The organism is Halomonas llamarensis (assembly GCF_023555005.1).
Taxonomy (GTDB): domain Bacteria; phylum Pseudomonadota; class Gammaproteobacteria; order Pseudomonadales; family Halomonadaceae; genus Vreelandella; species Vreelandella llamarensis.
On record NZ_JAMJPJ010000029.1, the window covers coordinates 1 to 42,075 of the forward strand.

Sequence of the window (42,075 nt, forward strand, 5' to 3'; positions counted from 1 at the left end):
GCCCGTTTAAAATCGTATCGCGCCATAGCGACGCGCTACGATAAACTGAAGCGAAACTACGAAAGCATGGTGGCTTTGGCGTGCGGTTTTTTATGGCTCCCAATGTGAAACGTCAACAGGCCCTAAGGAGTTCCATTTTTATTTCATCGATCACTTTATCGTTAGTAATTATTCCTAAATGATCAGAATCGATCCATATAGACCTATCCATAGAACCCTCTAGCTTTTCCCTAAGAATTCTTTCACCTCCAGCATTGGCTTCAGGAGAGCGTTTTGCCCACCATGCTACTATGCGAGAGGTAACGTAACTCACATCCTCGTGCTCTCTAGCGAGTTGGTGCAACTTCTTTTCGACAGCCACCATTCGTTGCCAATCAGAACCCTCATTATCAATGTTTACATCCAACTCCACATTGTAGTGCTCTTTTCCAGCACCTGGTACATAACTGTCCACAAGGCCAATGAATTCTACTGTTTTGCCTTTACTCTCTAAGACCTTACTGACCTCAAGCGCCAACGTTCCACCTAATGACCAACCAAGAAAGTGATAAGGCCCACCGGGCTGAATCTTAATTATTTCATCAGCATAATCATGAGCCATTTGACGTAGCGATATATCCTGCCATTGAGGTTCCAACAGTTGTCTACTCTGCACCCCATACACAGCCCACCGAGACGCCAGCCTCTCCGCGATGGGATAGTAGCCAACCACGCTGCCACTTACCGGATGGAAGCAGAACAGCTTCGGGAGATCCTCAGACCTGTCATTGAGACTCAACAGCGGATCAACATATTTCAAGGGTTGATCGTTCGACGTCTCGGTGGCAACGTCGGTGCACTCGACTAGCTCCACCGCGGCCTTTTCAAACGCTGCCAGAAATCGCTCTATGCTTGAGGGACTATACTGTTTGCCGCTATATCCACAAGCCATGATCAACTGCCCACCGGCAACCTGACCATTCACGCTCAGCTTGTAACTCCTGGGAGCAACTGGATCCACTAATGTCCCGATCGAATCATCCACCTTAGTGACCCAGTCATCATTGACGATTCCATCCAGCTTACCCAGATAGTTAAATACCAGTTCAGCAGGGCAGCCATCATCCAGCCGCTCCCTTGCATCGTGTCGAGACATATACTTGAGAATGCCGAAGCCTACGCCGTTGTTCGGTATCCTGCGCATCATGTCACGGGCCCTCTTCAACTTCTCGATCACTCCCGAGCCGCCGGGCAGGATGACGGGGTAGATGCTAGTGAACCATCCGACGGTCTGACTGACGTCAACGTCATCGGTCAGCGATTCTCGCCCATGGCCTTCGAGATCGATGCGCAGCCGATGACTCCCTTGCCATTTCTCTATCGCCTCCGACAACGCCGCCAACAGGAACTCATTGATGTACACGCCATGCCTTGAGAGCGATTCTCCGAACAGGCGTCGGGTTATGTCTGATGAAATACGGATCCTACAGACCCTTTCGTCCACGCAAGTGGAAACAGCATCATCGAAATCCACGGAGAGCGGCAGAACCTCTTGGTGAATGACGTCCTTCCAGTAGTCTTCCTCCCTCTTCAAGCTACCGTGGTCCGCCAACTTCTCAAGCATGCAAGCCCAGCGCTTGTAGCTATCGCTCACAGGCACGAGCCTTGGCTCTCGCCCTTTCTCTAGGCTCCTGTATGCCCTCACGATATCGTTGACGAGAACCCGCCATGACACCCCATCGACAATCAGGTGATGTGCCGTGATAAGGAAACGCTGCATCCCGTCCGGCAAGCTCACCACCAGGAACCGGATGACAGGTCCTTTCTCGATGTCCAGGCTGGAATGCGCCTCTTCGTACAGAGCTGTTAGGTCACTTTCTTTGCATGCTTTCCTCTCCCACAGGAGATCACGCACACTATCTCTTTGCCGATAGAACTGACGCCAGGCTCCACTTTCGTCCTTGCAAAATCCCAGCCTGATGGCGTCATGACGCTCGAGAAGCAGTTCAACGACCTGCTCCAGAGTAGGTATGTCAATCTCATTCCTGAGGCCGAAAAGGAGTGCCTGATTCCATAGAGAGTAGTCATGTATTGGTTGTTCGAAAAAATGGGACTGTATCGGCGTCAGCGGCACTACCCCGTCTACTTCCTCACTTTCCAATTCCACCGGCTGGCAAGGCGACAGGGACTCAGCCATCTCGACCAGACGAGGGTATCGAAAAACATCTTTGGTATTGATCAACCAGCCTGCCTGGCGAAGCCGCGTTACGAGGGTGAGCGACTGTATCGAGTCGCCCCCCAGCCCGAAGAAGTTGTCATGACGCCCGATCTGCTCGATACCCAACACCTCGGACCAGATCATCGCCAGAACGGCTTCCGCCTCGCCCTCAGGAGCCTCATGGCGATCGTCGCGGCTAACCATCGGCTGCGGTAGCGATCCACGATCCACCTTACCGTTCGGCAAGCGGGGCAATCGCTCCAGCACCATCACCTGCGACGGGATCATATAGTCTGGAAGGGATCGACTGAGGTGGGCTTTCACGTCCGATTCGCTGGCTCGTGCCCCCGCGACATACCCCACCAGTTGCTGGCCCGACACCATGTCGCAGACACCAGCCACAGCTTCCTCCACTTCTTCACTGCTCTGCAGGGCCGCTTCCACTTCACCAAGCTCGATACGGAAACCACGCAGTTTGATCTGCTGATCCAGGCGCCCAAGATATTCCAGGTGTCTGTCCACGTTCAGGCGCACCCTGTCACCCGTTCGATATAGCCGTTCACCGTCCGCGAACGGATGCGGCACGAAGCGTTCGGCCGTGGTGCCGGGGCGATCCAGATAACCACGTGCCAAGCAGCCGCCCAGGTAAAGTTCCCCGGTCATGCCAGGTGGCACCCTGTTGAGATTGCCATCCAACACGTATCCCTGGCGGTCTCCCACTAAGTCACCGATCGGCGCATAGGCACTGGTGAAGTCAGCTTCCTCCGCTGCGGCTCGCCATAGCGTCGGCGTCACGACCGTCTCGGTAGGCCCATAGCCGTTGATCACCCAGTCCGGCTGCAAGGCAGCGATGGCATGCCGCAACATGCCCCGATCGAAGGCTTCGCCGGCGAAGCAGTAGGTCTTCACCCCTGGCGGGCGCCCCTGGTGTTCGGCCCACTCGGCCAGTTGGCGCAGATAACTCGGCGGGAACGCCGCCACCGTGATGCCTTCATCGAGCAGGCAGTCATAGGTCTGCTGGACACTCCAGAGCGATTGATCACGCAGCACCACGCGGGCCCCTCGGCTAAGTGGTGACAACCACCGCTCGTGGGCCCCATCGAAGCTGATCGACAGGAAGTGCAGCTCCCGATCGTCCGCGGTCAGTTCATAGCGATCGGCGATGCTCTGGCAATGCATGGCCAGGGCACCATGGGCAACGGCCACCCCTTTGGGAGTGCCCGTGGAGCCCGAGGTGTAGATCAGGTAGGCCAGCTGCTGGGAGTGAATCGTCAGAGGAGGCGGCGTTGCCGACTCCGCCGTGAGATCTTGCCGGTCCAGGTCGATCGCTTCAACACCCTCGACAAGCGGCAGGTGATCCAGCACCTCGCCGTGACTGAGCAACAGTCGGATACCGGCATCTGCCTGCATATAGCGCAGCCGCTCGGCCGGGTAATCGGGATCCAGAGGCACATAGGCACCCCCCGCCTTGAGTACCCCGTAAAGGGCCACCAGCAGATCCACACTGCGCACCATGCCCACGCCCACCCGCACATCGGGACCGATACCGTGACGGCGCAGCCAGTGAGCGAGGCGATTGGCGCGGGCTTCGAACTCGGCAAAGCTGAGGTGCTCAGCCCCACAAACGACCGCCGTGGCCTCGGGCGTCGTCGTTGCCCAGCGCTCGATTTGGCGAGGGAGAGGCTCGACATCGGAATAGCGACGGGGCGTCGTCTCCCAGTTTTTGAGCTGACGCCGTTCGTCATCGGCCAACAATACGACATCGTCCAATGCCTTCTCCGGCGACTCAACCAAGGCTTCCAGCAATTTCACGTAGCGACTCGCCAGCCGCTCGATGGTGGCCACATCGAAGAGCTCCGCCGCATAGGTGAAGCTCAACCGGGTACTGCCCGTCAACCGCTCCGTGGCACTCAGCACCAACTCGAACTGCGCCTTACGCTCGCCGAAAGGGTACTCCTCCAGCGTCAAGCCCGGCAGCCGCTGCGAGATATCAGCGCCCTGGTGCTGATGATTGAACATTACCTGGAATAGCGGGTTGTGACTCAGGCTTCGTTCAGGCTGTAAAGCATCGACCAACTGTTCGAAGGGAAGATCTTGATATTCCTGAGCCTCCGACACATTGCTTACGGTCTGCCCTAACAGGTTCACCAATGGCAATCGACCGTGTAGCAGACCACGAATCACCTGGGTATTGACGAAGAAACCGACAACCTCCTCGGTTTCGGTACGATTGCGGTTGGCGACTGGTATGCCGACACGGATGTCTTGCTGATCAGTGTGGCGGTACAACAGAGCCTGGAACCCGGTCATCAGCACCATGAAAAAAGTAGCCCCCTGCTGCTGGGCACATTGACGCAGCTCCCGCTCCAGTGCAGTTGGCAACACGACTTCATGGCGTGCTGCGCGATACTTTCCTTCAACCTGACGTGGATGATCTGTGGGAAGCTTTAGAACGGGATGCTCATCACTCAGTTGGTTGCGCCAGTAGCCGAGTTGACGCTCACGCTCACCGGCTTCAAGCCAATGACGTTGCCATACGGCATAGTCGGCATACTGGATGGGCAACTCCGACAGTTTGGCCGCCCGTCCCTGGGCATGCGCTCGGTAATAAGTGACGAATTCCTCAAGTATGAGCTGTATCGACCAACCATCCGAGATGACATGGTGCATCACCACCAGCATAAGATGTTCGCTCTCGGCGAGCCGCACCACTCTGACACGCAGCAAGGGACCCTTAGTGAGATCGAAGGGAGTCTCACTCGCCTCCTGCAACACGGCATGGGCATGAGACTGACGACTTTCACTCTTTACATGGCGAACGTCGTTATAGCTGAAATCGAGCTTACTGTCTTTCAGGATGACTTGGCAAGCCAGCCCCTCGTCGTTGGCCTGGAACACCGTACGCAGCGACTCATGGCGTTTCACCAAGGATTCGAAGCTACTGCGCAAGGCGTCCAGATCGAGCTCACCCGTTAGTCTCAAAGCCCCCGTGATATGGTAGGCCGTACTCTCTGGCTCCAGTTGCCACAAGAACCACTGACGGCCTTGAGCGTAGGAAGCAGGATATACAGCTATCCCCTTTTCATGACGACTTGGAATCGGAAATTGCCCCATACCCAGCCCTTGAGAGCGGACTTTCTGGTAAACAGATCTTCGTTGGTCGGCAGATAATCGTGAAAAGCGCTCTGCAATGCGATAAGCATCTAATTCCATCATGACATTTCATCCAAGCTATCCATGAAAGCATCAATATTTTCAAGGGACTGATCAATGGTGTCGTGCCTGCTCTTCGTGGACACCCGTTCTGCCATAGCCACCAGAGTCGGATACCGGAAAATATCCAGCACCGTGACATCGGCATATCTACTTTCCTGGATACGAGACACCAATTGAACGGCGAGCAGTGAATGGCCACCCAACTCGAAGAAGTTGTCATGACGCCCGATCTGCTCGATACCCAACACCTCGGACCAGATCATCGCCAGAACGGCTTCCGCCTCGCCCTCAGGAGCCTCATGGCGATCGTCGCGGCTAACCATCGGCTGCGGTAGCGATCCACGATCCACCTTACCGTTCGGCAAGCGGGGCAATCGCTCCAGCACCATCACCTGCGACGGGATCATATAGTCTGGAAGGGATCGACTGAGGTGGGCTTTCACGTCCGATTCGCTGGCTCGTGCCCCCGCGACATACCCCACCAGTTGCTGGCCCGACACCATGTCGCAGACACCAGCCACAGCTTCCTCCACTTCTTCACTGCTCTGCAGGGCCGCTTCCACTTCACCAAGCTCGATACGGAAACCACGCAGTTTGATCTGCTGATCCAGGCGCCCAAGATATTCCAGGTGTCTGTCCACGTTCAGGCGCACCCTGTCACCCGTTCGATATAGCCGTTCACCGTCCGCGAACGGATGCGGCACGAAGCGTTCGGCCGTGGTGCCGGGGCGATCCAGATAACCACGTGCCAAGCAGCCGCCCAGGTAAAGTTCCCCGGTCATGCCAGGTGGCACCCTGTTGAGATTGCCATCCAACACGTATCCCTGGCGGTCTCCCACTAAGTCACCGATCGGCGCATAGGCACTGGTGAAGTCAGCTTCCTCCGCTGCGGCTCGCCATAGCGTCGGCGTCACGACCGTCTCGGTAGGCCCATAGCCGTTGATCACCCAGTCCGGCTGCAAGGCAGCGATGGCATGCCGCAACATGCCCCGATCGAAGGCTTCGCCGGCGAAGCAGTAGGTCTTCACCCCTGGCGGGCGCCCCTGGTGTTCGGCCCACTCGGCCAGTTGGCGCAGATAACTCGGCGGGAACGCCGCCACCGTGATGCCTTCATCGAGCAGGCAGTCATAGGTCTGCTGGACACTCCAGAGCGATTGATCACGCAGCACCACGCGGGCCCCTCGGCTAAGTGGTGACAACCACCGCTCGTGGGCCCCATCGAAGCTGATCGACAGGAAGTGCAGCTCCCGATCGTCCGCGGTCAGTTCATAGCGATCGGCGATGCTCTGGCAATGCATGGCCAGGGCACCATGGGCAACGGCCACCCCTTTGGGAGTGCCCGTGGAGCCCGAGGTGTAGATCAGGTAGGCCAGCTGCTGGGAGTGAATCGTCAGAGGAGGCGGCGTTGCCGACTCCGCCGTGAGATCTTGCCGGTCCAGGTCGATCGCTTCAACACCCTCGACAAGCGGCAGGTGATCCAGCACCTCGCCGTGACTGAGCAACAGTCGGATACCGGCATCTGCCTGCATATAGCGCAGCCGCTCGGCCGGGTAATCGGGATCCAGAGGCACATAGGCACCCCCCGCCTTGAGTACCCCGTAAAGGGCCACCAGCAGATCGACGCCTCGCGCCAAGCCCACACCCACCCGCACATCGGGGCCGACGTCGCGACGGCGCAGCCAGTGAGCCAGGCGGTTGGCGCGGGCTTCGAACTCGGCAAAGCTGAGGTGCTCAGCCCCACAAACGACCGCCGTGGCCTCGGGCCTCGACGCCGCCTGGCGCTCGATCTCGCGAGGGATAGGCTCGACATCGGAATAGCACTGAGCCTGTCCGCTCCATGGGACCAGTTGCTGCTGCTCGGCCTCCTCGAGCAGCTCCATATCGCCCAGCGACTGCTCGGGGGACACGACCAATCGTTCCAGCAAGCCCCGGAAATGATCTGCCAGGCGCTCCATGGTAGCGGCCTCGAACCGCTCCGCGGCATAGGTAAAGTTGGCCTCTACGCCGCCGTCTTCCCGTTCCAGGGTGTCCAGCGTCAATTCGAAGTGCGTCACCCGGGCACCCAGCGGATATTGTTCCACCTCCAGTGCCGGGAGCTGTCGCAGGCCACCGGTGTCATGGCGCTGATGGTTGAACATCACCTGGAACAGCGGATGATGGTCGAGGTGGCGCTCGGGCTGCAGCCGTTCCACCAATTGCTCGAACGGCAGATCCTGGTAGTCCTGGGCCTCGACCGCCGCGTGCTTGGCCCGCTCCAGTACCTCGCCCAGGGTGGCACGTCCCTCCACCCGGTTGCGCAGCACCTGAGTATTGACGAACAACCCCACGACCCCGGCCGTCTCCGCCCGATGGCGATTGGCGATGGGCACCCCGACCCGGATCTCCTCCTGGCCGGTGTAGCGGTACAGCAGGGCCTGGAAACCGGCCAGCAGGATCATGAACAGTGTCGCCCCCTGTTCTTGTGCCCTGTGTCGCAGCCCTTGGACCAGTGACTCAGGCAACAACGCCGTGTGACGTGCTGCCCGGTTGCCTCCCTGGCGACGCCTGCCATGGTCTGTCGGCAGTTGCAGCACCGGATGCTCGTTACCCAACGCCGCCTGCCAGTAGGCCAGTTGACGAGCCTGCTCGCCGGCCTCCATCCAGTGGCGCTGCCACAGCGCGTAGTCTGCATACTGGATTGGCAGGGCCGGCGGATGCCAGGCCTCACCCGTGACCCGCGAGCGGTAGTCGGCGGCAAATTCATCGACGATCAGTTGCACCGACCAACCATCGGACACGATATGGTGCATCACCACCACCAAGACGTGCTCTTCATCAGTCAGGCGCAACACCCCCACGCGCAGGAGCGGGCCCCACTGTAGATCGAACGGCGTGTCGCACAGTCTTGCCACCGCCTCTTCCGCGGCAGCATCCCTCTCGCCTGCCACCACCCCGCTCAGGTCCAGCTCCTGGAGCGCGAAGTCACTCTCCGCCCGCACGACCTGCACCACTCCATCAGCCCCATCGTCGTGAAAGACCGTGCGTAGGGCCTCGTGGCGTGCCACCAGGGCCGTAAAACTGTCACGAAGCGCCGTGCGGTCCAGGGTCCCCTTCAGCCGCATCGCGCCAGTGATGTGATATCCGCCACTCTCGGAGTCCAGACACCACAGAAACCACTGCCGCCACTGGGCATAGGAAAGAGCAAAGTGTTCCCGTTCCGAACGTGGAACAATCGGCAATTGGGCAAAGTCAATATCTTCCCGCCTAAGGGTCTCAAGGAAGGCGCTTTGCTTATCCCGTGTCAACTGCGAGAAACGCTCGGCAATCGCTCTTTTATTTAATTCCATATCAGCTCTCCAGACCGTCCAATAGCGCCGCCATCTTCTCAAGTTGCGTACCTTGGTCCTCTCTTGTGTCATCTAGCCGCGCCCGGATGGCCTCGCTCATCAAGACCAGATTGGTATGGTCAAAATGGGTTCGCAGCGGGAGCCTCACGTCGAAGCGCTCCTCAATACCGGCCTGCACCTGCAATACAGCCAAAGAATGTCCTCCTAACTCGAAGAAGCTGTCATGGCGGCCCACACTTTCAACGCCAAGTATCTCTGACCAGATTGCCGCTAACGCTTCTTCCACCTCGCCTTGGGGCGGCTCATACGGTGAGCCACTGGCTAACTCCGGCTCGGGCAAGGCTTTACGGTCTACCTTACCGTTCGGAGTTAATGGCAGAGCCTCCAAAGTAACCACCACCCCAGGCACCATATAGTCTGGTAGATTTTGTCTGAGCGTTTCGCGTAGAGAGGTAGTGTCGAGTTCAACGTCGGCTTGCGGAGTCACGTAGGCTACCAGCCTAGAACCACTAGGGCTTTCTTGAGCAGCTACCACTGCCTCGCGTATCTCTGAAAGGGCTAGCAGTTGAGCTTCAATTTCGCCTAATTCAATACGGAATCCCCGCACTTTGATTTGATGGTCAATCCGTCCCAAGTATTCAAGCTGACCATCCTCTCGCCAACGCACTAAGTCACCCGTGCGGTAAAGTCGTTCGCCCGCAGTAAAGGGATCAGCCACAAAGCGTTCCGTCGTCAGGTCAGCACGGCCCAGGTAACCCCGCGCCAAGCCTATGCCGCCTAAGTACAATTCACCCGCCACTCCGGGCGGAATCAGATTGAGCGCACTATCCAAAACGACCAGCCGCGTCGCCGCAATCGCGCTTCCGAGGAAGACCTGATCGTCCTTCACTGGATGCGTCGCGGACCAAATCGTGGTCTCGGTGGGACCGTACATGTTCCACAATTCGATCCCTTGAGTTTGCAGATCCTCAGCTAGATCAGGTGGTAAAGCCTCACCGCCGCATAGCCCCTTAAAGCCTTCCGTTAGCGGAGCCGTCATCCATGGCCAGCCTGACGAGCGCAGCAACCGCCAGCCAGAGGGTGTCGCCTGGAAAACTGTCGCTTTTTCCTTATCGAGACATTCACCCAAGGCCCTGCCATCCTGAGTCGTCTCGCGGCTCGCCAGTACGACCCTTGCGCCGCTGATCAATGGCAGATATAGCTCCAGGGCAGCAATATCAAACGATAGCGAGGTCACCGCCACCAGGATATCGTCTGAGCTAAGGCCAGGGGTTTCCTGCATGCTTAGCAAGAAGTGGCAGAGCGCGTAATGACGCACCATTACGCCCTTGGGTCGCCCGGTAGAGCCCGAGGTGTAAATCACGTAGGCGAGATGCTCAGTGTGCAGGGCCACTTCTGGGTTGGTTGACGCATGATGTGTCACATCCAACTGATCCAGCTCAATGACATTCAGGCTTTCAGCTACTGGTAACGAATCATGAATATGCTGCTGGGTAAGCAGCAACTCGATACCGCTATCCTCGACCATATAGGCCAGCCGATCACTCGGATAATCTGGGTCTAGCGGTACATAAGCACCACCCGCTTTGAGTATACCCAGTAGCCCCACCACCATTTCGATGGAGCGCTCCATCGCGATGCCCACTCGGGTTTCGGGTTTTACGCCTAGTCCAATCAGATAGTGGGCCAAGCGGTTGGCGCGGGTATTGAGTTCGGCGTAGTTGAGTGACTGATTTTCGAAGATTACAGCCACGGCTTCTGGTGTTGTCTCGACACGGTGTTCGATCAAACGATGGATCGGTTCGGCCTTGGCATGCTGCTCACCATTGACGCTCCACGCCTCGATTTGCTGTCGCTCCTCAACACTTAACCACTCGATTACCCCAACGCGTTGAGTTGCGGACTCGCTCAACTGCTCAAGCGCTCTCCCCAGATGTTGAACCAACATCGCGGCAGCAGAATCGCCTAGCTTTGATCGTGAATAGCTGCAACAAAGTTCCAACGTTTCCTTCTGGAAGACGGCCATCGTTACGGGGTAATTGGTTTGCTCGCGGTTGACCAGCTCGCCAAACGTCAGCTCACCCGGCAAGTTCTGATCCAGTGCTGCATCCACGGGATAGTTCTCGAATACTAACAAACTATCGAACAATGACTGACCACCCTGCCCCGCCCAGCGCTGGATGTCATAGAGCGGTGTATACTCATGTTCGCGACTCGCCAGGTTTTGTTCCTGCAACTGGCACAACCACTCATCGACGCGCAGCGAGGGATCCAGTGAGACAATCACCGGCAAGGTATTGATAAAGGGTCCAATCAATTGCTCTGCCGCCGGTAGCTCCGCAGGTCGCCCGGCCACGGTCGCGCCAAAGCAGATGCTATCTTGCCCCGTGTAACGGGCCACCAGCAGCGACCAAGCACCTTGCATTAATGTATTGAGCGTTATGCGAGCCGCTTTGGCGAAATTCTCCAGTCGCTGAGTGGTCGTTCTATCCAGTGACAGGGTTATCTCTTGATGCCCAACTTGTGCTTCATGGCATTTAGGCATGGCACTGACGAGATGCGTGGGCGCATCAAGACGCTGCAACTGCTCACGCCAGTAGGTTTCACTGGCCTTGGCGCCACGGCGCTGTAACCAAGCGATGTAATCGCGATAGCGCCCCTCAGTAGGTGGCAGAACCTCCCCGGCGTAACAGCGCAGTACCTCGCCCATCAGTTGCGAGGTGCTCCAGCCATCCAGCAGCAGATGGTGGCGCGTCCAGATTAGGCAGTGCCGGGAGTCTGCGATTTTCACCAGCGCTAGGCGCATCAGCGGCGGTGCCGTAAGATCGAATGGCGCCCGTTGCTCCTCGGCCAGCTTCTCAAGTGCCGTTGATAGATCCGTTCGTTCGCGCCAATCCGCTTCGAACCACGGCAGCTCGATAGCGCGTGCTACCCACTGCAGCGGCGTTCCAGCGGACTCCAGGAAACCGCTGCGCAATATCTCATGGCGCACGAGTACTTTTTGCCAAGCGCGCCGGAAGCGTTCGACATCCAGATTGCTAATCTCCACCTGCAACTGGTTCAGATAGGCCACATCTTGGTCATCGTAGAGGCTGTGGAATAGCATGCCCTGCTGGAGTGGCGACAGCGGATAGAGATCTGCCAGTTGATCAGCGGCAACAGGCAAACCATCCAACTGCGCTTGACTCAACCCCGCCAGCGGGAAGTCCGATGGCGTAGAACCACGAACGCCGGTATCACAGTGCTCAATCAATGCCTCTAGTTGCGCTTGGAAGTTTGCTTGCAAGGCATGCATCGCTACCTCACTTTGAATCTCGAGACTGTAATGCCAGTCAAAGCACAGTTGGCCCTTCTGAACCCAAGCCACTACCTCAATCCAGGTACGGCGCTCACTTTGAGGCGCGCGGGGCTGCCCGGCGTTCTCTTTGGCGAGCTGCCAGGCCGAATCGCCCTGTAGGGAGCGGTCAAACTGACCTAGATAATTGAAAGTGACCTGGGGGTAGGCACCACCCACCAGCGCGGTCTCCTCTTTCAAATAGCGCAGCACGCTGTAGCCGAGCCCCTTGTCAGGCACTTGGCGAAGTTGCTCTTTGATTGCTTTTAGGCTCGTAGCAGGCTCCGCATTACCCGGCGTCAGGCGAACCGGGTAGAGGGAAGTGAACCAACCTACGCTGCGACTGAGGTCGACACCGTCGAACAGGTCTTCGCGGCCATGGCCTTCCAGTTCGATCAGTACGCTGTCTCGTTCCGCCCATTGGCACAGGGCGCTCGATAGTGCAGTGAGGAGCAGGTCATCCACCTGGGTGCGGTAGGCTTTATGCACCGGCCCCAGCAGTTGCATGGTCGCCTCAGTAGACAAGCTGCCAACAAGTGATGCGGTATCGGCAACGGTGTTGCTACCCTTGAGATTCTGTGCCGGTAGGCTAGGTTCTGGCTCTTTAACGAGACTTTCCCAATAGGGGCGTTGCTCAGCCAACGCCACCGATTTGGCGTAGTCGGCCAGGGTGCGTGCCCACTCATCTAGCGAGGTGGTTGCCGGTGGTAGGTCGATTGTCTTGCCTGCACTTAACTGCGTGTAGGCCGCTTGCAGATCGTCGAGGATCACGCGCCACGAGACGCCGTCTACCACCAGGTGGTGAGCCACTAGCAGCAGTCGCCCACCGCGCTCGCCTCCCAGTGCCATCCAGATGGCACGGAACGGACGCGCCAAACTCAGGCTGCGCTGTGCAGCATCGGCGGCCTGAGTGATGGCCTGCGCCGGTTCCGCATGATCGCTTAGGTCCACGTGCTCGAAGAGATCGTCGGCTAGCTTGCCATAGGCTTGTTGCCAGCTATCGCCAACGCGCTCAAAGCGCAGCCGCAAGGCGCCATGGAGATTTACCACTGCCTCAACGGCGCGCCGTAGCAGCGCGGCATCTACATCACTGGCCGTTTCCAGCATCAACGACTGATTCCAGTGGTGTGGCTCGGCGAAGTTCTGCTCGAAGAACCAGCGCTGTATCGGCAGCAGTGCAAAGGGAGCCACCTTATCGGGCACAGCCACTTGTTTAGGGGCGGCCGCCGCCAGGGGCGTGGCCATCGCCGCCACGGAGGCCACGGTCTGCCCTTCCATCAACTGCTTGGGCGTTACCTTGTAGCCACGCTTGCGCGAGCGAGCGACGATTTGCAGGCTAAGGATCGAGTCGCCCCCCAGCTCGAAAAAGTTGTCGTTACGCCCAACCTGCTCGCAGCCGATCACGTCGGCCCAGACCGATGCCAACGCCTCCTCTACTTCTCCTTGGGGCGCCTCGAAGGCTTTGCCACCACCGGCTTGCACTGGCTCGTGCAGCGCCTTGCGATCCAACTTACCATTGGCAGTTAGCGGCAGAGCCTCCAGCCGTACTATGGCGCTGGGCACCATATAGTCCGGCACGCGTTCGCCAAGCTGCGCGAGTAACGCGGCGTCATCGACGTCGCTCCAGGCTGCCATCACCACGTAGGCGAACAGTTGCGCGCGGCCTTCCTCGTTTTCCCGTGCAATCACCTCAGCCTCCGCGATGCACGATTGATCACGCAACAGGGCAGCGATCTCGCTCGGCTCCACCCGATAACCGCGAATCTTGACCTGATCATCCACACGACCGAGGAACTCCAGGCTACCGTCGGCCAATTGGCGCACCCGGTCACCGCTGCGATAGAGCCGCTCCCCCGCATGGAAGGGGCTGGCGACGAAACGTTCCGCCGTTTGCCCAAGGCGCTGTAGATAGCCTTGAGCCAGCCCAGGGCCACCCAAGTAGAGCTCGCCGGCAACGCCCTTCGGTACCGGATTAAGCCAGGGGTCAAGCACATAGGCCTGAGCATTGGCCAGGGGTGTGCCGATCGGCAGTATGCTGGCAGCTTGATCGGCCATATCGGCCTGCTGGGTGAGAATACCGACCGTGGTTTCCGTAGGGCCGTAGTGATTAAGCACCTGGCAGGTTGGCTTGAGTTCGGCGATACGCTCCAGTAGCGCCCAGTCGGTCGCTTCGCCGCCCAAAATCAGGCGCTCGTGGGGAAGTACATCGGCCGGAGTTGCCGCACTCAGCAGCGCCCGCAGGTGGCTAGGCACTATCTTCAGCACATCCACCTCATGTTCGCGCATATAAGCCGCAAAGGTATCCGGATCGAAGGAGCACTCGGGGGAAATAAGATGCAAGGTGCGCCCGGTGCACAAGGCACCAAACAGCACCGTATGACCCAGGTCCGCCGCTACCGTCGACACCATCGCCATGTTGCGGGCACCATCTGATAGCGCCAGCGCTTCCAGAACGCCCTGCACGTAATTGGCCAGCGCACCGTGACTGACCGCCACCCCTTTGGGCTTGCCCGTGGAGCCAGAGGTATAGATCACATAGGCCGTCTGCTGGGGATGGATGACGGGCAGTTCGTGCTCTACTGCAGCTGGAATATCATCGGCAAACGCCAACTCCATTACCGGAACGTCACCGCGCCAGTCGCAAGCCGTGCAGCTCAGCAGCAAGCGAGCCCCACTGTCAGCCAGTTGATAGGCCAAACGCTCCGCTGGCAGTTGCGGATCCAGTGGCACGAAGGCCCCGCCCGCTTTGAGTACAGCAAGAATACCAAGTACGTATTCACATGAGCGTTCGGCTTGAATGGCAACACGCACTTCGGCGCCTACTCCCTGTGCGACCAGTGCTTGTGCCATACGCTGGGCTTGGGCATCCAGGCTGGCATAAGTGACGCCATGATCCAGTGCATCTTGCATCGCAAGTTGTTGGGAATGTTCTTCGACGGCTTGATCCCAGAGCTTAGTGACGCTGCCGTAAGAAAATGCGGTTAGCTTGCCTTCAAGCGCCGAAGTCGGAGCTGGGATTTCGAGCGACGCCAACGGTGTATTTGGCTCTTTAAGCACCTGCTCAGCTAGGCTTTGTAGTGCTCCGGCGAGTCGCTTGATTGTCTGTTCGTCAAACAGTGCCGTCGCATAGGCGAAGACGCAACGAATCCCATCAGTTGTATCGGTGAAGTCAACGCTTAGATCAAAGTGAGCATCACCGCCATTGAGTTCTTTAAGATGTACCTTTAAATCACCTACGGTCTTTTCTCTTGCCAACTCGTTCTGCTGGGTGCACTTGACCTGAAATAGCGGATGTACGCCAGGCTGGCGTTCAGGCTGCAGCGCCTCTACCAAAGTATCGAAGGGAATATCCTGGTAGTCCTGCGCATCAAGCACGGTTTCTTTAACGGCATCTAATAAACTGGTAAACCCCTTGGTAGGCTCTAATAAGGTTCTCAGCACTTGAACATTGAGCAGGTAACCAATCAAACCATGTGTTTCAGCTTTGTTACGATTAGCACTTGGAGAACCTATCCTTATGTCGCTTTGTCCACTGAAACGATGTAGCGTCAGCTTTAACAGTGACAGCATCACCATATATAGAGAAGCGCCATGCTCACGGGCTAGCTGGTGAATGCCAGAACTCACATCACGAGATAATTGAACATGACACTGGCCAGCTTTCGATGTCTCCAGGGAGCCTCTTGGGCGATCAAAAGGAAGATCGATAGGCGTGTGCGAGTCCCCCAAGCGTTGGCGCCAGTGGTCTAGCTGCCGCTCCATTTCACCAGCCTCGAACCAACTCCGCTGCCATATCGCATAATCACCAAACTGAATGGGTAACGAAGGTAGTGCTGCATCACGTTGTTGGATTCGGGCTTCATAAAACTCGAACAGCTCATCAATGAGCAATTGAATCGACCAACCGTCACAAGCGATATGGTGCAATACAATGGCAACTGCATGGTGGCTAGTACTCAGTTGGTAGATTGCCATGCGGAATGGCGGCTCAACGTCAAGCGCAAAGGGGCGCTGAGAGAACTCGCCAATGAGGCGCTGCAGCTCTTGTTCCTGCGCTAACTCGGCGTGGTGTCGTAAATCATCGTGTAATACTGGAACCTGCCAGCCACTGAGAACTTCCTGCTGAGGCTCTCCATCCTCGCTCTGATATATTGTGCGGAGTACTTCATGACGCCTCACAAGGTCATTCACACTCGACTCGAATGCAGCAACACCCAATGGGCCTTGCAAATGAAACACACCGGGCATGTTATAAGCCGGGCTTGCCGGATCAAGTTGCCATGTCAGCCATAAGCTACGCTGCGAATATGACAACGGAAATTGCTCATCCCGGGTAGCCGGCACGATGGGAAGCTCACGAAAATCAATGCCACTATCTCTCAGCCTGTTCAAAAAACTTCGCTGCGCATCAACCTGTAACTCTGCAAAACGTTGAGCAATCTTTCTTTCGTCCAATTCCATGCCTCACCCCTCCAATTCGTTGAGCAGTTGATCCATAGTGGTAAGCCTTTTTGCGCGACCACCATCTACATTCACCTGTTTTAACGCGACTTGTGTTGCCATATGCGCCAGCGTCGGGTGTTCGAATATCAGCCGTACTGGCAACGCCTCTCCAAAACGCTGCGTGAAACTTGCTGATATCTGCATCGCTGCAAGCGAATTGCCCCCAGTCTCAAAGAAGTTGTCGTGCCGACCCACCTGATCGACGCCAAGTATCTCTGACCAAATCTCTGCCAGCGCTTCTTCCACTTCTCCCTCGGGCGGCTCATACCGTGAGTCATTAGCCAAATCCGGTTCGGGCAGGGCCTTGCGGTCTACCTTGCCATTGGAATTCAGCGGCAGTGCATCAAGCGAGACCAGCACTCTCGGCACCATATAGTCCGGTAGTTTTTGACACAGCGCTTCACGTAGTACGGCGGTATCGAGTTCACTGCCAGCTTGGGGCACCACATAAGCGACTAACCTAGAACCACCGGGGCGTTCTTGAGCGACCACGACTGACTCGCGCACCTCTGGCTGAGAGAGCAGCTCGGCTTCGATCTCGCCAAGCTCGATACGCAGGCCGCGGATCTTCACCTGATGATCAAGGCGGCCCAGATACTCGAGCTGGCCATCGTCACGCCAGCGCACCAGGTCACCGGTGCGGTAGAGGCGTTCGCCCTGCGCAAATGGATCAGCGACAAAACGTTCTGCAGTAAGGTCTGGGCGGTGTAGGTAGCCCCGTGCCAACCCAATGCCTCCAAGATAGAGTTCCCCCGCGACGCCAGGCGGTGCCAAGTTAAGATCGCCATCCAACACATAGGTACGAATACCAGCAATCGGTTGGCCGATCGCTACCTGGTTGCGCCCATCGTCTTGGCACGTCCAGTGGGTAACATCGATAGCCGCTTCGGTGGGGCCGTAGAGGTTGTAGAGCGCCGTGTGAGGCAGTCGAGCAAATACCTGGTTCTGCAGTTCAACTGGCAGCGCTTCGCCGCTACATACCAGACGCGTCAGGCTCGTGCAGGCTTCTACCCCACCATGCGCCAGGAAGGCCTGAAGCATTGAAGGTACGAAGTGCAGCGTAGTGATGTTGTGGGTACGGATTAGCTCGACCAGTTGTTCCGGTTCGCGATGGGCGCCTGGCGGGGCCATCACCAGCCGTGCCCCCTGCATCAGCGGCCAGAAAAACTCCCACACCGAGACGTCGAAGCTGAACGGCGTCTTCTGCAACACCGCATCGTCGGCCGTTAGATCATAGGCCTCCTGCATCCACTGTAGGCGGCTAGTCAGCGCGTGATGGCGGTTAGCTGCGCCCTTGGGCCGCCCAGTGGAGCCTGAGGTGTAGATCACATAGGCAAGGTGCTCGCCGTGCAGCGCCACCGCTGGATTGGTAGAAACATGATGTGCAATGTCCAGTTGATCCAACTCAACAATGCTCAGGCCATCGGTTACCGCCAATGACTCGTGCAAATGTTGCTGGGTAAGCAGTAGCTCAATACCGCTGTCCTCGACCATATAGGCCAACCGATCACTCGGATAATCTGGGTCTAGCGGTACATAAGCACCACCCGCCTTGAGGATACCCAGTAGCCCCACCACCATCTCGATGGAACGCTCCATGGCGATACCCACTCGGGTTTCGGGTTTTACGCCTAGTCCAATCAGATAGTGGGACAAGCGGTTGGCGCGAGCATTGAGTTCGGCATAGCTGAGTGTCTGATCTGAAAATACCAGCGCCGTGGTTTCAGGGGTTGCCGCCGCTTGTTTCTCAATCAAATGATTGACTGGCTCAGCATCGGAGTATTCCTTAGTGTTGACTCCCCATTCAGCCAACTCTCGTCTTTCACATGCTCCAAGGACTTCCAGCTCTCCCAGGCATCTGCTGTGATTCTCGCAGAGCGTCGTCAACACCTGCTGGTAGCGCTCGAGCAGCTTTTCGGCCGTCCCTTGCTCGAAGAGATCGGTACGATACTCCAGATCGCATTGAACGCCTCCCTTTTCGATCACACAATTGAGGGAAAGCTCAAATTTAGTAGTGCCATTCTCTGCCCTAATCGGATCAGCAATGACACCATCAAATTCCAGTTGCTCAGCGTCGCTAGCCATCTGTACGCCAAACATAACCTGGAACAGTGGATTGCGCGACGGATCACGCTGCTCACTACGAGTCTTCAATAGTAACTCTAAAGGCAGATCCGCATGATTCATCAACCCGAGTGCATCTTTCCTAACCTGCCGGACGATGTCGCGAAGTGTCATAGCAGGCGATAAGTTGGCACGAAATACTTGAGTAGATACAAAGTAGCCCATCAGGTCTTGCAGCTCATCGAACGGTCGACCAGCGTGCGGTACGCCAACAGCGAATTCCATCCGATCGCTGTAGCGCGCCAGCAGGACTTGCCATGCCGCTAATAGGATCATGAACGGCGTACACTTTTCTTTCCGACAGAGTTGTCGCAATGCTTCAGCAAGGTTAGAAGGCAGCGCTATGGAAGCACGAGCACCAGAAAACTTCTGCACCCCAGGGCGCTTATAGTCAGTGGGTAGCTCGATGTCGGGTACTTGGTCACCCAGATAACTATTCCAATACGCTAAACTTTTCTCAAACTCACCACGCTCATATCTCTCGCGTTGCCAGGCTGCATAGTCTGTATATTGGATATTCAGTTCTGGTAGAAAAACCTCTTCCTGAGATGCCGCTGCCAAGCGGTAAGCTGTTGTCAAATCCTTGGCGAGAATAGGGTTCGACCACGCATCAGAAACGATGTGGTGCATACACACCGCCAGCACCTGTTCTTTCTCACTTACTTTTATCCATTTCGCCACTAAGGCCGGGGATGCGGTAAGATCAAAAATATGACTTGTAACTTCATTAATGGATACGGCCAGCCGAGCTTGTCGCTCCGATGGCATTAGCATTGATAAATCCTCGCACTGAAGTGCGAACTTCACATCAGGGGCAACCACTTGCATCGGTTCCCCGTCTCGTTCGACGAAACGGGTTCGCAGCACGGCATGCCGTGCAATGACAGCCTTAAAAGCTCGCTCCAGTGCCTCAGGATTCACGCTCCCCTTCAGACGAAAGACCCGAGGTAGATTATAGGCACTCAACCCTGACTCCATATTCTGCAGTAGCCATAACTGATGCTGAGAGAAAGAGAGGGGAACGTGCTCTCCTACCTGGGTGCTCGCGACGATACTCTCTTGATGCCGTCCACTCTGATTAGCGGCTAGAGGTTCCTGACTCATACCATTCATTGCTGAATCCTTGACTAGAGGCTGTTATTCGATTGACAAGGAAGGATGCGCCTCTTCCTGAATCCCGTGCTCACTCTCACGTAGAGCGGCACCCAGCTCGACGGCAGTGGAATGATCGAATACCACGCCGGGGGCTATCTCGATCCCGAACTGTTTGCGAATGCGGGCCACCAGTTTGATAACCAACAGTGAGTGCCCACCCAGTTCGAAGAAATCGTCATCAATGCCTATTTCATCGCGACCAAGCAGCTCAGCCATGGCTTGGCATAGGTTGGCTTCCACGGCATCCCGGGGTTTCACCAAGGTTTTTCTTTCCACGTTTTTTTGGGCCAAGGCTTCCAGCGTGGAGGTATCTACCTTGCCATTACCTAGGCGGGGGAAATGCTCAACAGGTATAAAGCGAGAAGGACGCATGGGCTCAGGCAGCAGTACAGTCAGTTGCTCGCGCAGTTGGTCCAGGCCCTCAACGGACGTTACCTCGGCGTCAGCGATCAGGAACGCTAAGAGTTCCTGGTTATCACCGCCACTGCCCATCAGGCGAACCAGGCTCTGCTTAACTCCTGGCTGTGCTTGCAACACGCTTTCGATTTCCGCTGGTTCAACACGAAAGCCGCGCAGCTTGATCTGATCGTCAGTTCGCCCAATAAGGCGGATGCCACCCTCGGGTAGCACGCACGCCAGATCGCCGGTGCGATAGAGCCGTTCACCGACAATAAAGGGATCTTCGACAAACGCGGAAGCATCACTATTGAGATAACCACGCGCCAGTTGGGCGCCGCCCAGATACAACTCACCCACGCCACCGGTGGGGGTAGCGTGCAAGTTTTCGTCAAGCACTCGAAAGCGGCAGTTAGGCAGCAACTGGGTTAGCGGCAGCGGGCCTGCTATATCTTGCGAAAGTGATACCGGGTGCACCATCACGCCCACCGTGGCTTCTGTGGGGCCATAGTGATTGTATAGGTGGCAATCGGGTGAGATCCGCGCGATGCTCGAAAGCAAGGCAGGTGAAGTTGCCTCACCGCCTAGAATCAGCGTTTTCGGCAACTGGGGTGTATCACACTCCAGCAGGGCCTCCAGATGAGACGGCACCATTTTGAGCGCATCGATATCGGCCGCCGACATAAAGCGCGCAAAGTGGTCGCCATCCTGCATATCGTCAGGTGCGGCGATCACCAGGCGAGCACCATTGAACAAGGCGCCGAACAGTGCCGTATTGCCCAAGTCAGTGGCCAGCGACCCGGTCAATGCCCAGCGCTGGCGTGCCGATAGCCCCATAGCCTTTGTGGCACCGGCTACGTAATTGAGCAGTTGACCATGCTCAATTACCACGCCTTTGGGCGTACCGGTGGAGCCAGAAGTATAGAGAAGGTAAGCCACGTCGCTGAGGCCAGGCTCTGGAAACGGCAATGCGCTACTACCCACCCCTTCCACTTCTCTTGGCAGCCCCACACTGCGGATGCCGGGAAAGGCCAGTGCTGCGAGTTCCGCCTCGCCATCTTCAGTGCTCACTACTAGCGCAGGCTGGGCATCCTCAAGCACTCGCTGTTTGCGGGCTAGGGGCCACTCAGGATCGAGCGGCAGATAGGCGGCACCTACACGCCAGACTGCCAGTAGCAGCACGACCAAATCGGTGGAACGGGGCAGGTTGAGCGCTACATAATCTCCATGTTTGACGCCCTGATTATCCAACCACCGCGCGATACCATTAATGCGGGCTTCTAATTGGGCGTAGCTCAGCGTGCGGCCCTGCTCCTCAATGGCAATTGCATCTGGCGTCGAAGCAGCCCAAGCGGCGATATGGGTAGCTACGCTACGCTCGCCCACGTCGAGCTCACTGTCCTCAATCGACAGTAATCCCTGCTGTTGCTCAGGGGAGATAAGCGGCACCGAAAATAGCTTTTGCGCAGGGTCAGCTAGGCCCGCCTGAAGCAGTGTCTGGAACTGATCCAGCAAGCACTCGGCCGCCTCGCGGCTATAGCATGATGGGTCAGCGTAGAGCGTTGCCACTGCGCCGCTCTCACTGCGGCCAATGTGCAAGGCAAGTTCAAACTCTGCCGATGGCCCTGGCACTTCTCGCAAGCGCCACTGCAAACCCGCCGACTTTAGCTCACTCACTTCCTCTGAAAATGCGAACCCCACTGCGAGGTGGCGCTTATCAGGCAGCGCATCAATTGACCAATACTCTTGGGCTTGGGTATGCGCCTCTAACTGCCCTGATAAATGGGCAATCCAGCTAGAGAAGTCGCTATCAGCAACGCCTTCAACCAGCATCGGCAGCACCTTGTCGAAGAGCCCGATCGCCCCTTGCATCACCTCGTAATCCTGGCGGCAGTCGTGTTGCCAACCGCCTATCACACTCTCATTACCGCTAATTCTGGCGAGTAACGCCCACCAAGCCGCCTGCAGCACTGCCTCTGCGGATACTTGAAGCTCGTCTGCCAGGTTGTCGATACGCGTCACTAAGCTTGATTCGAGCTGACAGGCCACATACTCATGCTCTGCCCGCACATCATGGCGGTTAACTTGTCTGGCAGGTAAGCGGCATGCGCCTGCCTGCTCGGCATGCTGTTGGTGATTTTGCCAATATTCACGGCCCTCTTCGGCGTCATCGTCGTTTTCGAGCGAAGCACGCCACTCGATGAACTGGGAATACTGCAGCGTAGGCTCATCACCGGCTCCTCCGCTCTTATCGTAAGCATCCGCCAACGCCGAGAACAGCGACTGCAGACTGCCGCGATCCGCCACCAACGCCGAAACAGCCAGTACTAATACCCAGGCTGTTTCGCCAGTACGCAGCAGCGCTGGACGCAGCAGCTCGCCACTCTCAACGGGCATGTGCTTGAGTGACTCGCTAAAGTTATTAAGAAAGTCGTTGAGCAGCGCATTCTTGTCATCGCTGCCGCGTAAGTCTTCATAACGCCACTCAATAGCAGGTAGCTCTTCAAGCGCCTGGTGTCGCAGCCCGCGGTACCCGGCCACACTTTTCAGAGACGTAGACAGGGCTTCATGCTGTTGTCTAAGGTCGCTCAGAGCCCGCTCCAGTCGTGAGCTATCAAGCGCCCCTTGAATATCGACCAACATCACATTCGCCTGCGCCGGTGCTACCTGCTGGGTATCACCTCCATTAGCTTCCGCCGCCACCAACACTGCGCGCTGTTCAGGGCTAAGCGGCCAATGGGCAAGGCTCTGCTGTTCCGTTATTGCACTCATTTATAGACTCCCAAACCCCGTGACTTCATTGATCGACCAACTCGGCATCGGCACCTGCCCCTTGGGCCTCTTCCAGCGCCGAGCGCTCATAGATGTCTCCCATCGCCACTACAATCTTGCGTGGCCCTTCGAAGGGATCCCGGGCATGGGCCGCTAACATGTTGTCGACCATCACCACATCGCCCCGGCGCCAGTCGAAACGCACCGCACAGGCTTCGTAGGCTTCTCCGACAACCTTCATCATCTCGTCGCTAATCACGGAGCCGTCGCCGAAGTAGACATTTCGCGGTAGGCGCTCCTGACCCACCATGCCAAGCAGGTCTTCTTTCACATCAGGCTCAAGGCAGCTGACGTGGTGGAGCTGCACCTGATTGAAGAACACCCGGTCACCGGTCACTGGATGGGTGACTACCGCTGGGCAGCGTGTACGTGTCTGCAGCTCGTCATCACCCAACCACTGCCACTCAATTCCCGCTTCTTTGAGCCGCGCCTCAACCTCTTCCTTGCTATCGGTTTTGAAAAAGTCTCGCCAGCTCACGTCCAGGTTGCGGGTGAAGGTGCGCACATAAAGCAGCCCTTTGCGCTCGAACTCCTCCACCACATCGGCGGGCAGTTGGCGCAACATCTCCCGGCAGTCAACGATCGGTGTGGCACCTCCCACGGGAGAGGGGAATTCGCAGAAGAACAGTTGCTTTCGCGGCCAGCGCTCCAAATGCGAGCTTTCGTTGTGATAGAGAATCATCTGGCGCTCGGGATAGGGGGTTGAACGGTAGGTATTGCGCCCCCCTTCTTTCTTGGGCAGGTCACCATAGTTGCCGTAAAGGCCCGGCTGGATAGCCTCGGCAAAGGCTTCAAATTCTTGCGGTGTAGTCAGCCCAAAGTTACGGAACAGAATGCCTGCATGCGTGCGTAAGTGTTGCTCGATAAAGTCACGCTGGGAGGTGGCCCAGGCAACCGCATCAAGGTCAGCGTCCGTCGCTTCGATCACGAGAGGAAAGACTCTTTTCTCGTCGAGCAATGCCGTTCGTATCGGTGAGTCACTGTTGGTCGAGGATCGCGCACCTGGCTGGGATTTCAGGCTGCCAAGCTTGTTGAGTTTGGAACCTTTTGAAAGGTTGTTTTGCATGGCGTGTTTCTCCATTAGGGGTAAGCGAAACTCCTCAACGGGCATGCTGGGAGCTTCCACGATCTGCGCTAGTAGCGACTGCCAGGCACCGGTCAAGTGCTCAATGGTTTCGCGTCGATACAAGGCAGTGGCATAAACCCACTCGACTGATAGTCCGGTATCACTTTCATCAACGAATACCGCCATATCGAACTTCGACTCCTGCCGGGGCTGGGGTATTACCTCCACCTCAAGGCCCGGAATTGAGAACCGCTCGGTTGGCGTGTTTTGTAGTACGAATAGGGTTTGTATGAGGGGGGAACGATCTCGCTCACGTCTGATGCCCGAAAGCTCGACAATTCTGTCGAAGGGAACGCCTTGATGATCGAAAGCATCCAGCACGCTGGTCTGTACGTGCTCGAGCCAGTGGCCGAAATCAATCTGGCCATCAGCCAAGCGAGATCGTAGTGGGATGACATTGACAAAAAAGCCAATTAGCGGCTCAACATCAGGATGGCTACGGCCAGCAACATCGGTTCCCACCACTAGATCTTGTTGACAAGTATGGCGGTGCATCAACAGCTGAAAACTCGCCAATAGAAGCGTAAATAGCGTGGCGCCACGCTGTGCGGCAAGCTTGTTCAACGCTTGTGATAGGTCTGGACTCAGTGCCATGCGCTGGGAGTTCCCAGCATGTGATACTTGGCTGGGCCTGGCGAAGTCCGCTGGCAGTGTTGAGAGCGAAGGAGCATCACTTAGATAGCGACGCCAGAAGGTTGCGCTTTGCTCAAAGGCTACTCCCGACAGTGCTTTCTCATGCCAAGCAGCATAGTCCACGTACTGAATGGGGAGATCGGGAAGCTCACTCTCTTCATCATCAATAAGCGCGCGATAGGTTGTGACGAACTCGTTGATGAAGACAGCTTCTGACCAGCCGTCGAATACAATGTGGTGAACACAGAGCAGCAGCAGATGCGACCGTGGCGATATCCTTATTACAGCGGCACGGAGAAGCGGCCCCGAGGATAGATCGAAGGCACGCTGTGCATGCTCTTCCATAAGCTGCCGGGCTTTATCACGCTGCTGGTCGCCCTCCAGGTTCACCAAGTCGACCCATTCAATCTCCATAGGGTTGCCGGGTGCGATGACTGCGATCGGTTCACCCGCTTCGTTCTCGGGATAACGGGTACGCAGTACTTCATGACGATCTACAATCACATCAAGCGTCGACTTAATCGCTTCTGCATCAAGCTGCCCTGTGAGGTTTAGAGCAGCGGACATGTTGTAGCCCGTTCGTTCGCTGGAGGAGCCTGCCAATCGATCGACCAGCCATAACCGCTTCTGGGCCGGAGATAATGGCATTTGCTCACGCCGGGTAATGGGACGCAGCGGCGTATCGCTCACCAGGTCATTCCCACTGGTAGAGATAAGGAGAGCCAATTCGGACAGTACGGGGCTCTTAAATAAGTTGCGAAGGGCCAAGCTCTGAAGACCTGCCGCTCGTATGCGTGCAAGCACCTGCAGTGCCGATAATGAATGTCCTCCTAACTCGAAGAAGTTATCGTGGCGCCCTACTCGCTCCACACTCAACACCTCTGACCAAATCCCCACCAGCGCTTCTTCCACCTCGCCCTGAGGTGGCTCGTACTGAGAGCAACTGGCCATCTCCGGCTCAGGCAAGGTCTTGCGGTCTACTTTGCCATTGGCATTCAGCGGCAGTGCATCAAGCGAGACCAGCACTCCCGGCACCATATAGTCCGGTAGCTTTTGACCGAGTGCTTCACGTAGTACGGCAGTATCGAGTTCACTGCCAGCTTGGGGCACCACATAAGCGACTAACCTAGAACCACTGGGGCCTTCTTGAGCGACCACTACTGACTCGCGCACTTCTGGCTGAGAGAGCAGTTCAGCTTCAATCTCACCAAGCTCGATACGCAGGCCGCGGATCTTCACCTGATGATCCAAGCGGCCCAGGTACTCAAGCTGGCCATCGTCACGCCATCGCACCAGATCGCCGGTGCGGTAGAGGCGTTCACCCTGCGCAAATGGATCGGCTACGAAACGATCTGCCGTCAGGGCGGTACGATTCAAGTAGCCCCTCGCTAGACCAACACCGCCCAGATAAAGCTCGCCTGCTATGCCGACCGGTACAAGATTCAGATCATCATCCAGCACCAGTGCCTTGCGCGCCCCAATTGGCTGACCGATCGGCACTTGGGACGATTGCCCAAGTCCAGAATCATCCGACCATAACGTTGGAGAGATAACGGTTTCAGCCGGACCATAGGCATTGAAAAGGTGCTCCGGCTGGCAAGCTCGGCGAATTCCCTCGAAGTCTTCACGAGACCAGGCTTCGCCACCGGCAATGCAGAGGCGCACCGGCAGGGAGCCTTCAGGCAAGCTTTGGTAGAGATGACGTAAATAAGCCGGAGGCAAATACAGCACGCTAACATCATGCTGCCGCACCAGAGTGGCTAGCGTCTCGGTCCCTAGATGTCGTCCTTGTGGTAGCACGAGGGCAGCACCTGCCAGCAGTGGAAGCAACCACTGCTCTCCAGCGGCATCAAAACTGATCGAAGCAAACTGAAGTAGCCGGTCTTCGGGCATCAGGTTGTAACGCGCCCCAATCGCCTGAAGATGCATCGCCAGAGGAGCATGACTCACGCCAATTCCCTTGGGCCGCCCGGTGGAGCCTGAGGTGTAGATCACATAGGCAAGGTGCTCGCCGTGCAGTGCCACTTCAGGGTTGATCGGCGCATGGTGAGCAACATCCAACCGATCCAACTCAATGACGTTCAGCCCATCGGCCACCGGAAACGCATCGCGTAGATGCTGTTGAGTAAGCAGCAACTTGATACCACTGTCCTCGACCATATAGGCCAGTCGATCGCTCGGGTAATCCGGATCCAACGGTACATAGGCGCCCCCCGCCTTGAGGATCGCCAGCAGCCCCACCACCATTTCGATGGAACGCTCAACGGCGATACCAACTCGGGCTTCGGGTTTTACGCCTAAGCCAACCAGATATTGGGCCAGTTGGTTGGCACGGCCGTTGAGTTCGGCGTAGCTGAGTGACTGATCTTGGAAAACTAGCGCAGTAGTCTCTGGGATCGCCGCTGTCTGGCGCTCAATCAGATTATGGATTAGAGAAATGTCAGAATATTGCTGCGTATTCTCCCCCCACTCGCTCAACAACTGCTGTTCGTCTGCTCTAAGCAGACTGATCTCACTTAATGGTTGTTGAGGCGCCGCTTGCAGATTTTCTACGATGCCTGCAATGGCGGTACTCAGGTAGTCACACAATCGCTGAGCACCGATGATACGGCTCACCTGCCCTACCAACTGGAAGCCGTGACCTAGATCGTCCACTGACATCGTGATTGGATAGTTAGTGCGTTCTTGGCCCCCCAGCACCTCCATACCTTCCCAGGTTTGAGCGATGCGTCCCTCTTGCTGAGGTGCGCTGTAACGATAGTTCAGTAGGCTCGTGAAAAGCGGCGTTCCACCGGGCAAACCGCTGCAGCGCTGCGCAAGGCCAAGACTGGCATGCTCGTGATGCAACAGAGCAGATAGAGCCTCGCGGGTTTGTCGCAAGGACTGATAGGCATCTTGAGTGCCCATTTTGATACGCACAGGGAGTGTATTGATAAACATCCCCAGAGCCCGCTCAGCACCTTCGAGGCCCTGCATACGCCCGAACAGCACAGTGCCGAACACCACATCGTCCTGCCCAGTAATTTTGCTCAGCACCAACGCCCAGGCCAAGTGGAACAAGCTTGCCGTGCTCACACCATGACGCTGCGCCTGCTGCCGCACCTGCTGGGCTAGCTCCGCCGACAAAGGAACGCGTACTTCTTCGATATCGTTGCCATCGCCACGAACGTCTAGTAGCCCGAAGGGGGCGGTCGGTTCCTCAATATCGCCCAACCGCTCTCTAAAGAAGGCTTCGTGCTCTTCCAGGCTTACCCCTAGCTGGGCCTGCGCCACAAAGTTGCGGAATGGGATCGGCTTGGGCAGTTCATCCTCACGATCTTGCTGGATCAGGGCAATCTCTTCCACCAGTAGCTCGAGGGTGGTGTTATCCATGACGAGATGGTGGCTAGGTAGTTGCAACAGCCAGCGGTTTTGCTCGGCATCGTATGCAGCTACCGCCCGTAGCATAGGCGCTCGGCGTACGTCGAGGCGATAGTGCTCGGGATCCACTTCGGCATTCAGCCGTTTAGCAACGTTTTGTGATGGGATACTATCAACGTTTAGCCATTCGAGGGCTAATTCGGCATGCCGGTAAATGGCCTGTACCGGCCGGCTTAGCCCTTCCCAAAGCACCGCAGTCCGCAGGATGTCATGCCGGTCAATCAGTTTATTGAAACAGGCAATGAATGCTTTCAACCGTTCCTGGCAATCAAAACCGAGTAAGTGCGGAGTTACATAGGCATCGCCCCTCTGCTGCAGCTGGTGATGGAAAAGGATGCCCTCCTGCAGCGGTGCTAGCGGGTAGATATCTTGAATATTGCTGCCCCCCCCCGGCACTGCCGCTTCGATCGCGCTGATCTCTTCGGCATTGAGTTCGATCAAAGGCAGCATCTCGGGCTGGATCGCCGAGCAGCCATCTGGAATGCGGTTGGGCGGTATGATGATTTCCTGCCGCTCTGATGTCTGCTTCAATGCCTGGGCGAAGGCCGCCAGTTCCGGGAATTGGAACAGCGTGCGTACCTGCGCCGTTAGTACCCGATGCCGCATTTGCTCCAACACTTTCAGAGCCAATAACGAATGGCCCCCAAGCTCGAAAAAGTTGTCGTGGCGGCCCACACTTTCAACGCCAAGTATCTCTGACCAGATTGCCGCTAACGCTTCTTCCACCTCGCCTTGGGGCGGCTCATACGGTGAGCCACTGGCTAACTCCGGCTCGGGCAAGGCTTTACGGTCTACCTTACCGTTCGGAGTTAATGGCAGAGCCTCCAAAGTAACCACCACCCCAGGCACCATATAGTCTGGTAGATTTTGTCTGAGCGTTTCGCGTAGAGAGGTAGTGTCGAGTTCAACGTCGGCTTGCGGAGTCACGTAGGCTACCAGCCTAGAACCACTAGGGCTTTCTTGAGCAGCTACCACTGCCTCGCGTATCTCTGAAAGGGCTAGCAGTTGAGCTTCAATTTCGCCTAATTCAATACGGAATCCCCGCACTTTGATTTGATGGTCAATCCGTCCCAAGTATTCAAGCTGACCATCCTCTCGCCAACGCACTAAGTCACCCGTGCGGTAAAGTCGTTCGCCCGCAGTAAAGGGATCAGCCACAAAGCGTTCCGTCGTCAGGTCAGCACGGCCCAGGTAACCCCGCGCCAAGCCTATGCCGCCTAAGTACAATTCACCCGCCACTCCGGGCGGAATCAGATTGAGCGCACTATCCAAAACGACCAGCCGCGTCGCCGCAATCGCGCTTCCGAGGAAGACCTGATCGTCCTTCACTGGATGCGTCGCGGACCAAATCGTGGTCTCGGTGGGACCGTACATGTTCCACAATTCGATCCCTTGAGTTTGCAGATCCTCAGCTAGATCAGGTGGTAAAGCCTCACCGCCGCATAGCCCCTTAAAGCCTTCCGTTAGCGGAGCCGTCATCCATGGCCAGCCTGACGAGCGCAGCAACCGCCAGCCAGAGGGTGTCGCCTGGAAAACTGTCGCTTTTTCCTTATCGAGACATTCACCCAAGGCCCTGCCATCCTGAGTCGTCTCGCGGCTCGCCAGTACGACCCTTGCGCCGCTGATCAATGGCAGATATAGCTCCAGGGCAGCAATATCAAACGATAGCGAGGTCACCGCCACCAGGATATCGTCTGAGCTAAGGCCAGGGGTTTCCTGCATGCTTAGCAAGAAGTGGCAGAGCGCGTAATGACGCACCATTACGCCCTTGGGTCGCCCGGTAGAGCCCGAGGTGTAAATCACGTAGGCGAGATGCTCAGTGTGCAGGGCCACTTCTGGGTTGGTTGACGCATGATGTGTCACATCCAACTGATCCAGCTCAATGACATTCAGGCTTTCAGCTACTGGTAACGAATCATGAATATGCTGCTGGGTAAGCAGCAACTCGATACCGCTATCCTCGACCATATAGGCCAGCCGATCACTCGGATAATCTGGGTCTAGCGGTACATAAGCACCACCCGCTTTGAGTATACCCAGTAGCCCCACCACCATTTCGATGGAGCGCTCCATCGCGATGCCCACTCGGGTTTCGGGTTTTACGCCTAGTCCAATCAGATAGTGGGCCAAGCGGTTGGCGCGGGTATTGAGTTCGGCGTAGTTGAGTGACTGATTTTCGAAGATTACAGCCACGGCTTCTGGTGTTGTCTCGACACGGTGTTCGATCAGGCGATGGATAGGCTCGACATGTGGATAGCGCTGAGTCTTCCCACCCCAGCAGGCCAATTGCTGTTGCTCATGGTCTGCCATCACCTCCATCTCACATACATTTCGTGAACCAGTCCCATCCAAGGCATCTACCAGCGCATGAACCGACCGCTGCACATACTCACACAGCCTTTGAGCCCCAAAGGATCCAGTGATTTGCATCATCAGTTCAAAGCCTTCCCCTTGGTCATCCACCGAAAGCCCGACCGGGTAATTTGTCCTTTCCGTATTCTCGACTACCTCCATACCTTCCCAGATATGGCCATCCCAGATACGGGAGGATTGGTCATCGCCATGGGAACTATGACGGTAGTTCAGCAATGCAGAAAATATTGGCATTCCTCCCTGCATAGCACTGGCCCCTTGTGCTAGAGGCAAACTGGCATGCTCATGATGTAATAACTCAGTTAACGCAGAGTGCGTCTGATGCAAGCATTCCTCGACATCCCTCACTCCCATCCGTATGCGTATCGGCAATGTGTTGATAAACAATCCCAGGGCACGTTCAGCGCCCTGACCGCTTTGCATGCGTCCATATAGCACGGTACCGAATACCACATCCTCCTTGCCCGTGATTTTAGCCAGCACCAGCGCCCAAGCCACGTGAAAGAGTGTGGCAGCGCTGACCCCATGTCGACGCGCCTGAGACCGCAGACGTAATGCCAGTGACGTATCCAAAGACATCTTGGCTTCTTCAATCGTAGTGCCATCACCCCGCGCGTCCAGCAAGCCAAATGGGGCCGTTGGTTCATCAACATCGCCCAGCATCTTTTTGAAGAAAGCTCCATGCTCGGCCTGACTCACCCCCAAGCGTGCTTGCGCTACATAGCGCCGGTAGGGCACGGGTTCAGGTAATGCCTCCGGCCTTCCCTCCTGAAGCAATGCGATTTCCTCCGCAATACGCTCCAGCGTAGCGTGATCCAACACTAGGTGATGGATGGGTAACGACAGCAACCAACGCTGGTTCTGCGGATCAGCAGCACCAATCGCGCGCATCATCGGCGCTTGACGCACATCCAAACGATAGTGGCTAAAATTAATCTGGCTATTGAGTCGTTCAGCCACACTCATGCCATCAGATAGGGGCGTTTCTTCTAACCATTGGAGGGACAATTCAGCCGACCTGTATACAACTTGAACGGGCTCCTTTAATCCCTCCCAAACCACAGCCGAACGCAAGATGTCATGACGGAAAATGATGTGATTCAAACTGTCGATAAAACGTTGCAAGCGATCCTTAGTGTCGAATTGCAAAAGGCAATGGAAAAGATACGCGTCGCCCTGAGACTCCAACAGGTGATGGAAGAACATACCCTCCTGAAGTGGTCCAAGCGGATAAATGTCCTGGATGTTGGATGCCCCTCCCGGCACCATTATTTCTATGTGCCTGAGTTGCTCCTCATCAATATCCATGAGGGTAATCATGTCAGGCTCAAGCGATTGACATCCCTCAGGGATACGGTTAGGCGGAACGGTCACGACCGTTTGCCTTTGATCATTAACAACTGCCCGGACAAACTCGGAGAAAACGGGATTCTGGAACAGCGCTCTTACCGATACTGACCAGCCTTGAGCGCGCATTCGCTCCAGCAAACTCACTGATAGTAGCGAGTGGCCTCCCAACTCGAAGAAGTTGTCGTGGCGGCCCACCCGCTCGACACCAAGGAGGTCGGACCATATCTCCGCCAGCGTTTCTTCAAACTCACCCTGAGGCGGTTCATACTGTAAGCTGCTAGCCAAATCCGGCTGGGGCAATGCCTTACGGTCTATCTTGCCGTTCGGGGTGAGCGGCAACGCCTCCAGAGTGACCATCACTCCAGGTACCATATAATCGGGTAGCTTTTGTTCTAGCGCTTCGCGCAGAGAGGAGGTATCGAGTTCAACATCGGCTTGGGGAACTACATAAGCCACTAGCCTAGCGCCACCGGGAGCTTCCAGGGCGACCACCACCGCCTCTTTCACGGCGTGTTGAGACTGTAACTGGGCTTCGATCTCCCCCAACTCGACACGAAAGCCACGTACCTTGACCTGATGATCCAGGCGGCCCAGATACTCTAACTGCCCATCCGATCTCCAGCGCACCAGATCGCCGGTGCGGTACAACCGCCCTCCTCGTGTATCAAACGGATCGGCGACAAAACGTTCGGCCGTCATGCCCGGGCGGTGTAGATAACCGCGAGCCAGTGCCACTTCCCCGACGAACAACTCACCATTGACGCCTATCGGAACCGGAGTGAGTTCCTCGTTGAGGACGAGCAGTTTCGCACCTGCCGCCGTTTTACCAATCGGTGGCAGCTCGCCCGTCCCACTATCTACCTGATGACTACTGACAACATGCGTCTCTGTCGGCCCATACTGATTGATCAACGCACATTGCGGTTCCTGTGTTAACCAACCTTTCAACGTGTCGGTAACCTTCAACTGCTCCCCGGCTGTAATGAGTTGTGTCAGTTGAGGCAGCCTGATATTGGCTGTTCTAGCGGCCTCAACGAACGCCTTGAGTACGGCATAGGGTAGGAACACTCGTTCGACCTTCTGCCGAAGAATGACATCGATCAGACGTGAGAAGTCATACCGGTCTTCACTGACGGTCTGCACTAGGCAGCCCCCCGTACTGAGCGTGGTCATAACCTCCTGAAAACCGACATCGAAACATGGCGAGGCGAACATCAACGTACGGTATGCACCAGGAAAATGTGCTTGGTGCCAGGCAATCAATTCAGAAATCGCCTGGTGTCGCATGGTGATGCCTTTTGGCTTGCCCGTAGAGCCTGAGGTATACAATACATAGACGAGGTTATCGCCATGCAGCGGTATATCGGGGTTAGTGTCGAGTTGCTCCCGACAATCCTGCCGATCCAGTTCGACCACGATCATGTGGTCTTCTATCGGTAATGCTGCGACCAAGGGCTGCTGGGTCAGCAACAGTTCTATGCCGCTGTCCTCCAGCAGGTAAGCCACCCGTTCTTTGGGATAGTGGGGGTCCAGAGGAACATAAACACCGCCAGCCTTGAGAATACCCAGCAGCCCCACCACCATCTCGATGGAGCGCTCCACAACGATGCCGACTCGCATCTCAGGCGTTACGCCCAGATCGAGCAAATGGTGGGCCAAACGGTTGGCTCGTGTGTTGAGTTCGGCATAGGTGAGCTGCTGGTTACCAAAGACCAGCGCCAAGGCGTCAGGACACTCTTTCACCCGAGCCTCAACCTGCCTATGGACAGGGCCTCGATCGGAATAGGGCTGGGAAGTGACACTCCAGCGAGCCAGTTGCTGGTGCTCGATTTCAGGCAACAGTTTTATGTCGCCGATTGCCTGCGCGGGTAATGCAACCAGCGCTTTTAATACAGCTTGGAAATGCCCTGCCAGACGCTCAATGGTGTCGGGCTCGAAGAGTTCCGATGCATAAACCATGCTGAATTTCAGCTGTCCATCCAGGGACTCCCGCGCTTCCAGCATCAGGTCGCACTGAGCATCCTGCTGCAGAAGCCTCAAACCAGTCAGCGTCAAGTCAGGCAATGTCTGTAACGCGCGCTGATCCTCTTGCCGATAGTTGAACATGACCTGAAATAGGGGGTTGTGATTCAGGCTACGCTCAGGTTGTAGTGCTTCCACCAACTGCTCGAAAGGTAAGTCTGGATGTGTCAGAGCACCGAGCACAGCATCTTGGCACTGCATCAAGATCGTCTCGAGTGAGTGGCGACTATCAATATCATTACGCAACACTAAGGTATTGACGAAAAACCCGATCACGCCCTCGACTTCCTGACGCTGCCGATTGGCCATCGGCACTCCCACGCGAATCTCTCGCTGTCCGCTATATCGATGCAACAAGCCTTGGAAACCTGCCAAAAGCACGGAGAAGAGGCTCGTGCTCTGACTTTCCGCGAGCCTGCGCAGGGCTTCTTGAAGTTCTTCAGAAAGAGAAAACTCATGCTGACCGGCACGCTTAGCCGTCGACGCTTGACGGGGATGATCCGTTGGCAAGTCCAACACAGGGTGCTCACTGCCAAGCTGTTGTTGCCAATAAGCAAGCTGTCTCTCACCCTCACCGGCTGCCAGCCAGTCACGCTGCCAACTTGCGTAGTCAGCGTATTGGACACGCAACTCAGGCAACTGAGCAGGCTCACTACGAATATGGGCGCGGTAAGAAGCCACCAACTCATCGAGCATAATCTGCATCGATACGCCATCGGAGATAATGTGATGCATGACAACGACCAAGGCATACACATCGTCGCTCACACGCAGCAACGCCGCTCGCAACAAAGGGCCTGTTGAGAGATCAAACGGCTCATCATTTATCCGCCGTATCGTGTCATCCTCACGCTGCTGAGCCTCCTCAGCCGACATGCCACGAAAATCAGCGACTTCCAGGCCAAAGGAAACGTCAGGTCTAATTAACTGATTGGGAACCCCCTCATCGTCAACGTAAAACAAGGTACGCAGCGACTCATGCCGTGCTATCAAACCGTCAAAAGCATCATGCATTGCTGCAGTGTTCAATTGGCCTGATAAACGCAGGACGCCACCGATATGATAAGCAGTGCTCTCAGGGTCTAGTTGCCATAAGAACCATAGGCGTTGCTGGTCATGAGAGAGAGGCAGTGGCTCAGCACGACGCGCAGTTGACAATACCGGGATAGGCAAACGACCCAAATTGGTATTATCATTTCTTATGCACTCGACTTCCTTCGCCATAGCAGACAGTGAGAAATGCTCGAAAACTGACTTAACTGAAAAATCAATCGCCCAATGCTCGCTAATGCGTGAAGCCAACTGCACCGCCGCCAGAGAATTACCACCACTAGCAAAGAAGTGGGAATTGCTCCCCAGTGGCGTTACCTGGTCATCGCCCAGCACTTGGCGCCAGAGCGCCGCTAACGTCTGCTCCGTTTCGCTCCCAGCTTCTGCGGAAGAGTGCGATGACTCTCCACCACCAGCGCCCTCATCGTCGCCGCCGCTGACAAAATGCCCAAAGGCGTGAATGGCGTAGGCATCCAGGCTGCCCGCCTCCCAGCCTTGGCGGCAGGCGCTACGCTGTAACTTGCCGCTGGAGGTTTTAGGCAGGCCACCGGGGTTGAGTAGTAGTGCGACAGAAAGCGGCTCATGGCAGGCGGACCCCACCGCTTCCCTTAGTGCCTCGACCAACTTCTCGGCGGGCACCAGTTTCTGCATACCGCGGGAGACTTCTGCCGCCACGCCGATCCCCTCGGCGCCTTCCGGGGTAGTCACAGCAAAGGCCGCTACGCGCCCTTTGCGCACCGCTTCCACCTCGGCTTCGATAGCGCTCTCGATATCCTGGGGGTAGACGTTATGGCCGCGCAGAATGATCAGGTCTTTAATACGCCCGGCGATATACAGCTGCCCTTGGTGCAAAAAGCCTAGATCGCCGGTACGTAGCCAGCGATCGTCTTGGGCCTCGTGGCCCTGCGCATTGGTTTCGTGAGCGTCGCTATCGTGAGCCTCGGTACGTTGCCAGCTAACGCCATCCCGGGTAACGAAAGTTTTGGCCGTGGCTTCGGGGTTTTGCCAATACCCATGCGCCACGCTGGGCCCATTGACCCAGATCTCGCCGACGTCGCCTTCGGGCAGGGAGTGAAGCCCCTCTGGATCAACAATGTCGATTGCGTGACCTGGTTCCGGCGTGCCGCAGCCCACCATCGTGTTGCCTTCAACCGCTGAAGCGGCCTTCCCCTCGGCCAGCGCCTGTTGCGAAAAAGTCGTGCCCACCACGCCTGTACCGCGTGAATTACAGCTGACCAATAGCGTAGCTTCGGCCAAGCCATAGCAGGGGGCTGCGGTGTCCGCGACAAAGCCCGCTGGGCGGAAGCGTTCAATAAAACCAGTGAGGGTTGTGTGGCGTACCGGCTCGGCGCCAGAGAACGCGACCCGCCAGCAGGATAAATCAAGTGTCTCAATCTGCTCGTCGCGAATACGCTCAAGGCACAGCCGATAGGCAAAATCCGGGCCACCGCTCATGGTGCCCCGGTGGCGGGAAATCGCTTCCAGCCAGCGTACCGGCCGCTGCAAAAAGAAGGTGGGGCTCATTAATACCAAAGGAATACCGCGATAAATGGGCTGTAACAATCCGCCGATCAGGCCCATATCGTGGTAAAGCGGTAGCCAGCTTACACACACATCGTCGGCACTCACCGAGAAGCCTGTCTCGATAGCGCGCTCGTTGGCCATCAGGTTGCCATGGCTGACCATAACGCCTTTGGGCGCGGCCGTGGAGCCTGAGGTGTATTGCAAAAAGGCGATATCATCATGCTTTGGGCGATGTTCGACCCAATGGTCAGCGTGGGCCTCGTCCACTGCATCCACGGGGATTAATTCAGCGCTACCAAAGTCCTTTCCTGCTGAGGCGACCAACTCAATAATCGTCGAAGAGGTGAGCACACAAACGGCCTGGGAGTCGGTGGCGATAGCAAATAAACGTGCCAGATGCTGCTGTTTGGCTGATTCCGGCGGGAAGACCGGCACGGCAATCACCCCGGCATACAGACAGGCAAAAAATGCCACCACGTAGTGCTCGTCGTTATCCAGCAGAATCAAGGCACGCTCACCCGCCGGGAACCGCTGCTGGAGCTCGCTGGCCAGGGCACGCGAACGTCGCTCCAGGGTGGCGTAGTCAAACGTAGTTTCGCCTTGAGCGTTCACCACAGTCAGTGCCCTGTCGCTCGGCCTTTCCCGAGCTAAGCGACTTAGATGCTCGACGAAGCTGTGGTTAACAGCGTTGTGGGATGGGTTATTGAAAGCTGTCTGCGCGTGCCTTGTATTCATATGCGTACCTGCTGGAGCTCCTGGCCGTGGGGTGAGGCGTTATGTTCAGTCTTTGGAGAGGTTGCCGTGGCCTTCCGCCATGGCGACGACGACTTTGCGCGGTCCTTTGAACGGCGTACGCGCATGGGCAACCAGCATGTTGTCGAGCATCAACACATCACCCGCTTGCCAGGGGAACATCACCGTTTCTTCGGCCAGTACACCGCGGATCTCATCGAAAATGGCATCGTCAATGGGGCTGCCATCAGCAAAGAAGACGTTGCGCGGCATGTCTTCAGGCTCGAGCAACTCTTCGAGCGATTCACGCACTTCTGGCTGCAGGTTGGAGACATGGAATAGATGGCCCTGGTTAAACCACACCTGCTCACCAGTGACCGGATGGGTCTCTATGCTTTGGCATAGCTGGGTGGTGCGCAGATCGCCGTCGGGTTTCCACTCGCAGCGAATCCCCGCGCGCTGGCAGAACGCCTCCACTTCGGCGCGGTCTTCGGTGTTAAACACCTTTTGCCAAGGCATATCGAAATCGCCGTAGTTGCGTACATAGAGAATGCCGGGGGCAAAGCGCTCGCGGATCTCTGCTGGCATACGGCGGTAAATGGCGCGGCTATCGGCAATCGGCGTCTCTCCCCCTTCAGGGGAAGCGGTGACACAGTGGAACCAGATTTTCATCGGCCACTCGCGGGTATAGGCCTGCTCGTTGTGGAGGGGGATATGTTGGTGAGCGGGGTATTCGGTGGAGGTATAAATGCCCGATGACACCGCTGAACGTGGGGTGGACGCGAACTCGTATCTCAGCAGCGGATGACCAAACGCAGCGGCAAACTGCTGAAAATCGTCAACGGAGGGAACATCGAAACCTCTTAGTAGCACGCCGCCCACCCTGACCACCAGGGACTCGATATCCGCACGCAAATCGCCGAAGGCTTCCAGCAGCGGCTGCCCTGGGTAGGTGGGGGAAATCATAATGGGCAGCTCTGAATCAGTTGGCCCCTGACGTTTGGATATGGTGTTGGCTGGTTGCGTTGGTGCTGTGCTTTGGCTATCCATTATTGATCTCCAAAAAAGACGTTGAGTAGCGTTCGCTCTGGGCATACCCCAGGGCAGCGGCATAGCCACTCGGCGCGGGCAGCGGCCATGCTTGTAAAGGTGATAAAATGGGAAGCGAGTGCTCAAGACAGTAGCTAGTAGGCGGCACTGGAGATGGGCTAACTGAGAGCGCTTGCAGGTGGTCAGCGATTCCTAAACCCAAGGTTTTGAGCACCGCTTCTTTAACTACCCAGCGTTCCATAAAGGGCAGCTCGGCGCCGTAAATGTGGTCGCGCTGCTCGCTCGGCGATAGCATCAGCCCGTGCAGCGGCGCCAGTTCGGCTTCGGGCTGGCGACGCTCAATATCGACCCCCACCGCACCACCGGGAGCTAGCGCGATCAAGGCGACATTGCCAGAGTGGGAGACATTGAAGGCAGGCCCATCACCGCCTTCCAACTCGGGTTTGCCGTAGGCGTTCCGGGTGAACATCAGCTTGTCTGGCGCTATACCGGTGTGCGCGAATAGCAGCCGCCGCAGGGCAGCGCGTGTCGCCACGGCACGCACGACATCGGCGTGATGACGAAACCGCTGGGTGCGCTGCCACTCGGCTCGGCTCAGCAGCCGAGCATCGTCGTCGGCTACCGGGGCATTCAGGTCGAGCGCTAAGCACCAAACCTTAAGCCCTTCGGGCACCCCGTCAGCTAACCGAAGGCGCTGCATAAAGCACCTCCTCTAACCGCAGGGTCAGCGTCTGTTCGATGGCCGCCAGCACTTCTGCTTGCTGCTGGCGGATAAAGAAGTGCCCTCCCTCGAACCAGCTTAACGAGAACGCCCCGCCCGCTTCGCGCTGCCATGCTTTCAGACGCACCTTCTCGATATCATCGCCGAAGCCTGCGAAAACCTTGACCGGGTAGTCGAATGGCACACCGCCGCGATAGCGAAAACTGCGACAGAGACGGTAATCCGCCGCCAGAACACCGAGAGTAAGGCGCATCAACTCAGAATTTTCGAACACTTCCTCTGGAGTGCCGCCCTGCTGGCGTAGATCCGCAATCAGGGCTTTGTCATTATCCAGCCCCGCCAAACGCTCTGGGTCGCGCATTGAAGGGGCCGCGCTACCCGAAGCAAATAGCATCCGTGGCTGAGGGCGCCCTACATCGCGCAGGCGTGCTGCTATGCCGTAGGCCAGCAATGCCCCCATGCTGTGGCCAAATAGGGCAAAGTCGCCGCGCATCAGTGTTGCCTGCTCTTCACAGAGCCTTACGACCTGGGTTTCGAAGTCGTCGATCAGCGGTTCGCCCAGGCGCTCACCACGCCCCGGTAGTTCAACGGGGCACACCTCAATCCACGCGGGTAGTTGGCGCTTCCAGCGCAGATACATGGTGGCGCTGGCCCCAGCACAGGGCAGGCAGAGCAGTTTCAACCGTTTAACCTGCATCCACCTGCTCCGCCTCGACGCTGGCCTGCTCATCCATCCACTGGCGCAGCGAGAGTGGCCGCATATCGGTCCAGGTCTTTTCGACGTAGGCCAAGCAGGTTGGCTTATCGCCAAGCACGCCGGTATCCGTCCAGCCGGCAGGAATCGCCTTCCACTCGGGCCATAAGGAGTACTGCTCTTCGTGGTTGACTAATACGCGGAAAACACCATCTTCACGATCAAAACAGCTTGTCATAGGACTAACCTCACCGTTGCATAAGAAATAAGAAACAAAACGCAATTGCTTCTCATTACTTAATGACGAGTGGGGCATATAAAAATTTAAGGCGGGGAGGAAGAAAGTAAAAAAATACGCAGGGGAAAACAACTCTTGCGCTTAAACCGTGAAAGACGTTAAACCATCAATGAGGAAAACCAGGGAACAAAAAACGGAAGGGGAAAAAAGTAGCGATTTGTCAGCCGCGCTCATCACTGCGCGGAATCATTCCCGTTAGCAACCATAGCTGTTCGGCTTCATGAAACACTCGGCGATGCTGGGAAGACGCCGCTAACCACGCATGCAGCGCTTCGCGGTCAGTTTCGCTCAACGTCTGATCATGCTCGCGCATCAGCCAGTCTAGCGCCGTTTGCCAAACGGCATCGTCGCCACTGTCGTTATCCATTGTGACTATCAAACCTCGCTACTACTGCTTGCTATTTACCACCGGCATTGCTATCGACTTGGTTAAGCGTCGAGGATTTTCAACGCCATAGTTGTTCGTTGGCAGTGTAACAAAGCGAGCACAAAGGGATATATTAAATGGCTTTACCGCCCATTCAACGATCGGCGGCAGTGGGTAAGCGCATCGCGAATCATAAAGTTAACCAGAGTGGTGGAAATACCTAACTGTTGAGCCACTTCCCGCTGGGTATGACTTCCCGAGCGATAGAGCTCAAAAGCACGTCGCGTCCGCTCAGGCAACTCATCCAACGCTTCCACCACCTGGGCCAAGGCCTGGCGATCAATCGCGATTACCTCTGGAGAGAATGACGCGTAAGAGACAATATCCCCCTCTTCTTCTTTGGCAAACAGCGTTGACTCAAACGCCGAACGGCGGCAGCGGTCAATGGCGAGGTTGCGTACCACACGTGATACGTAGGATATGGGCTGCTTCACTTCAAAAAGCGTGGTTGCTTCTAAAATTTTTAGATAGGCATCCTGCACCACATCATCGGCCTGATCAGCATTACCCAGCACTCTGGCGGCGACACAGCAGAGCCTGGGCCGCTGATTAGCGAAAATATCTTCTAACTCAGCGCTCCAAATCTGGGTATCCACAGCTTGGTCTCCTGCCTTGAGCAACGCCACGGAATAAATATCAATAGTTATTATTTGCATTAAATTGTGGTAAGTCAATAGATGAGAACTCACCCGCTGTTTATAACGATATGTTTGTTGGTAGAGCGGCTGGTTTATCTGCCTCAACACTTGCTACATGATTGCCACCAAAGTCTCTGCAACCTCGCTCGGTGGAGGCATATACGCCTCTCAGTGACAATCTCGTCACTGGGCAGTGCGAGCAGTAGGCATGCTAGACTACTGACCATATCGCTGTTTTTGTTCTGGAGGCCAGCCGTGCCGGATACCCACCGCCGTAAGCTCCCCATCGGGATTCAGACGTTCTCGGATATCCGCGAGGGCAACTATTACTACGTTGATAAAACCGCGCATATCGAACGTTTGGTTAACCAGAACAAATACTATTTCCTCTCGCGGCCGCGCCGCTTCGGCAAAAGCCTGTTGCTGGATACCCTGCGCTGCCTGTTTGAAGGCCGCCAAGCGCTATTTGAAGGGCTCTATATTCATGATAGGTGGGACTGGCAGCAGCGCTACCCGGTGATTCGTATTAGCTTTGCCGATGGAGTGATGCAGAGCCGTGAAGGGCTGGACGAGCGTATTCGCGAGCAGTTAAGGGTTCAACGCGAGCAGCTCGGCATTACTCAGCACCATAAAACTGATATCCCTGGCGAGTTCTCAGCTCTCATCCGCGCCGCCCACCAGCAGCATGGTCAGCGGGTGGTTATCCTGATTGACGAGTATGACAAACCGATTTTGGATAACATCCTGGCCCCCGAGCGCGCCCGGGAGCTGCGCGAGGGCTTGAAGAACCTCTACAGCGTTATTAAAGACGCTGACCCCCACTTGCACTTTGTGCTACTGACCGGCGTGTCCAAATTCAGTAAGGTCAGCCTTTTCTCGGGCTTGAATAACCTCAACGATATCACCCTGGATGCTCCCTTCAGCACGCTTTGTG

The 42,075-nt window shown here is 56.5% G+C and carries 13 protein-coding genes and 1 pseudogene; 2 read left to right on the forward strand and 12 right to left on the reverse strand.

The features are described 5' to 3' along the window. Positions 1-108 (forward strand): annotated as a pseudogene (locus M8006_RS14225) (IS5/IS1182 family transposase); the annotation flags it as partial. Between the two features lie 4 nt (positions 109-112). Here the strand turns inward: M8006_RS14225 and M8006_RS14230 are convergent. The 12 genes from M8006_RS14230 to M8006_RS14285 all read right to left on the reverse strand — a co-directional run bounded on the left by M8006_RS14230 (position 113) and on the right by M8006_RS14285 (position 41,099). Then, on the reverse strand, positions 113-5,413 hold the full coding sequence (locus M8006_RS14230) for a non-ribosomal peptide synthetase (protein WP_250083308.1): 5,301 nt from the start codon (positions 5,411-5,413) through the stop codon (positions 113-115). Next, on the reverse strand, positions 5,410-8,739 hold the full coding sequence (locus tag M8006_RS14235) for an amino acid adenylation domain-containing protein (RefSeq protein ID WP_250083310.1): 3,330 nt from the start codon (positions 8,737-8,739) through the stop codon (positions 5,410-5,412). Before M8006_RS14235 ends, M8006_RS14230 begins: the two co-directional genes overlap by 4 nt. A 1-nt stretch (position 8,740) precedes the next feature. Then, positions 8,741-16,534, reverse strand: coding sequence for a non-ribosomal peptide synthetase (locus tag M8006_RS14240; RefSeq protein WP_250083312.1), 7,794 nt, complete (start codon positions 16,532-16,534; stop codon positions 8,741-8,743). A 3-nt stretch (positions 16,535-16,537) separates the two neighbouring features. Then, positions 16,538-19,804, reverse strand: coding sequence for an amino acid adenylation domain-containing protein (locus M8006_RS14245; RefSeq protein ID WP_250083313.1), 3,267 nt, complete (start codon positions 19,802-19,804; stop codon positions 16,538-16,540). A 33-nt stretch (positions 19,805-19,837) separates the two neighbouring features. Continuing rightward, a complete protein-coding gene (locus M8006_RS14250; protein ID WP_250083315.1) occupies positions 19,838-23,023 on the reverse strand; it encodes a non-ribosomal peptide synthetase in 3,186 nt (1,061 codons plus the stop codon). A 25-nt stretch (positions 23,024-23,048) separates the two neighbouring features. Beyond that, positions 23,049-37,316, reverse strand: a complete 14,268-nt coding sequence (locus tag M8006_RS14255; RefSeq protein ID WP_284047067.1) for a non-ribosomal peptide synthetase — start codon at positions 37,314-37,316, stop codon at positions 23,049-23,051. 45 nt (positions 37,317-37,361) lie between these two features. Then, complete coding sequence (locus M8006_RS14260; protein WP_250083319.1) at positions 37,362-38,363, reverse strand: TauD/TfdA family dioxygenase; 1,002 nt, start codon at positions 38,361-38,363, stop codon at positions 37,362-37,364. Further along, positions 38,356-39,063 carry a 4'-phosphopantetheinyl transferase family protein gene (locus M8006_RS14265; protein ID WP_250083321.1) on the reverse strand — a complete coding sequence of 236 codons (708 nt, stop codon included), beginning with the start codon at positions 39,061-39,063 and terminating at the stop codon, positions 38,356-38,358. Before M8006_RS14265 ends, M8006_RS14260 begins: the two co-directional genes overlap by 8 nt. After that, positions 39,041-39,781 (reverse strand): thioesterase II family protein, encoded by a 741-nt coding sequence (locus tag M8006_RS14270; RefSeq protein WP_250083324.1) that lies wholly within the window; start codon positions 39,779-39,781, stop codon positions 39,041-39,043. Before M8006_RS14270 ends, M8006_RS14265 begins: the two co-directional genes overlap by 23 nt. After that, entirely contained in the window at positions 39,771-40,016 is a 246-nt protein-coding gene (locus tag M8006_RS14275; RefSeq protein ID WP_250083325.1) for an MbtH family protein, read from the reverse strand. Before M8006_RS14275 ends, M8006_RS14270 begins: the two co-directional genes overlap by 11 nt. Positions 40,017-40,236: 220 nt before the next feature. Then, a complete protein-coding gene (locus M8006_RS14280) occupies positions 40,237-40,443 on the reverse strand; it encodes a FecR/PupR family sigma factor regulator (protein WP_250083327.1) in 207 nt (68 codons plus the stop codon). Between the two features lie 143 nt (positions 40,444-40,586). Continuing rightward, positions 40,587-41,099, reverse strand: a complete 513-nt coding sequence (locus tag M8006_RS14285) for an RNA polymerase factor sigma-70 (protein WP_250083329.1) — start codon at positions 41,097-41,099, stop codon at positions 40,587-40,589. A 297-nt stretch (positions 41,100-41,396) separates the two neighbouring features. On the opposite strand from M8006_RS14285, the gene M8006_RS14290 reads away from it, so the two are divergent. Then, positions 41,397-42,075: ATP-binding protein (locus M8006_RS14290; protein ID WP_250083331.1), on the forward strand; the 679-nt coding region annotated here is incomplete at its 3' end.

Excerpts from the sequence above, each read along its gene's own strand:
- M8006_RS14250 (WP_250083315.1), bottom strand. The coding sequence starts at position 23,023 with ATGAGTGCAATAACGGAACAGCAGAGCCTTGCCCATTGGCCGCTTAGC.
- M8006_RS14230 (WP_250083308.1), bottom strand. The coding sequence starts at position 5,413 with ATGATGGAATTAGATGCTTATCGCATTGCAGAGCGCTTTTCACGATTA.
- M8006_RS14235 (WP_250083310.1), bottom strand. The coding sequence starts at position 8,739 with ATGGAATTAAATAAAAGAGCGATTGCCGAGCGTTTCTCGCAGTTGACA.
- M8006_RS14265 (WP_250083321.1), bottom strand. The coding sequence starts at position 39,063 with ATGCAGCGCCTTCGGTTAGCTGACGGGGTGCCCGAAGGGCTTAAGGTT.
- M8006_RS14280 (WP_250083327.1), bottom strand. The coding sequence starts at position 40,443 with ATGGATAACGACAGTGGCGACGATGCCGTTTGGCAAACGGCGCTAGAC.
- M8006_RS14275 (WP_250083325.1), bottom strand. The coding sequence starts at position 40,016 with ATGACAAGCTGTTTTGATCGTGAAGATGGTGTTTTCCGCGTATTAGTC.
- M8006_RS14260 (WP_250083319.1), bottom strand. The coding sequence starts at position 38,363 with ATGGATAGCCAAAGCACAGCACCAACGCAACCAGCCAACACCATATCC.
- M8006_RS14255 (WP_284047067.1), bottom strand. The coding sequence starts at position 37,316 with ATGAATACAAGGCACGCGCAGACAGCTTTCAATAACCCATCCCACAAC.
- M8006_RS14240 (WP_250083312.1), bottom strand. The coding sequence starts at position 16,534 with ATGGAATTGGACGAAAGAAAGATTGCTCAACGTTTTGCAGAGTTACAG.
- M8006_RS14245 (WP_250083313.1), bottom strand. The coding sequence starts at position 19,804 with ATGAGTCAGGAACCTCTAGCCGCTAATCAGAGTGGACGGCATCAAGAG.
- M8006_RS14270 (WP_250083324.1), bottom strand. The coding sequence starts at position 39,781 with ATGCAGGTTAAACGGTTGAAACTGCTCTGCCTGCCCTGTGCTGGGGCC.